The sequence below is a fragment of the Thermosinus carboxydivorans Nor1 genome (genome assembly GCF_000169155.1).
Classification (GTDB): domain Bacteria; phylum Bacillota; class Negativicutes; order Sporomusales; family Thermosinaceae; genus Thermosinus; species Thermosinus carboxydivorans.
Genome location: NZ_AAWL01000001.1, coordinates 140,001 through 197,671, shown reverse-complemented (window position 1 = coordinate 197,671; position 57,671 = coordinate 140,001). Strand labels below are relative to the sequence as shown.

Here is a 57,671-nt window from a genome sequence, read left to right as displayed (position 1 = left end):
GAAAAAATCGCGCAACTGACGACGATTGAAGCGATTTTAGCTACTGCCCTCCAGGCGGAAAAAGACTCCGTGCTGTTTTATGACGAACTAGCCGCAAATGCCAAGTTTGAAGACGCGCGGAAAGTGTTTGCCGCTCTAAAAGAAGAAGAAAAGAAACACATTCTGAAACTGCGCGAAATGATCGATGCCTGGGCTTGACGAGGTAACGTTATGATGAAAAAATGGGTATGCAATGTTTGCGGCTATATCCACGAAGGCGAACAGCCGCCGGACGTGTGTCCGGTTTGCGGTGTAGGCCCGGAAGAATTTCGTTTGCTGGAAGATAAACCAGAGAAACCTACTTCGGCTAAAAGCGCCAAACGCTGGAAGTGCACCGTATGTGATTATATTCATGTCGGCGATGCCCCGCCGGACGTATGCCCGCTGTGTGGTGTAGGCAAAGAATACTTTGTTTTGCTAAGTGACGAAATAGCAAGCCTAACCCGGGAAAGCCTGGCCAATTCAAACGCCGCCACCGTCCGCAGCGCGTTAGACACCATCAGCTATGGACTATATATTGTTTCTTCCATTAAAGACAATAAAATAAATGGCCAGTGCGCCAATACGGTGGCGCAGCTGACCATCGAGCCATGCCGCATCGCCGTGTGCTTAAACAAGCGCAACCTCACGCATGAATATGTTATGGCCTCAGGTGTGCTGGCCATATCGGTTTTGCGCGAAGACCAAATCGATATGGTCCGGCATTTTGGCTTTCAATCGGGAAGAACCAAGGATAAATTTACCGAAATTCCTTATTTGACCGGACGCCTCGGCTGCCCGATCCTGCAAGACTGTGTGGCCTATATCGAGGCCAAAGTTTTGCCCGACAAGACGGTAGATGTAGGCACGCATACTCTATTTGTCGCCGATGTGATCGCCGGCCAGGTCGCCAGCAAACTAGCGCCGCTCACATATCGGTTTTATCAGGAGCAGAAAAATAAAGCAAAGTAAAACAAGCCAAGGCTGTGGTGTCGTCCATAGCCTTGGCTTGTTTTACCATCCCCAATATTCTCTTATCACCGTTTACTGCCATCCGGCAGATAGCTGCGCATGATCAGCACCTCGACCCGCCGGTTCTTCGCCCGCCCTTCTTCCGTGTCATTGCTTGCGACCGGGCGGTATTCGCCATAGCCGCTGACGCTTATCCGCTCCGGCTTGATTTCGGCCTGCGACAGCATATATTTCATAAAATTAAGGGCCCGCTTGGTGCTCAAATCCCAATTGCTCGGAAACTCCGGCGTATTTATCGGCATGTTGTCGGTGTGTCCGGCTACTATTACCCTTTGCGAAAGCGGCGCTATCATCCGGGCGATCTCCGTCCCCAGCCGCAACGACTCGGGCTTGAGTTCGGCCCGGCCGGAGGCAAACAACGCCGTGTCTTTTATCCTTATCATCAGGCCGTCATCAGTCAAAGCGGTCTGGATGTCGCCGGCCAGGTTGCTTTCGGCAATATACCGGTCCAGCTGTTTTTTTAGCTCAATAAGCTGAACCGTCTCCATCATATAAGCATGCTCATTGGTCCCGGACATGCTGGACACCACCGGTGGCGTCTTCGGCAAAATTGGCATCTGGGGCGGACCCTCGGCCGCGTACGGCACCGTGCGGACGCTTTCGAAAATGGACGTATTGCCCCGAAAGGCATAGCTGAACGATTGCGCCAGCTGCTCAAATTTTTTCTGGTCAACCTCGGCGGAAGCATAGAGCACAATAAACAAGGCAAGGAGGAGGGTCAGCATATCGGAATAAGGAACCAGCCAAGTCTCGTCAATATGTTCCTCGTGATGCGAATGCTGCTTTCTAGCCATTATTTTTCCTCCCGTTTTTCTTTCAGGCTAGCACGCTCGCTCTGCGGGATGAATACGACCAGTTTTGCCTCAAGGGCGTTAGGCGATTCCCCTGCCTGCAGAGATAAAATGCCTTCAATCATCATACGCTTCAGTTCAACCTCATTTTTGGACAAAAACTTTAGTTTATTGGCAAACGGGTGCCACATGACATAACCGGAAAATATGCCGAACAGGGTGGCGACAAAAGCGGCGGCAATGGAATGCCCCAGTTTTTCGATATCGTCCAGGTTGCCCAGGGCGGCAATAAGCCCGACTACCGCGCCGAGCACCCCGAGCGTAGGAGCATACGTGCCTGCCTGGGTAAACATCAGGGCCCCCTTGCTGTGGCGCTCCTGCATGAGTTCAATCTCGGCTTCCAGGACGTCCCGGATAAGCTCAGTATCCATGCCGTCAACAACCATCATCAAGCCGTTGCGCAAAAACGGGTCGCTTATTTCTTCCAGACGGCCTTCCAGGGCCAAGAGGCCTTCCCGCCGGGCCGTCTGGGCCATCTCGACAAACAACTTTAACAGTTCCGTCCTGGGCATAAGCTGCTGCTCCTTAAACAGCAGCTTGAACAGTACCGGCAGTTTTTTTATCTGAGCCAGCGGAAAAGCATTGAGCAAACTGGCAAGGGTGCCCACAAAAATTATCATAATAGCGGCGTAGTTTAAGAGTATTGACAAATTGGCGCCTTTTAGCACCATGCCCACACTGATGGCCACTACGCCGACCAGCATCCCCAATACCGTTGATTTTTCCAAAAATCTCCCTCCCATGCCAAAACATAGCACTATTTAAATTTTAACATTTATTGTCAAATAATGTCTAGAATAAACTTTTCCCAGCAATCAGTCTTGCTATTTGCCCCCGGGACGGCTTAGGCTATCAACTTTGGCAACCCTGACAATTCCTGGTGATAAAAATAGGCCTAGGCTACCTCAAAATAAGGTATACCCAGGCCTATTTGTCCCAGATTATTCATTATTCTCCCCTGTAATTATTAGGCTTATCGGCAGGTTTTTTGCTTATTGACCGGGAATTGTTTACAAAAAAATTTCAAAGGAGAATAATCTTGAACATCCTCTTTTGGGATATTGATGGGACTTTGATGAGAACCGACCGGGCCGGGCTGTACGCTTTTGCCCATGCCACCCGCGACTTATATGGCGATGCCGCTTTCGATTTCGGCAGTATCAAGACCGCGGGCATGACCGACTGCTATATCGCCGGCCAAATTATCGCCCGCGTCACCGGCCGAGCGGCGACCGCCGGCGAAGTCCAGGCCTTACTCAGCCGCTATGAACAGCTTCTACCCGAGTACCTGGCCATCCGCCAAGGCCGGCTGATGCCGGCGGTGGCCGATATTCTCGCCTGCCTTGCCAGCGATTGTTCTTATGTGTCGCTGCTTCTGACCGGCAACACCCGCGCCGGTGCCAAAGCCAAGCTTACCCGTTACGGCATTGTCCAGTATTTTGACTTTGCGGCAAGCGGTTTCGGGGATAATACTTTCGACCGCTGCGAGCTGGCGGTACAAGCGTTGGCGGCGGCCCAGCGCCGCTACAGTGTCCACGCTGACCGGATTTTCGTCATCGGCGATACGCCCAATGACATCCGCTGCGGCAAAGCGATCGGCGCCCGCACGATTGCCGTAGCCACCGGTACTTACTCGCTTGACGAGCTTACCCAGCATAATCCCTGGTGGGCAGTCAAGCAGCTTCCGCCCCCGGCCGAGTTTATAGCAAAGTTGGCCCAGGGGCTAGATTATATAGGCGGATAGCATTCTCCCGCAAAATTTTGCGAGCAATAGCAATCGCCGTATCTTCATCAATAATGTCGTCGTCGATCATCCCGGCTAAAGCATAATAAACACTGTCCCGCGCGGTTTTAGCACAAGTATAAATATAGCGTTCTCCCCATAGGACGTCCGATCCGTACAGAATTTTATCCCAAAGAACTGGCTTTTCCAGCCAGGTGCGTAACATTTTCGCGATGATTTTGGGATGATTGGCAAACATGATCCTCCCCGAAATGTCGATATAGACTTTGTTGGGCGTTAATCCTCCCAGCGCCAGTACCTCGGCTTGGCCAAACCGCGGATAGCCGCCGTGCAGGATAACAAGTTTTAGGTCTTTCAACTCTTCATCTTCTAATATATTGGCGAGATTCAAAGGGTCAAAGTAGTTTACGTAGTTATCGGTAACCGCGAAATGAAACTGCACCGCCATATCAAATTGCCTAATTCGGCGTAAAATGTACCAGACTAACAGGTCCTGCAGCTTTCCGTATGCTGCCGCGTCACCGCGCCGCGCTTTCGCATATAGTTCCGGGCCTTGGCTTATATCAATTTTCGCAAAATAGGTATTACGAGCATAAGCAATAACGAATTTAAATGCTACTACACGCTCTTGCACATAACTGTCCATTACGCGGTCAATAAACCGGAGGTAGCCGTCAAAACCTTCTTCGGTATAACCGTGCTTTATTTTTAAATCTGACAGCATGTATTCAAAAAAACCGATAAAATATTTGCTTAGTTGCCGCCGTTTCCAGGGAGTGTTATCAAACGGAAAAATCAGAGGGTCAAGCGATGGTACAAAACGGATGTTATCTTTGCCCTTAAGAGAGTCAGGTAGCGCTATATTGGCTAGCAATAACTCCACACCGGCCGCTTTCATAATTTTATCAACTAACTGGCCAGGTGACCGTCTGGCCAAATCGTACCTCCGGGCTAGTTCCTCACGCTTGGTCGCGTCCTGAATATCACTCTTTGTGAAACCATAAAACTTTTCATATGCCTCATAATGTAAGTCGCGCAAATAGGGAAAGCCAGCCGCGCTTTCTTCCGGCGTCTTGAAGGTATCAACGGCAAACGGTATACGCTGCTCATGTGGCAGAGCTTCGAAAAACTCGGCGAAACCAGGATGGCCATGGTTATCAATGAGTTGAATGGTGTTGATCGTAGTTCGTAAACGGAAATACATAATACTCCTTCCTCCCCCTTAAGCCGTTGTTTTCACGGATGCATCAGCTTGTTGCTTCATTTGTCCCAATACCATAATTAACAATGTCGCAAGTACCAGCGCTCCAATACCGCATTGCCATAACAACCTATAATTCCCCATCGCATCGTAAAGGGCCCCGCCCGCATAAATACCTAAGGCTGCGCCGCCGGCCCCCACCATAGCCATTACCCCGCTTACCGTACCTAAGCTGCGACGGCCAAAAGTATCGGCGGCCAAAGCGGTAAACAGCCCGTAGCTACCATAGTGAGAAATTCCCATAATAAAGACAAAGGCATAAGTCATGGTCAGCGTATTTGCGTTCAGCAATAAAAACGTGCCTAATGCTTGAAGAACTAAGGAAATTACCACCGCCGTGCTGCGTTTCATAAAGTCGGAGATACTCGGCCAAATCAACATCGACAAGATTGCTAGCGTCATGTTAAACCCTAAGGCGACGGTAGCTGAGTCTTTACTCAGCCCCATTTGCATAAGGTGAGGCACCTGATGCACCTGCTGGGCCCAACCATTGCCGCCAAGGACAAAATAACCGAACAATAGGCACCAGGCTTTGGGTGAAAGCAACAACTTCGTTAACGTCCATTCCTCTTCCTGGGCAATACTGGGAGCAGGAGCAACACTGACACCGGAGAAAGCTGAAGTGGGTGCCTGATCAGTTTCGCCGTCTGGTTTTAACCCCATTTCTTCCGGTGAAGAACGCATCAGCAAATACGCCGGGATGATAACCAAAACCCAGGCGGCGACGCCCATAACGACGAATAGCCCCTTCCATCCAATCGTTTTCAGCAAATCTTTTGCCAAGAAAGTGAAAACGGCCATGCCGAGCGGCGAGGCGACTAGCGCTATAGACAAAGCGCGCCCCCGTTTTTTGATAAACCAACGGTTAACGGCCGTAGGCCCAGGAATCATACCCATGCCGGTATTAGCCAGTCCGAGGAGCAAACCATAATAGATATAAAACTGCACCGGACTCGTTACGGTTGTTACCAACATAAAAGCAGCTCCGGTAAGCAGCGCCCCGAGAATTAAAATCGTCCGAATACCGACTTTATCCATGATCCGTCCAACAAACGGAGCTGCAATTGCATAAACCATCATGTTCGCCGATAACGCCCCGGCAATGGATGCCCGAGTCCAGTGCAAGTCGTCCAGCATTTGCAGCTGAACTACGCCAAATACACCTTTGGTACCATAAGTAATCGCAATCGAGAGAAACGCGACAAGAACAATCCACCAGCCATAAAAGATCTTATTGTTTTTTCCCATAATCATGCCTCCTGCTATCTTAATAACGGCAGTGCCGCGTTTGGCTCATAGGGAGCTAAAAACTCGGCTAAAGCCCGATTATAAACAGCCGGGTTTTCGACTTTCGTCATATGGGCAGCATCCGGAATAATTTGCAGTTTTGAGCCGATAATGGCTTCGTTGAGAAATTGCGCATAGCTTAGCGGGGTAGTCTTGTCAAACTGGCCAACAAGCAATAACGTAGGTACCTTCATACGCGCGTGGTATTGCCGATAATCGGCTTTTAAAGTCGAAATGGTCGCTTGGCGGTAAGGCTGCTTACGATTAGCCGCAAACATTTGCCGCACCTCGACCTTAAGCCATTCCGGCGCCTCGGGACGGCAAGCGCTGTTCGTAATGGCCTCAGCTACTTCCTCCATGCTTAGCGTATCAATTCTTTTGAGCCTTTCTTCTAAGCCGGTGGTCCCCAGCGGCGGTGGATAATAGCCAGCAGCATCGCTGAGCGTCATTGTCAGCATACGGTGCAAATTGTGAGCAGCAATTTCTTGGTTTATCAAACCACCCATGGAATGCCCTACGAAGTGCGCTTTTTCAATGCCTAACTGATCTAACAACGCCAAAACATCTTTGGCCAAGATGTCCATCGTAATGAACTCGGCCCCGTCATCACTGCGGCCATGACCGCGCAAGTCTACGACTATCGTGCGGAAAGACTTACTAAAAAATTCGATTTGCCGTTTCCAGGAGCTGGCGTTTTCGCCCAGGCCGTGAATAAACACCAATGCTGGCCCTTGTCCTTGGTCCTCATAATAAAGGTTAATTCCATTTACCTTAGCAAACACAACATCTCCCCCTAACTGTCTTAATTTTCCGCTTTCTTTTATTCTAGTTTCTACTTGTTACTGTCTGGTCACAAACCAGTTACAAAATAAAAAAGCCCTTCGACACCGAAAGGGCCTTGCCTAGTCAGTAAATTTGCGATAGATTTCTGTTGTTTTATAAGACGGCTTGACCGCCAGTTCTTCGCGCAGGGTCTCACAACACTTCTTGTAGGTTCTGGCGACCATCACGGGATTTTTCATTTTCCCATAACACCACATTTTGATCTGGTAGGCTTTTTCCCAGCACTTATCCTTCTTAACGATGACATCTGTCCAATTTAAAGCCTCCTCATAGCGCTGTTGGCGAATACACAATTTAGCCATTAGCTCTGCCGCTTTTATATATAGACCAACTAATCGTTCACGTTCAGCTGTGTACAGTTCAAGTTCCTGCTCGCCCTCTAGATAGTCGCCGCGATATAAAGCTATGCTTTTGCGCAGCAGAAGCTCAGCTTCGCACGGTTGCTGATAGACTATGTTCATTGCCTGCATTATCGCATGTTCAAATTCATCAACGTCCAACCAGAAATTAGCCGTCAAATTCCATTGATAAACCGCACCTTGGCGTTGAATAAAGCTGGAGGGCTTACGCGGCTGCCTAGCAGGTTCCAATATATTCATTAGGTTATGCAACGTTACTTTGAAGTTCCTTGCAGCTGCTTCGTAATCAGCTTCTGGCCATAAATAAGACATGATCGTTTCTTTGTGAAGCCCCGCGTGCCTGGCCGTAAGGAGCAGGCAAAACAAATGGCGCGAACTTTCCCGCCGCCAGTCTGACCGCACTATCTCCCGACCATCACGCCAAACTTTCAGCGAACCCAAGGCTTGAATGCGCAACGTCGTGGAAAAACCGGGCCGAGTATCCTTAAAAGTTGGTGCTGTCTGTGCCGATTGTTCTTCCGTCAAAAGCCCCAATCTGACTGCTTCATTAAAAAAGGGTTTACTTGTAAAACCGGTTATATCCCCTAACAGTGTAGGCCGTTCTAACAGAAAATGATAGCCAAACGTATTACAGAGCGATAACAAAGAGTGAAACGCGACTTGAAACTCTTCGGGCTGCTGCCGATGCAATGCTATATAAGCAAGCCACCACGCTCCCGCCGCTTTGCCAAAGTTATCGCCACACCTGTGAAACAAGCGGTTTGCTGCCTGCAAATATGCTTTAGCTTCAGTAAACTGTTGACAAATTGCCGCGCTCATTCCCAAGGTATGGTAGAGTACGGCGGTAAACCACCGGTCTTGGACTTGTTCGGTAATTTTTACGCCACTGTGACCGCAACTTTTCGCTGCTGACCAATCATTTTCCAGGGCATGTAATAAACATTGGCCTTGTAAAACTTCCGTCCGACTCCGTAGTATATCCAGCTTACTCCCAATATCCAACCCCTTCTGATAAGCTAACCAACATTGTTCTTTATCGCGGGGCAGCTGGATCAGCAAGGCGTGAGCCAGCCGAATATAGCCAACGGCCGTTATAAATGGCGAACGTAACTTCTCCCCGACCCTTATGCCTTCCTTCGCTGTCGCTAAAGCCTTATCAGGTTGCCCGCTATAAGCATAGCATAGCGATAATATTAAGGAACTTTCTCGGAATGAACATGGTATATGGTAACTTTTTTCCCGTGAAAGCTGCCGTTCAACTACTTTAATTGCGTCGTATATGCGCCCGGTACGCAACAAAATACGGGCCTCCAAATTATTTTTATCCTCAAAGTTGAACTCCCTGGCCAGCCTTCGATATCTTTCCGCCCGCCGAGGGTTACCACGGTTTATCATATTCTCCGCCATTAACCCTAAGATAGCCGCTTTTTCTTTGCCTTGCTCTGCCGTCAGGGCTTTATAAGCCCGGCGTAAATATAGCTGCGCTTGTAACGGTTGAATAATATCTAAATAGGTTTCGCCAATCCCGCGGTAAGCATTACTTACCCCGGTAAAATCGTTAGCTTCACTGTAGTTTGCAGCCGCTTGCTCATAAAGCCCAATTGCTTTTTTGTAATTGCAAGCAAACCTTGCCTCATCGCCTAACGCCATAATAATATCCGGGTGAATGTGCTCCATTGCTGGCAATTGCTGCAAATAGCCGCACAAAACCCGTCCCCTGCCACTATACACCAAATTCCGGCTAATTTTCCGTAAAATCGCTACTGCTTTATCCCACTGTTTGCCTAATATTAGATGATACAGTGCTTGTTCTTCCTCGCCATGCCGAAGATAATAATCGCCGGCTTTAACATGGATCGTTTGTAAGTCCGGCACCCTTTTGCTAGCTTCCCGCCGCAAAAACTCGCGGAATAGGTTATGGTAACGGTATATCCCTTTATCAATTTCTGATAAAAATAAGCCGCGTTTACGAACAAGCGCCAACAAGTCGTAGCTAAATTCATCACCTAATATTTCCTGACACATTTGCGCATGAAAAGATTCTAAAATAGATGATTTAAGCAAAAACATTTGCAGCGGCTCAGGCTGGCGGACCAAGACATCATGAGCCAAATATTCAAACAGGATTTCCATATTTTCATACTCAGCCTGGGATAAAATATTTTGTTTGGGTTTATTCGCTAATGAATTGAGGATTAGCCTAATAGCGATAATCCAACCTTCTGTATGCTTATAGATTTGTTCAACCTCTTGCTGAGTAAACGTGACAGGCAAAAAATTATTTATAAATTGGTGTATCTCTTGATAACTAAAGGCCAAATCTTGCTCAGAAAATTCCAATACTTTTCCTTTAGCTCGCAACCGGTCAATCTCAGGCAAGTTGATTTTTTCCCGTGACAAAATAACAACGTGCAGCGTTGGCCGCCGACAGGCGAGAAAGCGATCAAAAAACAGCCTAATTTCCGGCTCGGTTTGGACAAAATGCCAATCGTCTACTACCAATATCCCCGGCCTGAGTTCCTGTTCTTCCCGATCCTCGAGACCAGCCATGAGGAGTTGAAAAGCCTTTTTCCAGTCGAACTTCTCCTCTTGCGCTATATTGTTAAGATACCAGTTGGTAATTCCCGGGGCCAAAGGTTCTAATGCACCGGCTAAGTAAGCGGAAAATATATAAACATTATCATCCTCCGGACCGGGATTATACCAACCACAAGGGACAGACATTTGCGTTAACGCTTGTACTAGAGCAGTAGTTTTTCCATAACCTGCACCGGCCGATACAACAGTAACCGGATACTTGTCCAAGTCTGCCAGTTTTGCTTTTAATGCTGTTCGCAAAATAACATCATTATCCAATTTCGGCATATTCAATTTGCTTCGCAGTAGTACTACCGGCTGCATTGTTCCATCTCCCGGCAAGTTAATGATAGGCACTTCGCACAAGCTATTATATTTAATTTTCATTATTGTAAAAATAATTTCCTGCTTTGCCCGCTATACCTTATTGCTTTAGCCCGTGCTCACAACTTTCAACCATATAGATGGCGCCCATGCCGACTAATAAAAAGGAGGCAATGCGGCGACATCGCATTACCTCCTGCTTTTAAAATTAATCCCCATGTCTAGCTGTTTCCGCTCATATTTTTTGACCTAAACCTGCTCAAAATCACTGGCCAAATAGGAATATGGCAATCAATTGTCGAAAATCCGATTAATTCTGAAAACGGAGGAAATGGAAAAGCCTTCGGCAAGGGCCCCTTGAGGTGGCACTCAAACCCTTTACCGAAGGCTTTCCAAAAAGGCAATTTGATTATACTCTATCTTGGCCATTCAGTAAAGGACTATATTCAAAATTTTTTGTACAAGCTGGATCCTGCCACGCTGTTATGTCCTGCCTGTCAGACACCAAGCCTTGTCCGGCATGGTGCGTATCGGCGCAGCTTGACTTGGGGCTGTGAGACGTTTGTCATTACCGTCTATCGTGTTAAATGTTGCCACTGTGGTCGTACCCATGCCATTTTACCAGATTTCATCGCCCCATACCGTCACTATGCCCTCCCCGACATTGAAGAAGCTGTCAGCAGGGTGCTTGATCGGACTATACCGGTGGAAAAAGCTTCAAAGTATTGTGATGTAAGTACCGTCAAACGCTGGGTTTATGCTTTTAAAGTCAAAGTCAATACCGTAATTGGGCTTTTAAACAGTATGGCCATCAGGCTTTACGACCGCGCAGCAAGACTGATAGCCACCGGCAGCAGCTTAAACCATTGGCAGCAATTCTTAGCGGCACTTTCCCTGCTTGGTTCGTCAGCGGCCAGTTCAGAGATGGGATTAGCCAACATTTATGTTACTTCCGACCAAACAATAGTTTTTTTGTAAAATCCACATATGTTGCTCTGTGACCGCTCCTTCCGCCGTGGTATGGTATAGCCAAATATTACCACAGGCATAAGGAGGTTGTCGGTATGGATTGTTTTGATGATGTACGGGAGAAAGCGCTGGCAAGATTTTCGCTAATCGCGCCGCTTTTGGCCGAAGGGCTGGACGCTGCCGAGCGTCGTCGGCGGCGACGTGAAATTCTGGCCAGCACTACCATCTCCGACCGTACCCTCAGGCGCTATCTTGCCGCTTACCGTAAGCAGGGCTTTGCCGGGCTTCTGCCCCAAACGCGCAGCGATAAGGGAAAACGCCGAAAAATACCGGATGACGTTTTTAAGCACGCGGCTAAATTAAAAGAAGAACTACCTGAGCGCAGCACCCTTCGCGTTCTCGACATTCTTGTTGGCGAAAAGACGATTAAACCCGGGGAAATAGCCCGTTCTACCTTGGCGCGGCATTTGGCCCGGCTTGGTTTGACCCGGCGTGCTAAATCAAGCGGCACCGGTAGCAGGCGATTTCAAAAAGAGCACCGTAATAAACTTTGGCAGGCAGATATTAAGTATGGTCCATACATAGTGCATCCCCAAAATCCGCAGAAGAAGCTGCGAACCTATTTAGTCGCTTTTATCGACGACGCCAGCCGGCTTATTTGCCATGGTCAGTTTTATCTTGAGCAAAAGCTGGCGGTTCTCGAAGACTGTTTTCGTAAAGCCATCTTAAAACGCGGCATACCGGAAGGTGTTTACATCGACAACGGCAAAATCTTCATTTCCCGCTGGTTCCGACTGGCCTCTGCTAAACTGGGCATACGCCACATCACGGCAGCACCGTACAGTCCTGAGGCCAAAGGGAAAATCGAGCGTTTTAACCGCACCGTGGAAGAATTTCTGGCTGAAGTGAGCTTAAGCCAGCCCAAAACACTTGAAGAATTAAACAAAGCCTTTGCCGCATGGGTAGAAGAAGGCTATAACCACCGGCCGCACAGCGCGCTTGACGGACAAACGCCGGCCGAGCGGTTTCAAAGCGATGTAAACCCCATTCGGTTCGCTACACTTGAAGAATGCCGGGAGGCATTCTTATGGGAAGAAACCCGCCGGGTGGATAAAACAGGCTGTCTTAAGCTGTGCGGCAAGATCTATGAGGCAGGCATCGACCTCATTGGTAAAACCGTAGATGTGCGCTATGATCCCTTTGACCTTGCCGAAATTGAAATATGGCATAACGGCCGGAAACACTGCTTGGCCCGCGAACTAATCATAAGCGAAACAAGCAGCGCTAAACCCAAAGAAGATGCCGGCCAACCTGACAGGACTGCTTCAGCCAAACCATCGCGTTTACTAGCTGTATTGGAGCAGAAGGCCATTGCCAGACGAAAAATGCGTTTAGGCGCCATTGCTTACCGCCAATTGGGCGGAGGTGATGACAGTGTTTGAGGCGTTTTTCGCTTTTCACAAAACCCCCTTTCAACGGGACTTAGCGGTAAAAGACCTATTTACCACACCGGCTCATGCGGAAATGGTATCCCGCTTAAAATACATTGCCGAGAAAAAATGTTTTGGCCTTATAACCGGCGAAGTCGGCGCCGGTAAGACGACAGCATTGCGAAAACTGGTGGCATTGTTAAACCCTAATAAATACAAAGCCTTATACATCAGCGACTCGGCGTTAACGCCTCGCAACTTTTACTGGGAAGCGCTCAGGCAGCTAGACTACGAACCACGGTTCTACCGCGGCGATGCCAAGCGTCAACTGCACAAGGCCGTGCTTGAACTAAAAGAACAGGGTAAAGTTCCGGTAGTTATTGTCGACGAGGCCCATCTCTTAGGTAAAGAGATGCTGGAAGAGATAAGGTTTTTGTTGAACTTTAACATGGACTCGATGAGTCCGATGAGTCTAATTCTTACCGGCCAACCTGAGTTAAGGCGGATATTGCAGCTAAATATCTACGAGGCTATTGCCCAACGGATAAACATCAGATACCATTTACCAGCAATGGATCGAGCCGAAACACAAGAGTATATACTACATCACCTGAAAATAGCGGGAGCAACCGGCGCGATCTTTACCGACGCTGCTATTGATGTCATATATGAGTATTCTGGCGGCATAGCCAGAAAAGTGAACAATGTATGCCAGGCAAGCCTGCTCCATGCCGCCTTGGGGCAAAAACGGCTAATCGACGACCATATGATAAAAGTGGTCATCGAAAATGAGTTTGCGGTTTGAACTATATTGTTTGGCCGAACCATGTGGTTCGGCCAAACAAAGTGAGCCAAACTTGCGGTCACTTATTTTGAGCAGGGTAGGGTCAATTAGTGTAAGCAGCAACATCTAGCAATTGCTAAAGGTTGTAACGCCCCTCAGTACTGTTGCATTTGCTATTGCAATTTAGATAGAAAAAATATGAGCGGAAACATTTAAGAAAAAAGTTGCCGCCACCCCAAAAATTCAGTAGGCAAAAGCGCCGATAGGCTTTTGCCTGCTGTTCGTTTTTTTATACTATTTTGTACCGAAAATACGATCTCCGGCATCACCAAGGCCCGGTACGATATAACCATGATCATTCAAATAATCATCGACTGCTGCCGTAAAAATTTTCACGTCAGGATGCTTCTGATTGATCAACAAGACACCTTCCGGCGCAGCCACCAGACAGATCAATTTAATGTCTTTGGCACCATGCCGCTTTAACAAATCGATAGCCGCTACTAGGGACTCCCCAGTAGCCAGCATAGGATCCACGATAATAAGCTCGCGCTCAGCAGTATCGCTTGGCAATTTACAATAATATTCAATAGGTGTTAGTGTATCAGGGTCGCGATATAAGCCTATATGGCCTACCTTTGCCGCTGGAATAAGTTTCAAAAGTCCGTTAACCATACCCAAGCCTGCTCTCAATACTGGTATAAAACCAATCTTCTTACCTGTCAACATCTTGCAAAAACATTTTGCTACCGGAGTTTCAATCTCAACATCCTGCAACGGCAAATTGCGTGTTAATTCATACCCCATCAATAACGCAATTTCATCTAACAATTCGCGGAATTCTTTAGTGCCAGTATTTTTGTCCCGTAAAAGCGTTAATTTATGCTGGACTAAAGGATGCTCAATAATTTGTACCTTCATTTTCAACATCTCCTATTGTTTAAAACAATTATACCTTCTTTTTGGCGACTGCAAGCCGAGCCCGATTAACACTTTCGACTGCAGACTGTCCTAATTTTAAAACTAGTGTCACATAAAGAATATCAACAATCACCAACTGTAATATGCGCGAAACCATTGCATCAGAGCGGTATTTGGTTTCATTAGAAGAGCTAAGTAAACTGTATTGAGCTCTCTTGGCCAAAGATGAATGAGCATAACTCGTAAGTGCTATTATATTAGCCTTGTTATCTTTAGCTAAATCTACCGCGTCTAAAATATCCCTACTTTCTCCCGAATGACTAACTGCGAAAACTACTGAATTACAAGTAGTATTGTTGCAAGCGATACTCATATAATGAGTGTCACTGAGATAAGCAGCCTTTAAACCCAACCTTATGAACTTATGAAAAGCATCCATGGCGATAGCAGACGAAGCCCCAACACCAAAAAATAGTATTTGATCCGCGTTTATCATTAATTCGCAAACGCGTTCAATAGTTTCTGTGCTAATCAAGTTATTGAGATCCTGAATTGAATTCACTGTCGAAGTAATTACTTTTTGCCTAATCTGTTCTAAAGAGTCATTAGCCTGTATTTCTTCGTAGATCGCCTGCGCAGGTTGGTTGGACGCATCTTGGGCTATTCTAACCCGAAAAACCTGGTAAGAGTCAAAACCCAATTTACGCAAAAATCTTAAAATGGTAGTCTCACTGGTGTTACACCTTTCGGCAAAATCGCTTATCGAAAGCAACATCACTTCCTCAGAATTTTTTAGCACAAAATCAGCAATTTGTTTTTGTGTTGGAGATAAAGTATGATATTTTGTGCGTATATGGGAAAAAAGGTTGTTCAAAAAAATCCTCCTCAATCCGAACTCTAGGTAAAATTTTTTGTTCAACGACATAATAACTACTTTCGTTATACTAGTCAACTATTCAATGATGAACTACAAAATTTTTAAAAATTGCCCTAAATTATGAAAAGAGCGGTAAACCCGCTCTTTTCACATGTCTTGAGTTAGATCCTTATTACAATTCCGGTATCACCAATCAGACTATATTAGCCAATGCGAGCGTCGCTACAAGCGCAACTACCGCGGCAATACAGGTTGCTGAGGTATATGCTTTTAACGTATCGGTAACCGACAGACCAAAAAACTCTTTAACGATCCAGAACCCTGAATCATTTACATGGGAGAAACTGATAGCACCAGCGCCAATGGCCACTGCAATAAGAGCTGGATCAAGTCCGGGATAAGCTTTGAGCACCGGCATTACAATACCGACAGCTGTCATCATGGCAACCGTGGCCGATCCTACCGAAAACCGCATTACCACTGCCACAAGCCAGGCCAAAATTATGGGATTCATAGACAGCCCGGTAAGCACTTTGGCCAATTCGTTTCCTAAGCCGCTGTCGATAAGCACTTTGTTGAAAGCGCCGCCGCCACCGATAACCAGCAATATTCCTGCGACAGGGCCAAAACACTGGTCGGTAAAGGATAGTATCTGTTTCATACTAAACCCACGTGCCAGCCCTAAAGTATAATAAGCGAACAAAGCAGAGATGAGTAGTGCGGTGACTGGGTTGCCGATGAAGTTTACAGCGGACATATAGGGCGCGTTTTTCGGAGCGTTAAGCTCAATAATTGTTTTCGAAACCATGATTAATAATGGTAGCAGGACTGTAAAAAGGGTAATACCGAAAGAAGGCATTTCATTATCTGACACCCGTTCTCTCTTTTGAAGATGGTCTGGCAACTTAAACTCAAATTTATTACCAACCAGATTAGCCCATAGTGGCCCAGCGATGATAGCCGCCGGGAACCCCACGATAATGCCGTACATAATTATCCGACCAACATCGGCTTTTAACGATCCGGCAATAGCCATGGCCGCGGGATGCGGCGGCAAGATACAGTGAACCGTTATCAATGAAACGGCCATAGGAATACCGATGGCAACCATCGATAGCCCTGTCTCGACGGCAACACTGAACACCAGAGGAATCAATAATACAAAACCGACTTGAAAAAACACTGGTATACCGGCGATAAAACCAACGATCATCATGGCCCATCCAGCTCTTTGCTTGCCCAGAACATTAATAAGGGTACGTGCCAGCCGCTCCGCCCCGCGCGAGACCTCGAGCATCTTCCCGAGAATGGTACCAAGTCCCAAAATAGTTGCTAAAAAACCCAGTGTACTCCCCATACCCGCCTCAATGGATGCACCGATTTTGGCCAACGGCATACCAGTGGCAAAACCTACGAACATACAAGCCACGATTAAAGTTACGAATGCGTGCAGACGGACTTTCATGATCAAAAATATAATTAACCCAATAGCCGCAAATAGCACCAGCATAAGTGCTGCAGTAGTACCCATTACCCTCTCTCCTTTTCTTGAATTTTTTAAAATAAAAAAATTGAACGCGGCTTTACTAACACAGTAATGATCTAATATTGGGGCGCATCATTTCTGGGTTATTCGATATTAAACGGAATTACGGAATAACTCGTAGATCTTGTGCTGATTAAGAGCTTGATACAATTCGTCCTTGCGTTTAAATAGCCTTTGATATTTTTCCACGTTGATAGCATCGGGCATAAAAATAATCGGTTCAGCGGGGCTTACCGCACGAAAAGCTTCGGTATAATCTCGGTAAACACCCAGAGTGATTAATGCACTCATTAGTGCCCCCAGGGAAGATGCCTCGTTATTGTCGTAACGGATAACCGTTTTATTGAAAGCATCGGCCTGAATTTGATTAAAAAGATTAAATGCCACCAATCCCCCGGCCACGCTTATAACCGATATATTTTTTACCAGATTCTCGATCAACGAAATATTGTGGGCAATCTCTAGGGCTATTCCTTCAAGTATGGCCCGTACCAAATCGCCACGGCGAGTTCCCAGCGACAGGTTGAAGAATAACCCTTTGGCCAGCGGATTCCAATATGGAGCGGCACTACCTTCAAAATGAGACAGCATCATCACACCGTTTGCTCCTACCGGAGATTCCGCCGCTTCCTCGTTCATCAACGCATAAACATCCTCACCAGCTGGATAAAACTGTTCTTTGAACCATCGGTGAATCGACCCGGTATTAAAGATCCCCGCTTCCACAATCCACTTGCCGGGAATGGCAGCTGCGCTGCAAAGAGTCCGGCACTGGTCATCGAACTGGGGTGCTTCGGAATAGGCAATAACGAACGACCCAGTTCCGGTATTTGCCTCAGCATACCCCGGCTGCAGAATATTTAGCGCCAGCGCCGCACACTGCTGATCTCCGCCGCCGATGATTACCGGTATCCCCGAGGGTAGTCCAGTAGCACTGGCGATACCACTATCTAGGAATCCGACTCGCGATCCAGGCGGGCAAAGATCAGGCAGCTTTGACGCCGAAATGCCGCTTATTTTCAGCATATCCTCGTCCCAGGCGAAAGTGTTGATATTCATCAACATGGTCCGGCAAGCTTGAGTCCAGTCGGTAATATACAAGCCGGTCAGCAGGTAAACGACATAGTCCTGAACACCTAGCAATTTGTTGGCCTTAACGTAAATCTCCGGGCTTTCATCCTTGAGCCACATCATCTTCGGAGCCGAAAAATAAGGATTTGCCCTTAATCCTGTACGGTGGTAGATTTCCGTGAGACTCAATTGATCGAGCAGTTGCTCGCATTGAGCTATACTTCTCTTGTCTTGCCACATGATCGCATTGTGCAGCGGCAATCCATTGGCGTCAACAGGTATAACCGACGCTCGCTGCGAAGTGACTGCAATGGCTTCCAAACGAATGTTTTTCTCTATAATATATTGGCCTGATTGTTTAAGTGTAAACAACAGCGCCTCTTTCCAGGTAAGCGGGTTCTGCTCAACATAGTTATTACTGCCATATTCAGAATGGTACTCTTTCGACGCACGGTACAACATATTGCCGGTACTATTGTAAAGCATAGCCTTTAGGCTTGAAGTGCCAACATCAATAATCAATATGTATTCCAATGCTCTCACCCCGTTTCTTAATGGTATTTTTAAGACTATTGTGAAAATTTTCCTTAATCCAAATCCTGAGGATTTGGATTGTCCCAATCACATGTATCGTTAATTTTAGGTCGAACGAAACATTGTCGCATACTTTATTACGACTTCTTTTATAAATCCGACTTCTCGTAGGGACACTTGCGATAAATGATAATTTTTACCTTCAGCAAGCAGTTTCCTTACATTCTCAATCGTGTGTACGGATATCTCGGTATTCACGTTAATTTTGGCGATACCGTTCTGAATGCATTCACGCACAATCGCTTCTGGAGTCCCTGATCCTCCATGCAATACAAGTGGGATATCTACCAAGCTAGCAATGTTTTTTAACACACCAATATCAATCTTAGGAGTTCCCTTATACATCCCATGGACTGTTCCAATTGAAACAGCCAAAGCGTCGATTCCAGTAGCGGACACAAACTTCTGGGCCTGCCTGGGATCAGTGTATATTTCTTCTGCTGCTTCTTCATTGGTAAATTCACCGCTTGCCAAAGCTCCCAGTTCAGCTTCAACGCTTACCCCAGCTGCATGGGCAATAGCAACAATCTGCGCCGTCTTCTGCATGTTTTCTTCGAAAGGCAAAGCAGATCCATCATACATTACTGACGTAAAACCGGCACGGATGGCTCTGACGATATTTTGAAAAGACTTACAATGATCAAGGTGCAAGACTATGGGAACGTCCGCTTTTTTAGCCATAGTGCCGACTAAGGCTACAACTTCCTCCATTTCCATGTTCGGCAGATAATTTTCGCCAAAAGCTACAATAGTCGGGACTTTCATTTCCCGGGCGGCTTCAATTACCCCCCGGATTGTCTCGTAATTATAGACATTAAATGAACCAATGGCATATCGGTTACGGCGCGCTTCTTGAAGTATTGAGGAAAAATTCACCATCATTGTTGAACACCCGCCAGCCAGTTTTTAAATTCCGGCATTTCCAACACTTCCCGGTTAATAATAAATCGCGGCTTTTGTCCACTAAGAAATTTAGAGATGTCTTCCATAAGAATTTCCGGAGAACGTGTGAGAGCTTCTTTGGTTGTGCCCGCGATATGGGTAGTCAACGTTACATTATCAAGTTTTAAAAACTCACTATCAGGCTTAAGCGGCTCGAAGTTAAACACATCCAGACCTGCTCCTGCAATTCTCTTTTCTCGCAAGGCCGCAAGTAATGCGTTTTCGTCTACCAACCCAGCGCGCGCAGTATTGATCAGATAGGCTGTTGGCTTCATTAGAGAAATTTCTTTTTCACCGACCAGGTTTTTGGTGCTCTCACTCAGACGAGCATGAAGACTAATAAAGTCACTTTCCTTGAATAAAGTCTCCTTATCGACCGGTATGCACCCCGCTCCCCTAATGGTTTCTTCATCCACAAAAGGATCATACACTAAACGGGTAACACCAAATCCCGAAAGTTTTTGTGCAACCAGCCTACCAATATACCCAAAGCCAACAAGACCTACTTTTTTGCCCTTGAGTTCAGGAACCCAATCGGAATTCGAGAATTCTTTACGCCAACCCCCGTTTTTAATAGAATAATGGGCTCTCGCGATATTACGGCATTCCGCAAGCATCAAACCGACCGTAAAATCAGATACTGCTTCAGCATTACGGCCTTCAATGTTGAATACCAAAATCCCCCTCTTGGTTGCCTCTTTCACGTTTACATTTTCCAAGCCAGCGCGGGACACGCCGACAATACGCAGTTTAGGCATAGCATCAAAGACCTTGGAGGAAATGGGGACAAATAGGCCTGCCAATAATTCGGCATCCTTTCCTTCAGACTGAATCAGAGCATCTACCTCTTCAATCTCGGGTCCCTTTTTTTCAACCTCAAGGCGCCTGTTCTGAAGTTTTTGCCAATCAGTCTCCCAATCTCCTACTTTCACTTCCCCGATGAAATTGCTTAAATACTTCTCTGCGGCCTGTTTGAACTCGCTACCTAAAATCATAGCGTCACCAATAACTAAAATTTTCAGTTTTCTTGACATGATTAACCACTCCTTATTGTCGTTAATTTGCTACTTATAAAGGTTTATGGTAGTAAATTTTCTACCATAAACCTTTTTCGCCGTCGTTTAAAATAATCCTCCCAGAAATTATATTTTTTAAAGAATAGAAATTTACTAAAATTCAACTTATTTACCCATATTTCGCATGTCCACGTCAAATGAACAGTATTTTGTAGAGAGGACATAAATTCGAGCCAAAATCAGTATTTTTTATTCGATGTATGAATAAATTTAGTCCACTAAAATCTTTTTGATATCAATTAGTCAAGAAATTATCCACTCCAAAAGAATTTATGTCCTTATCCAGAAGAGTGCGAAATATGGGTTATTTACTTAGTTTAGTTGCCAAAATATGCACGGATAACTGACAAAATCGAACAATTGACTGCTCATAGCTGCTAAACAAAGATTTGGTAAGTTTTAAATTAAAAATCCGCTCTCGTTGCTACATGAATAAAATTCAAGATAGCAATTTAAGCGGACATAAGAATATCATATTTTTTTGACAAAAACTCAGGCGACTGTTTTTCTTCCATCGCAAATTTAGACAATAAAATTTATTGCAAGCAATATTGGGTCAGCCAAATTTTATATATTTTAATGAGGTTTTTGCAATGTGTTCACGAATTAAAATGAGATACTTGCTGTCCTTGAGAAATAGCAGAAAATCCTTTAATATTCTTCCCCATACCCAGCGGAATTGAAATCAAGAAAAGTATCGCTCCAATGAAAGATGCGGTGCCTAGCGCATAAAGCCCGGCAGAAGGATTATGGAAAGTTTGTTCTGCCCATACGCGTAAGTTCGGAGCAATAAAGCCACCCAGATTGCCCACGGAATTGATGAGGGCAATGGCGCTGGCAGCTCCCACGCCTGTGAGGAAACGAGAAGGCATCGTCCAGAAGATGGGCTGAGCGGAAAAGTACCCCGCCGATGCCACACAAAGACCAACAATTGCCAAAAGAGGCATATTTACAGCCGAAATCATAACCCCAAAGCCGGCGCAGATCATCAGGAAGGCAGCAAGAATACCACGTTTACCGGACCGGTCGGAGTATGAGGGAATGGTGGCGTTGGCAAGCAAAGCGCATACCCAGGGGATGGCACTGACTACCCCGACCAGAAAACCAACCTTCCTCCCGAGTAGCCCGGCGACCTGGGTGGGTAGATAGAATGTGACGCCATATACACTGACCTGAATCATGAAATAAATAGCGCAAAGAAACAGCACTTTTGGGTTACCGAGAACTTTCAGCGGACCAACGTGCGCTTCGGTCTTGACGGCATTTTCGGCAGCCAATTCGGCAAGCAGAGCCTGTTTTTCATCTTCCGGAATCCAAGCGGCATCTTGCGGTTTGTCTGTTAGGTACCAGAATGCCCATACACCAACAATCGACGCCAACAAGCCTTCGACTACGAACATCCATTGCCAACCGTGTATGCCGAGTACTCCATCCATATCCATAAGCAAACCGGAAAGAGGCGAGCCAAAAATAAAGCACAAAGGTGCACCGAAATAAAACAGGCCCATGATTGAGCTGCGCCGGCGCTCAGTGAACCAGAAGGTAAGGTAATAGATGATACCAGGGAAAAAACCTGCTTCGGCTATTCCTAACAAAACGCGCAGACTCAAAAAGATGGTTTCTGTTTTCGCCCACGCAAAACCGGCAGCCACAATCCCCCAGGTAAACATTATTCGGGCTAGCCAGCGTCTTGCCCCAACGTGGTGCATGATGATGTTGCTAGGCACCTCAAAAATAGCGTAGCCCAAGAAAAAAATACCGGCTCCCATGGCAAAAGCTGCATCACTTAAACCCGTATCGAGTTGCAGAGCATTTTTAGCAAAACCAATATTTGCACGATCCAAAAATGCAAGCACATACATGAGCAGGATAAATGGTACAATTTTTCTTTGGGCTTTATCCATTGCTCGATTAGCGAGCTCCTGATTTAAAACAGGTTCCATACTCTAACACGCTCCTTGATTTTTGGGGTTTGCTGTTTTAGGTTATGTCTGCTCACAACCGGGTACTTTTCTGTGAAGAGGCCAAACCTCTCATCCTCCCTTCCTCAGGCCGGGTCTACTCTAAGCACCTCTTGTCCTACGAAATCCCCCCCTGCTTATTAAAAGGCCAGCCCGGCTTATTCGCCGGCCTATTCTAAATATTATGAATTTTGCGGTTGGAAGGCGGCCGTACCTTTGCCGGCAACCGGCCGCTGCTCCCCCCGCCTTACCCTGCCACTACCGCAACAGCGCGCTGGAGATCACCATCCGCTGCACTTGATTAGTGCCTTCGTAGATCTGGGTTATCTTGGCGTTGCGCATCAACCGTTCGACCGGATACTCCCGGGTATAACCATAGCCGCCGAAGATCTGTACGGCATCAGTGGTAACCCGCATGGCCACATCTGAAGCGTACATCTTGGCCATCGATGCTTCCTTGGAGAACGGCCGTCCCTGATCTTTGGCATAGGCGGCGCGGTAAGTCAGCAGCCTGGCCGCGTCGATCTCGGTAGCCATATCGGCTAACATAAAGGCGATCGCCTGGTTGCTGGCAATCGGTTTGCCGAACTGCACCCGTTCCTTGGCATACTTAACGGCATGGTCGAGAGCGGCCTGGGCAATGCCGAGGGCTTGGGCGGCAATACCGATCCGGCCGCCGTCAAGGGTGCTCATAGCGATTTTGAACCCTTCCCCTTCCTTGCCGAGCAGATTTTCCTTGGGTACCTTGACGTCCTGGAAGATAAGTTCCATGGTCTGGGAAGCGCGGATGCCCATCTTGTGCTCTTTTTTGCCAAAGGTAAAGCCAGGCATGCCCTTTTCCAGGATAAAGGCGCTGATCCCTTTGACGCCCTTGGTTTTGTCGGTCATGGCGAAGACAACATAAATTTCTGCTTCGCCGCCGTTAGTGATGAAGATTTTACTGCCGTTCAGCACATAATGGTCGCCGTCCAAAACTGCCGTTGTTTGCTGGCTGGCGGCATCGGTGCCGGCATTAGGCTCGGTCAAACCAAACGCGCCCAATTTTTTGCCTTTTATCAGGGGAACGAGATATTTCTGTTTCTGTTCTTCCGTACCGTAGGCAAAGATGGGCCACTGGCAGAGGGAAACAGATGTGGCAAGGGTTACCCCGACGCTGTCGTCGGCGCGGGACAGTTCTTCGACTGCCAGAATATAGCTTAGGTAGTCGCCGCCGGCGCCGCCGTACTGTTCAGGGAAACAGATGCCGGTCAGGCCGAGTTCGCCCATGGCGTCATACAGCGCCCGCGAAAACTCTTCCTTCTCGTCCCGCTCGGCCGCTCCGGGCGCGACTTGCTGTTCGGCAAACTCGCGCACCATTTTCTGAATCATTTTTTGTTCTTCAGTCAATTCAAAGCGCATATGGTTTCTCCTCCCCCTGAATAACATCGGTCAAATTTTCTGTTCTTGCTGCATGGCTTGGATGATATCACGGCCGCGGTTGAAGGCCGCGATATCCGCTTCGTGATATTTCGGATCCACCTTTGACAGAAGCTTATTAAGGACGGCCTCGGCCGGTAGCACGTCGGAAATGGCGGTAAAGGCGCCGAGCATGACGACATTGGTCAAAAGAACATTGCCCAGGTCCTTGGCCGCCTGCGTGGCATTGAGCAGATACCCGTCAAGGCCTTTGGCAGCCACTTCGGCCAGTATTTCGTCGATCGAAGGATAAACATCCACCTTCATGTTAGCCAGAATGGTCGGTACCGCCGCCGTATTGATGATGTATTTGCCGTTTTTGTTGAGAAGATTGATATAGCGCAGCGCTTCCAGCGGCTCGAAGCCCAGCAGCACATCGGCCTGGCCCAGGGGCACGACCGGCGAAAAGATTTCGCGATCGGCAAAACGCACATGGGAGAGAACCGACCCGCCGCGCTGGGCGGCGCCTTTGGTCTCGGTGTTTACGACATTGTAACCGGCGTCCATGGCACACTGGGCAATGACTTGGGAAGCGAGAATATTGCCCTGGCCGCCAACTCCGGCGATGACTAAATCAAATTTCATTTCAGTGCCCCCCTCTTGCACACATAAGTACATACGCCGCAGCCGTTGCAGGCGCTCGCTTCGATAACCGCTTTTCCGTCAACGATGGTGATGGCCGGGCAGCCGAACGTCCGTACGCAGAGGCTGCAGCCGTTGCAGATGTCGGTATCGACTTTTACCTGCCTGGGCGTAAAGGATATTTGCCCTTCCCGCCCGAACTTGAGGTAGCACAGCGCCTCAGCGACAACAACTTTGACGCCCTTCTCCGCCGTAGCTTCGGTAATGACTTTTATCGTCTCGTCCACGTTATAAGGATTGCACCGGAAGACCTTGGCGCCCATCGCTGCGGCTACTACCCCCGGGTCCATGGGGCTGATCCGGTCATGGATGTTGGTGGGACTGCCGGGATGAGGCTGGAAACCAGTCATGGCGGTCGTCGAGTTATAGGCAATAACAACGGTGATGTCGGCCCGGTTGTAAATGGCACTGGCCAAGCCGGTCAGGCCATTGTGGAAGAAAGTCGAGTCGCCGATCAAGGCGTATACCGGTTTGGCAAACCCGGCGGCCTTTATGCCGTAAGCCATCGGGATGGACGACCCCATGCAGTAAATGGTGGCCTGAAGGTTCATGGGCTCAAAGGTGCCGGCGTCATGGCAGCCGATATCGCCGGTAACGATGCCGCCGTTTTGTCGTACTACCTCTTTCAGGGCAATAAGCAACCCGCGGTGACTGCAGCCCGAGCACTGGGTGCGGGTCCGGGCTGGGATATATTTGCCCTGCGCCGGCGCCGGATAAGGCTTGCCGGCCATGGCGCTTTCAATGGCGGCAAGGACGACGCTAGTAGTTAGTTCGCCTTCTTTCGGCAAATAAGTCTCGCGCCCGAGCACCTCGACCATTACCCTGTTTTCAAAGCAAAGCTGTTTAATGAGCCTTTCAACCACCGGCTCGATTTCTTCAAACACGACAACCCGTTTGCGTCCCTTGACAAAACTGAGAACTTTCCTTTCCGGTAGCGGTAAGGTCGAGAGTTTTAGGATCGGCAACTTTTGCCCGTAAATTTGTTCGGCCTCTTTCAAAAAGGCGTAGCCAATGCCGCAACCGATGAAACCCACGTCGCCGTCGGCCTCTTCTACCCGGTTAAACGGCAATTCTTCCATGAGCGCCTTAAGTTCGGCCTGTTTGCTATTTAGCCAACGGTGCCGCATCTTGGGCCTGAGCTCGCCGCCCGACTCCTTCTCTACCACTGCGGACATGACAAACCGCTTGCGGTCGATGATAAACTCGCTCTTGCGGCCTTCAGGGATAACATCGGTATACTCGACCATGCCGCCGGCGTGATTGATCCGCATGACCGGCCGCAGGGCAAAAACCAGCTCGGTCTTTTCCGACAGTTCGAACGCGGCTTTGGTCATGTCGTAGGCTTCTTGGACGCTGGACGGGTCAAATACCGGCAAGTGGGCGTAGTTATGAATCAGGATGCGGGTGTCCTCCTCACACTGGGACGACAAACCGCCCGGGTCGTCAGATGAAACCAGCACCAACCCGGCCCTGACGCCGGTAAAATTTATGTGCATAAGATAATCAGCCGCCGCGTTGGTGCCGTTGTGTTTCATCACGGCCATTGCCCGTTGGTTGGTAAGACAAGCGCCGCCGGCCACCTCAAAGGCGTGTTTTTCGTTCGCCGACCACTCGGCGTAAACGTGCGGGAACTCAGCGCAATGCTCAACAATCTCCGTTGCCGGCGTTCCCGGGTAGCCGGCCACCACCTTGACCCCCGCCTCTACGGCCGCCCGCGCTATCGCTTCGTTGCCCAGCATGAATTTTTTGTTCATCTTCTTGCCTCCCATCGCAAAGTTTGCGGTGAAGTATTATCTTTTGTGTCTGCTGTGCCTAATCTACTTCAAACACCGTTCCTGGATTTAAAATGAGATTGGGATCCAGCGCTTTTTTGATGGCCTGCATCATTTTTAGCTGGACCGGGTCGGTGAACCGATGCATCCATTTTACCCGTTTGGACCCAATGCCGTGTTCGCCCGACATTTTCCCACCGATGCTGTACACGAAAGCAAACAGGTCTTGGAGGATTTCGTCAATTTTGGTCGGCCACTCTTCAGCCGGAATATCACCCTGCATGATCGTCAGGTGAAGATTGCCGTCGCCGGCGTGAGCGACCACCCGCCCTATTGCATCATGTTCTTTACAGATCCTGGTTATTTCGCGCATGGCGTACGCCAGATGTTTAACTGGCACCACGATGTCTTCCGGGCTATGAATGTAGCTTTCTTCGCGGTTCGCCTCGCCAAAGGCCCGGCGCGCAGCCCAGATGGTCTTGGAGTCGGGAACAAGCGTGGCAATTGCTCCGCCCGCGGTACAGATTTCGTCGATGCGGGCGGCCTTATCTTCCAGTTCCTCCTCGGTGCTTGTTTCGACGGTAATAATGAGATAGTTACCATCCTCCTGATGCGGCAGGCCCACTTTGAGATAGCGGGCGCAGACATTGACGGCTTCGTTGTCCATGTACTCCAGCGAGGTCGGGTCGATACCGGCCTTCAGAAGCTTGAACACCGTATCAATCGCCGTTTCGGTATCCGGAAAGATAGCGAGAAAATCCATTTTGCAGGGGGGCAGCGGAATTAATTTCAGCGTTGCCTTGGTGATAACCCCCAGTGTTCCTTCCGAACCCATAATCAGCTGTTCCAGACAATAGCCGGAAGTGCTTTTGTTCAGCAGCCCGCCTAATTCGGTTATTTCCCCGGTGGGCGTCACGATTTCGACCGCATAGACTTGGTTGCGGGTGGTGCCGTATTTCACGGCTTTGTTGCCCCCGGCATTGGTCGCGATATTGCCGCCGATGAAGCAGTTATCGCCGCTGGACGGATCGCCGGCATATAAGAGGCCGACCGCGGCGGCGGCTTGCTGGACATCTTTTGTCCTGACGCCAGGCTCAACCACCATGTACATGTGCTCGGCATTGACTTCAATAATTTTATTCATCTTTTCCAGGGACAAGACGATTCCGCCGTACATCGGCGCCGCGCCGGCCGCCAGGCCGGTACCGGCGCCCCGCGGGGTAACGGGAATGAGCTCCCGGTTGGCCAGGCGGATAATTTCCGCCACCTGGTCCCTGGTTTCGGGAAAGACCACCACTTCCGGCATATGGTGGTAGCGGGCGTCGGTTACCTCGTCTTGGCTGTAGGTTATAAGTTTATCGGGATCGGTAATGACGTTTTTTTCGCCGACGATGGCCTTTAACTCTGCGATATGGTTTGACCCGACCCGATTATATTTCCTCATCTTGCTTTCCTCCGCACTTCCCTTAATTTATGCGCTCCATAATACGCAAAGTATGTTGCCATAAATCACTTCGTGTAGGCGCCGGCCATCAAGGATGCGGCCTTTTCCGTAAATTGCTTAAAGATCCCTTTCCGGGACGGACGCGCGGGAGGTTGCCAGGCAGCCTTACGGGCGGCCAGGATTGCGGCTATTTCCGCCGGCGACTTTCGTTCCCCGGCGACGCCGACGATGTTGAGCTGTCGCCCCGGGATATCGATTTCGATAAGATCATTATCTTCCACCAGCGCCAACGGGCCACCCTCCGCGGCCTCCGGGGAAACATGGCCAACGCACGGCCCCCGCGTCGCCCCGGAGAAGCGGCCGTCGGTTACCAAGGCGACAGTGCCGTTCAAAGTTTCATCAAACACGATGGCATCGGTGGTCATAAACATCTCCGGCGCGCCCGAGCCGCGAGGGCCTTCATAGCGGATGACGACGACGTCACCGGGCTTGATTTTTCCGGCAATGATCGCCTGCTGCGCCGCTTCCTCGCTGTCAAACACGGCCGCCGGCCCGGTGTGGCGGTGCATCGACGGAACAACGGCCGAATATTTGATCACCGAACCGTCGGGAGCGATATTGCCCTTCAAAATCGCGATCGAACCGTACTGTTTGGCTTTGCTTACCGGCCTGATAACATCGTCAGGGGAAAGGCCAAACGTTTTTAGGTGCTGGTGACACCGGTCAAAGAAGCCGTCCTGCCAGAGTTGCTCCAGGTTTTCGCCGAGCGTCTTGCCGGTTACGGTCATGACATCCAGGTTAAGGTAATCCTTGATATACCACTGTACCAACGGAATACCCCCGGCGAACCAAAACAGCTCGGTCACATACTGGCCGCTGGGCTGCACGTTGGCCAAATAAGGTATTTCCCGGCTCGCCTGGTCAAACATTTCAGACTCAATGGTTATCCCCAACTCATGGGCGATGGCGGGCAGATGAATCAGGGCGTTGGTACTGCCGCCGATGGCCGCATGCACTTTAATGGCGTTGACAAAAGCGTCCTTGGTCAGTATCTTGGCCGCGGTGATTCCCTGCTCAGCCAGCCGGACAACCTGGCGGCCCGCTAGTCGTGCAATGCGGCGAATTTCGGTAAACGTCGCCGGCAGCAAAGCGTTTCCCGGCAGGGTCATACCCAGCGCTTCCGCCATGCACTGCATGGTGCTGGCCGTTCCCATGAACTGACAGGCGCCGCACGATGGGCAGCCTGTGAGTTTGTAGTTGCGGACCTCAGCGTCTGCTATTTGGCCCTTTTTGGCTTTGGCCGATATCGGCCCGGCCAGGCCGGAAGTGGTTATCCCCGGGCCGCTGCGCATCGAGCCGCCGGGAATATGAATAGTGGGAATATCTACTCGGGCGGCGGCCATCAGATGCGCCGGTATCGACTTATCGCAGCTGGAGATAAGGACCATCCCGTCCCAGGGTATTACCGAGGCGTGCAGTTCCACCATGTCGGCGATTACCTCGCGCGACGCCAATATGTAGTTCATGCCGTCATGGCCCTGGCCCCAGCCATCACAAATATCAGTGACATGATGCCGGGCCGGTTTCCCGCCGTTCTCGTAAATACCGATCGCCGCCTCTTCACTGAGCACGTCGAGGTGAAAACTGCCGGGGTGGCTTTCGCCAAAGACATCATCCACTAAAATATGCGGCTTTTCGGTATCCTCTTCCGACCAATTCATCCCTAGTCTTAACGCGTCCACCTGCGCCCACAGCTTTCTGGCGTCTTGACACTTTTGTCGCATAAAATCCCCTCCTGTTTAGTCCAGCAAATTTCCCTGCGCATCGAACTGCATCGCCATTGGCTCACTGCCAATCTCGACGTTCGGATTGGCCCGCGCCTCGGCCAGTAGCGCTTCAGATATATAAATCTCACCCAGGTGAAGCGTGTCCTTGATCCTTACCAGCCGGACCGCGGCGAGATCACGGGCATAGCTTGTTTTGATTGCGGCGAGGATTGCCTCTTTGTCTGAAGCCAGCACCATGGGGATGCGTATGGGCTCGCAGATCGTGGAAGTTAAAGCATTGGCATAGGTATACTCCCAGTCGATTTTATCCACCAGCTTACGGGTGGTAAAATCGGCGGCGCCAATACCGTTGGCGTTGCCATGGGTTTTTTCCGTCAGATCGAGCACTACCAGCTTGTTGATCACCGGCCCGCCGCTAGCGTAAGGCGTAGGATAGCGGCCGGTAATGTTGGGATCCATGCCGTCACCGGAAATTTCCTTGCCGATCCGATCGACAATCAAGACATCGATCGGATCAAACATAATCCGCGGCATGTGCGCCTTTGCTTCTTTTAGCAGTTGCTGGTCGGTCGCGATAATTTCTTCCGCCGGCACGGCCGCGATCTTGGCCACACAGTCGTAGGCGTTTTCAACGGTGGCCACCCCGAACAGGATGCGGGTGCGCGCCAGCTTGATTTTGGCCATTTCCACCACATGTTCGGCCATATGCTTAAAGCCATAGGCATGGCAGGCGTCCGCCCCTTTTTGCTTACCGAGCCCAATCGTGATCATCTTCACCAGACCGCTCTCGCACGGCCCATGGAAGGCGGTATGCGGCTTGATCCGGTTAATTACGACGATCCCGTCGGCCTCATAAGCGTTCTTGTCGATCAGTACCGGCAGGCCATTGGCCAACCGCCCTACTTCTACCACATCCATCGCTGATACAATCGGACAACCGATGCTGTCTTCCGTGATGCCGAGATTAGCCAGAACCTGCCGCTGACCTTCGGCCGTCGCCCCGCCGTGGCTGCCCATGGCCGGCACAATGAAGGGCTCGCCGCCCCTGCGCTTGATTTCTTCAACCGTTACCCGCGTAATGGTCTGGATCTCGGCTATTCCTCTGCTGCCAACGGCTACGGCAATTCGCATGCCGGGCCTGATGCGGTCGCCCACCCCCGGCTTGGCCAATTCTTGCCGCAAGGTTTGCGGCAAATCGACCACTTGCGCGGCGGAAAATTTTTGATACACCTTGACTAACCGCGGCAACGGCACATTTTTTAATAATTCCTGAATAATCCCCACAACCATTCCTCCTTAGGGAAGCCCTAAGTTCCGGTAACTTTTCCGGCTTTAACAGCGCCTAACCGTTTTTAAAAGCCATGACTTTTTCTCGAAACACCTCATAGAGCAAGCCGACGTCAGCCGCAAAGGAAATATATTGCACGCCCCAGTTCTTCCACTTGACCGCGCTGGCCACATCGTCGACGAAAAAGCCGATTGCCACCCCGGCCTGGCGCGCCAGTTCCATGTTTTTTTGCATTTCGGCCACCAGCTGCGGATGGTCCACCTGCCCGGGAATACCGAGCGAAGCGGAAAGGTCATACGGCCCGATAAATAAGACGTCGATCCCCGGCACGGTAAGGATATCCGGCAGGTTCGCAATCCCTTCCTTGCCTTCCACCTGGATAATAACTGCGGTCTCCTGGTTGGCGTTGGTGAAATAACTAAACTTGTCAGCTGCCGAATAGCGGGCCGCCCGCACATACCGGTTGCAGCCCCGCGCTCCCTCCGGGGCGAATTTGGCGGCTCTAACGGCGGCCATTGCTTCGGCTTTGGTACTCACCTGTGGCACCTGCACGCCTTCCGCCCCGATATCCAGCGCTTTGGCAATAAGCTCGGGCTGGTTACCGTAAACCCTGATCACCGGGCTGACCCCGGCCAGTTTCGCCGCCCGCACCATATCCACCGCCCGATCGGACGAGATTTCGCCATGTTCGGTGTCAATGATGGCAAAATCGAACCCCGCATTACCGGCAATCTCCAGCACAGCCGGGTGGCAGAGGTTTACGAACGGTCCAAACAGCCGCTCGCCGGTTTTGAGTCGTTCTTTCAGTAGCGCCATACTGCTCCTCCTTCACATTGTCGGGCCGATGCGCCAAATGCCGAAATCATTGTGACCCAGAATTTCCGCCTTGGTCAGCTTCCCAGACGCGACCTCAAGCATTTCGGCGAATATGCGCCGGCCGACTTGTTCCACCGTTTCTTCGCCGGTTATAACCGTCCCGGCATTAATATCCATATTGTCTTTCATCCGTTCGTACATCGGGGTGTTGGTGGCGACCTTTATGGTCGGAGCGATCGGTGAGCCGGTCGGCGTGCCGCGGCCGGTCGTAAATACGCAGAGGTGGCAGCCACCGGCGACCATTCCCGTCAGCTGCTCGATGTCATTGCCCGGCGTATTCATAAAGATAAGCCCTTTTTTCGTAATTTTTTCGGCCCAACCGATTACGTCTTGCAGCGGCCGCGTGCCTGCCTTATAGACACACCCCAACGACTTTTCTTCAATGGAGGAAAGGCCGCCCTCGATATTGCCGGGCGTCGGGTTGCCGCCCCGCATGTCAACGCCCATGGCCTTGGCTGAGTCTTCGTAAGCCCTGATCGTCTCGTAACAACGGCGGGCGACATCTTCGTTGACCGCCCGCGCGGCAATGATGTGCTCCGCCCCGATGAGTTCCGGCGTTTCCGCCAAAATCGACGTGCCGCCGGCATCCACCAGCATATCGCTGGCAACACCCAAGGCCGGATTGGCTGACAGGCCTGAGCAAGCATCCGAACCGCCGCATTCCGTGCCGAGAATGAGTTCCCGGACAGGAATTGGCTGGCGCTTAAGACTAGATGCAGCCAAAACCATGTTATGCGCGGCTGCCGCCCCGGCCTGGATGGCCTTAAATGATCCACCCTCTTCCTGAATGATTACCAGGTGCACAGGCTTATAGGGACATTGTTTTTTTATTTCCGCCGCCACATCCTGGGCCCGCACAACCTCGCAGCCCAGACCGACGACCACGACGCCGTAAACATTGGGATGAACCCCGTGCCCGATCAGGGCCCGTGCCGTCTGCGCCGCGTCCGGTGCGAGCTGGGAACAGCCGTGCTGGTGCTCAAACCAAGTCGTTCCTTTGACACTTAGGGAAATAGCCCTTGCTACTTGGTTGGCACATACCACGGTAGGCATAATCAGAACATGATTGCGAATACCTACCGCGCCGTCGGGACGAAGAAAACCCATAAAATTCATTTGATCACCCCATTATTAGATTACGTTTCGGCATTGGCGAAAGGTCAGCCCGTTAAATCGCCGCGGCCGCGACAGCCAGCCATATTGTGGACGTGGGTATGCTGCCCCATCTTTATTGCCTGAGTGGCAACACCGATTGGTTCGCCATACTTGATTACTTTTTCATCTCGGGTAATATCCCTGATGGCAAACTTGTGACCGAAGGGTATCTTTTCCGTTACCAGCACCACTATTTTCTGCCCATCAATCACCAAGTCTACTTTCGTACCCGGAGCAATTTCCTCGACGGCCGTAGCGACATTATCTTTGGCCTTCATGACGATGGCCCGCATTTTTCCCATGGCGATACCTCCTTTGCTCTTTTTTTTTCGGGAGCCGAGTTTGCCCTTGGCGGTCGTTGAGCACGGCGGCCGCCATTATTACATATATATGAACTAAGTTCATAAATTAGAGCAATTAAATGTGCTCGCAAGTGCCGCTGCCGTCCTGACCAGCCTGCAGGAAAAGGCAGCCTATTTCATTCATATATAAGAACTTAATTCATATATATGAATAAAAGAAAAACTCCATTCATTTCCAATTACGTGTTTCTACATCAATCGTTTTTTTCCTGCTTAATTTTTAATAATTTTTAATTTTTTTCTTTTTTTCAAACCACTATATTTTCCCCAGCCGCAGCGACACATTGAGGGCCGCCGCCCGCACCTTATCAATCAGCTCCTGCAAAAATTCGTCGGTAACGCGAATGGCGGGTACCGTCACACTCATCGCGGCCACAACTTTATTGGACTTGTCAAGGATGGGAGCGGCCACGCAGATACCGCCCGGAATAATTTCCTGGTTGTCAATCGCGTACCCCTGCTTGGCAATTTGTTTTAATTCAGATAACAGTTTTTCGTAAGAAACAATGGTATTTTCCGTATAGCGCTCAAGTTCAACATTATTAAAACGTGCTTTTAATTCGTCTTCGCTTAATGAAGATAACATCATTTTCCCGAGGGCCGTGGCATGGGCGGGAATTTTGAAACCTACCGTGGTTACGCTAATGTCCTTTCTACCCTGGCATTTGGCAATGTAGACGACAAACCGCCCCTCTAACAGGCCGGCCTGGGTAGTTTCCCCCAGTTCATCGCTCAAGCGCTTAATCCCCAGCCAGATTTCCCGGGACAAATTGGTGTTATTGATGCACGAGGCGCTAATCTTGATTAATTTCGCGCCTGGGTAATAAACCCGCGTATCCGGATCGAAGTGGATATAGTCGCGATTGGTCAATTCCTGCAGCAGATAAGATAGGGAACTTTTCGGTATGTCCAGGAATTCCTGGATGGTCGTAAACGTTGGCGGCTTGGAACTATTCACGATAAATTCGATAATATCAAGCGTGCGCGACGCCGATTTTACAATTGCTGGTTTAGAATTGCCTGCCATTCTTTTCGCCTCCCGTTTTCGTGTTTTTAACCGGCAGAACAAGTTTAGGCACCATTTAAGCATATAAAGGAGGCACTTCTTCGCCCCGTTCGTTGTTCGCCTTCGTCAACCGGCCTAAACATGATAAATCTGCCGCTTTTACTTAGATTATCAGTTATTTGTTGACTGGATGCAATCTTTTATTTTGCTGCAATCGTCCGCATCCACTGGCGGGATAACAGCCCAGCGCCCATGCCGGGCGCACACAAAAAGCGCTGGAGCTACCTGGCACCAGCGCTTTTTATGGTAAACCTCTATACTTTCCCTTACACTAATCCCCGGGCGCGGGCGACGGCGATAGCCCCGGCGCCGGCGGCGTTTTGCAGCACGGCGTCGTCCACCTCGCGCACCCGGCCCCGAAAGTGCGGATCATCGTCAAAGAGCAAAATCAGCGCTTGGCGGAGCTCTGATTTCCCCGCCACCCACACCGGTATTTCTGGGTTAAACTTGAGGGCCTGACTGCCCCGCAGGGCCATAAGGTCGGCAGCCAACACCGCGCCCAACAGGAAGTTGGCTTTGTCATTGCGGCTGCAGCCAGTAAACAGATGGAGGATGCGGGTCGTAAAACACAGCCGGCTCAGCCCCACGTCACGGGCGTACGCCGCCCCCTGGCGCAGCATGTCCGGGTTTATTGCGTCGGCGAACGCGCCGCCCAGCGCGTCCGCCAGCAAGGTATGATGGGTAATAACGTCCAGCAGCTCGCCGGCCAGGGTCGTTAGACAGCCGGTAATGCGGCCGGTTTCATCAATGCAGATATACTTGGAATGTGAGCCCGGCAGAGCGACAAGCGCCGGCCCGTTTAGGCCCATTTGGGTCATGATGCCGAAGGTCTCCACTTCCTCGCCGCGCATCATGTCCATACCTTCGCAGGTTTCCAAACTCACTTCGGCCACAGCATTTTTTACGCCCGGTACGAACCAGATAGGGCCGTCCAGCACTTCCGGAATTACGGCCGCCACCATCCCGCGTGCCACCTCAAACACTCCGGCCGGCGCTGGCACATGGGGCACTTCGCACAGGCCTACATTGGAGGTTATCATGCCTGACGCCAACACCAGCCCCACCTTTTTCCAGGAAATACCGGCCTCCGCTAACGCCGTTTCCAGGCAGGCGTGCACGCCCTGCTGCAATCGGGCGCGGCTGCCGGTGCGGACGGTGTCACGCACTCCTACGGCTGCGGCCGCCTGTCCGCAAACAACGCCTTCATGCCACACCTTTACTCTGGTATTAGTCGTCCCCGTGTCGATCGTTGCAATGTACATAACATCACATCAACTCCCTACTGCGCTATAGCCGCCGTCTTTTCCTTGCGGCGCTGGGCCACATAGGAACCGACGATCGAGATGGCAGCTAAAGCGAAAAAGACCAGGCAGATGGGGCGGGTGAAGAAAATGCTCGGATCGCCCTGGGACATAACCAGGCTCCGGCGAAATTCGCCTTCGGCCATGGGCCCGAGGATAAGGGCCAGGACGATGGGCGAGATAGGAAACTTAAGTTTCTGCATGAGGTAGCCGATAACGCCAAAAACCATCATGACCAGCACGTCAAACAGGCTGTTATTGATGGCATAGGAACCGACAACGCAGAGAATGAAGATAATTGGTGTCAGAATGGGCTTGGGCACAGTTACCACTTTGGCGATGTATTTAATGCCGAACAGGCCGAACAGCAGCATAAAAACATTGGCCAGCATAAGTCCCGCAAAGAGCGAATAGACCACATCGGCGTTATCTTTAAACAGCATCGGACCGGGCTTAAGCCCCTGCAGCATGAGCGCCCCGAGCATCACGGCCGCCACGGCGTCACCCGGCACGCCTAAAGTCAAGAGCGGCACCAGCGCGCCACCGGTCACGCCGTTGTTCGCCGATTCCGGCGCCGCCACTCCTTCCAGTACCCCGGTGCCGAACTTGTCGCTGTCTCTCGAGCTACGCTTGCACTCGCCGTAGGAAACGAAGGCGGCGATGTCGGCGCCGGCCCCGGGGATAATGCCGATGAAGGTGCCGATGGCCGAGCCTTTGAGAATGGTTTTGGCGCACTGCTTCAGTTCGGCCAGGGTGGGCAAATTGCCGGCAATTTTTACGTCGATGTTAAGATTCTTGATCATTGCCTCGGTGGTAGCCAGCGCCTCGGCCACCGCGAAAAGGCCGATAAGCACCGGAATAAAGGAAATGCCGCTCAGGAGATTAGCATTATCAAAGGTAAAGCGCGGGTAGCCGGTAATGGGGTCCATGCCGATGGTGGCCAGCAGCAGGCCGAAGAAACCGGCCGCCAAACCCTTGAGCACCTGGTCGCCCGAAATACTGGAGATAATACTGAGACCAAAAAGCGCTAGCGCAAAGTATTCGGGCGGGCCAAAAGACAAGGCTACCTTGGCAAGCTGAGGGGCGATGAACGTAAGGGCCAGGGCACTAAACATACCGCCGCAGAAGGAAGCGATGGTCGACATGCCGAGCGCCTTGCCGGCTTGACCTTTTTGGGCCAGCATGTAGCCTTCGATGACGGTAGCGGCCGCCGCCGGTGTCCCCGGCGTACGGAGGAGAATGGCGGAAATGGAGCCGCCGTAAATGGCGCCGCAGTAAATGCCGACAAGCAACACTAGTCCGGCCACGGCGTTCATACCAAAAGTGAGCGGAACCAGCAGCGCTACGCCCATGGTAGCCGTCAGGCCGGGCAGCGCGCCGATGATGATCCCGCCCAGCACCCCGGCGGCGATGATAAGAAGCATGGACGGCTGCAGAACAGTGGTAAACCCTAGAATTAAGTCTCCCATACAGTCCTCCTACCAGGCAAGCTCAGGCAGCGGCACATCCAGGAGCACCTGGAAGGAAAGATAAATAATAGCAGTTGCTGCCGCAGCCGCCAAAATTTTCGTCACGATTTTTCCCGGTTCCATCAGCAGCATGAGCGCCACCAGGCAAATGGGCGTCAGTAGCAGAAAACCCGCTATATTTAGGAGCAGGCAATAGGCGGTCGTAATGACAAGCGCCGCCAGTACCCGCTTAAACCCCGGCTCGGCCAGGTTAAATAGCGGCTCGTCGCTGTCCCGCCGCGCGGCAACAATAATTAAAATTGCCAGCACGGCAAGTACCAGAGCGACGGCACGGGGGAAAAAGGCGGGCGACGGTACATTGGGAATAATATTGGCCGGAAAAGCCGCTGACCAGTGCCAAACAAGCGCTGACAGGAGGATCAAGAATAGCGCCGCAACATAAGTTCCTGTTCGCATTATCTCACTCCAAAATATGGAAATAATTTCGTAAAATAAGGTCTGGGCCAAGCGCCGCCGCTTGGCCCAGCATGCACATTATTGCTTTTTGTTTAGGCCCAGTTTTTCGATGAGAGCCTTGAAGTTGTCGTTTTCCACTTTCAGGCTGGCTTTGTAGTCCTCACTGGACAGATAGCCGATGCCGAGGCCGGCCTTATCCATGTAGTCGGTAAAGGCCTTGCTGTCCATGGCCTTCTTGAAAGCGTCATGCAGCGTCTTCACGACCGGAGCGGGAGTGCCTTTCGGCACGGCCAGGCCGCGCCAAGTGCCGATGACAAGATCGATGCCCTGCTCTTTCAAGGTGGGAACGTCAGGAACCGCTTTGGCCCGCTTGTCGCTCATGACGCCCAGGACGCGCACTTGACCGGCGGCCACTTGGGCGGATACTTCGGCCGGACTGACGGTTACGGCCTCGACATTGCCGCCAAGCAGGGCGGTAACGGCCGGAGCAGCACCGTTAAAGGGAACATGGGTGAACTGAACGCCGGTCTTTTGCTCGAGCGACGCAGCCGCTAAATGCCAAATAGCGCCGGGACCGGAGTTGCCGACCCGTACTTTGCCGGGGTTGGCTTTGGCATAGTCGAGGAATTCCTTGAGTGTCTTCCAGGGAGCGTCGGCCCGCACCGTAACGGCCGCGGGGTCCATGTTAACGCGGAGAATGGGTTCAAAGTTCTGATAGTTGATGGGCGCCAGACCAAGGTGCGGCAAGGTAACGAGCTCAACGGTAATCATGGTGACGGTGTAGCCGTCGGGTTTAGCCTTTTCGCCTTCGCTCATGCCTACGGCGCCGCCGCCGCCGACTTTATTGACGACGACCACTGGCTGGCCAGGGATATCCTTGGCGCTGTTGGCCAAAGCGCGCGCGACCTGGTCGGTGCCGCCGCCGGCCGCATACGGAACAATAATTTCTATTTGTTTGGTGGGGAATTTGGGTGCGTCCGTTTTCTGCGCGCCGCCACAGCCGGCAAGGGTTACCGCCATAACAGCGGCCACAAGCAGCGCGATGATGGATTTGGCCTTCATCTTCTCCTCTCCTTCTCCTGAAAAGATTGCCTTACCACCCGGCAATCCGCACAAAGTCAGCCACCAAGTACGCTCCGACGCAGCGCCTTGGGTCAGAATGCGTTCGGTAAGGCATTTTCAGAAATCGTTTTCTTTTATTAATATTCGCTCATAGTTAATATTTTCCTTCTCTGCGAGACTATTTTTACCCTGCCTATGCTTTAGCTCCGGGATAAATAACCTGTGTGTCACGGAACGGTTATTGGAAAAATATTGTTTTCATCCGTTCTTCTGTGTCAAATAAGTCAATTTTCCAATAAGTCAAGCCTGGCCCCTTCACGAAAAAATTAAGGAAGGTTCTCACCTTGCATTCGCGGCAAGAACCTTCCCCGCTTTTACACTCCGGCGTAGGCCATAAACCCACCGTCCACCGGCACGACAATACCGGTAACAAAGCCGGACGCTTTTTCATCGGCCAGCCACAGCAGCGTGCCCAATAAGTCCTCCGGCTGGCCAAACCGGCGCATCGGCGTATGGGCGATAATCTTCTCCGCCCGCGCGGTATAGGAACCATCCGGATTGGTCAGCAGCATCCGGTTTTGTTCGGTAAGGAAAAAGCCAGGCGCCAAAGCATTGACTCTTACGCCGGCCTCGGCAAAATGCACCGCCAGCCACTGGGTAAAGTTGCTGACCGCCGCCTTGGCGGCGCTGTAGGCCGGCACCTTGGTCAAGGGCGCAAACGCGCTCATGGAGGAAATATTTATCACGGTCGCCCCGGGCCGGCCGGCCATCTGGCTCAAGAAAACCTGACTAGGAATAAAGGTCCCCATGAAGTTGAGCCGAAAAACCGCTTCAAAACCTTCTACCTGCATGTCAAAAAACGTAGGTGTGCCGACAACGTTTTGCCCTAGTTCAGCCTGGCTGAAAACTTCTTGCGCCGTTATGGCTGCCGGATGGTTGCCCCCGGCGGCGTTGATGAGAATATCGCAAGGGCCAAGCGTATTTTTAACCGTTTCGGCCGCCCGTTCTACCGCCGCTTTGTCCAATACGTCACAGGCAATGGCAAGGGCGATGCCGCCGCTACCGGCAATGTCGTCAGCCACCTTCTTCGCCTTGTCTTCGCTTCTATTCAGAATGGCAACTTTGGCACCCACGCGGGCCAGCTCTTTGGCAAACGCACTGCCCAGCACGCCGCCGCCACCGGTAACAACGGCCACCTTACCGTGTAAATTATGGCTCATGGTTGATAAATGCCTCCGTTTCTTCAACATTTTACAAGATTGCTATTGCTAGCCATTAACCATATTTTCTCTCCGGCAGCCGTCCTTCCTGCATGCGATGCGAGTAAAAGTTTCGCCAAGCCGCTGGGCCAAGGACACTGCCCCATTTATTGGGAAGTACCCGCGATTCCTCCCTAAGCTTATGAACATTAAGGGTAGAAACAATAAAATGAAAAGACGGTTCCCTGCTTGCCCTTGCCGCAAGCGGGAACCATCTCCCAGTAGTCTACTACCCTTTTAGATTTTCGGTCAATTTTTCAAGGTGGCGGCCGATATGGCGTTCGAGAGCCGCATAGTATTCGTCCTCATGGTCGAACAAAAGCTCATACAGGGCGTCTTTGAAGCGGTAGGAACCGTCGGCATTGGCGGCTGTCAGCACCAGGCCATAGGTGATATGCAGCATCTGGCGGGCATCGTTATGGTCGAGCACCGTCGGCAGCCCGTCATCGGCCATGGCGGCCACATCCGGCAGCCTGGTCAGATCGGTGGTAACATGGTAATACTTTTTCGCTTCACCAAAGACTTCTCCCGCGAAGGCGTAAATTTCCCGGAAAAGCGCGGGGTTAATCCGGGCAACTACCCGCAGGGCCTCCAGCCAATTGGTGCCGGCCGTCTTGATATGCACCCGCCCGCGGGTGTACTGGCCGATGATGGGGAAGACACTGAACTTGTCGCTGCCCGAGTGGATGCTCAGCCGGTAGCCGAAATGATCGGCGATGGCGGCATGGCGTTTGAATTCATCTTCAAATTGATATAGATCACCGATGTAGTCGATACCCTTCTGGAACTCGCCGCAAAACCGCGGCGCCAGACTAGTAAATTTTACGCCCATGCGCCCAAGCTCGGAAGCAACGAAATAATGGGCGGCCGGCGTCGTCGGCGTGGCCGTCTCGTCAATGGAGATTTCAAAGTCCACTTCCCGCCCGGCGTTGACGATGAGGGTATGATAAATATAGCCCATGAACGCCAGCGCTTTGCCGTAGGTAAGAACCAGCCGCTGCAGCGTTTCGGTGTCAAAGGTGATGGCCATGCCGCCGACAATGAAGGCCTTGCCCAGGTAATGCTCCTCCATGTCGGCCGTATAATCGGCCGGCAAGGTATGGTACAGCTCAGCCACCTGTTTGGCGGCCTTTTGCCCCACCGTGTTGTCGATATGGGCCGAAGCGTCGAGCGTGATCATGGTAAAGCCGAGGTCAAGGGCGCCCTTGATCTCCTCTGCCGTTTTCAGGTGATCCCCGTCGGCGCCAAAGCCGCCCTCATACCCTTCCTGCAGCACCGCCCACGTGGCAGCGTCCAGGACATCGGAGTAGGTACGGTTAGTCAGCGTCAGCTCCCGCACCGACTGCTGGGCGAGGACCGGCCGGACGCCGGTCTTTTTGATAAGCCTGAGGTGACCGGGCGAAGCAACGCCTAAGCGGTCGCCCAGCCCCAGGCTCAGGCCGGTGGCGCCCAGCGCCACCGGCGCGGTGAACGGCAGCAGCTCGCGCACGATACCCGCATTGACCGGCTGCAGGGGCGCTTCTTTAACCCGCTTGCCGGAAGGATGATACACCTGCGGGCCCACGAAGCGGTCAAAGGCCGAACCAGTCTCTTCCTCAACGACGACCAGCAGCTTCTGCCCCATGTCCTTGGCGAGAAACAGCACGCAGCCGCCGGCGCGGTAGATGGATTCCGAATAAATATTATAATCGCCAAATTCGCTCAGGATCGCTCGCTTGAGTTCTTCCCTCGATTGCATGGCATTACTCCTCTGTGTCTGTTTTCAGCCAGTCTGCTGTTTACAGCGTTACACCGTTCTTAAAAATGGCAATTTCGCGGAAACCCATTTCCTCGGCTTTGGTCGGTCGGCCGGAGGCCACCGCCAGCACATAGGCGAAAAACTCGTCGGCCAGCGCTTCTAGGCTTTTGCCCTCTAACAGCTCACCGGCATTGAAATCCATCCAGGTAGTTTTGCGACGGAACAGCTCGCTGTTGGTGGCAATTTTCACCGTCGGCACCGCCGTACCCAGCGGCGTACCCCGGCCGGTGGTAAACAGCACCAGGTGGCAGCCCGCTGCCGCCAACGCCGTGGCCGCCACCGCATCATTGCCGGGCCCGTTAAGGAGGTTAAGCCCTTTGCGCGTGACCGTTTCCCCGTAGCCAAGCACGTCGACCACGGTAGCGCGGCCGCCTTTTTGCGTGCACCCTAGTGACTTCTCCTCCAGGGTGGTAATGCCGCCTTTCTTGTTGCCGGGTGAGGGGTTTTCGTAAATGGGCTGGTTATAGGCCATAAAATAATTTTTAAAGTCGTTGATAAGTCGTACCGTTTTGTCAAACACGGCCTTATCCTGGGCCCGGTTCATGAGAATTGTCTCGGCGCCAAACATCTCCGGCACCTCGGTCAGCACCGTGCTGCCGCCGCAAGCGATCAAGAGGTCGGAGAAAGCGCCGACCAGCGGGTTGGCCGTAATGCCGGAAAAAGCGTCCGAGCCGCCGCACTTAAGGCCTACCACCAGTTCGGACGCCGGGCAGTCCTCCCGCAAAAACTGGCCGGCGTAGGCGATGAGGTCCGATAGCAGCTCAAGCCCGGCGGCGATTTCGTCCTCCACCTCCTGGGCCACGAGGAATTTGACGCGGTCCGCGTTATAGCTACCCACCACTTTTTGAAACTCGGGCACGTTGTTGTTCTCACAGCCCAGGCCGAGGACCAGCACGGCGCCGGCATTGGGATGGTTGACCAGGTCAGCCAGGATGGTTTGCGTCGCCCGGTGGTCGTCGCCGAGCTGCGAGCAGCCATAGGGATGGGTAAAGGCAAACACGCCGTCGATATTGGCCATATTCCGAGCGAGGGCGCTTCCCCGCTCGGCTAAGAGCTGGGCAGTGCGGTTAACGCAGCTGACGGTAGGAATGATCCAGATTTCGTTGCGCACCCCGACCCGACCGTCCGGGCGGCGATAGCCGCGGAAGGTGTGGCGGCAGGGGACCGGGCTTACCGCCGGCGGCTCCGGCTTATATTCATATGCCAAAATCTCGCCCAAATTGGTGCGCACATTGTGGGAATGAAGCCACTGGCCGGCCGCTACGCTGCTAGTCGCATGACCGATGGGAAAGCCGTATTTTATGACATGCTCGCCCGGTTGCAAGTCGCAGAGGGCAATTTTATGGCCTTTCGGAATATCTTCGCGGGCGGTGACGGTAGCATTGTCCGCCGCAAGCGTCTCCCCCTGCCTGATGTCGCGGAGAGCAACGGCGACATTATCCCGTTCATGCAGCTTTAACAGTGCCATGGCTTACCTCCCGACGAGCCGCGCCGCCGCAGCCTGCATCCCGTCCGTAACAATCTGATACAGGTAGTCGGCCGTCTTATCCGTCAGGCCGCTCACCTGCGTAAGATCTTCACCCCACAGGGCGGTATTGGCCAGCACGGCCGCCGCTACCTGGCGCACCCCATCGGGGCTGCCGTCGCAGTCCGCCCAGGTACGGGCAAAAAACTCCAGGACAGGCAAATCGTCGCGCATGGTAAACTCGCCTTTGGCCCGCCGTGCGAGCATCGCCGAACCGTCGATCTTGCCACCAGCGTATACCGCGATCAGGGCGGCAAGCGAAAAGGTCAGTTTTTCCGGCAGTTTGCCGAACTTGGCATGGTATTCAAGGATGGAAGGCAGCACCCGGGCCTTAAACTTCGATGACGAGTTGAGCAGGATGCTAATAAGATAGTGCTTGATATAGGGGTTCTGGAACCGTTCCATCACCGCGGCGGCAAAGTCGGTCAGCATGCCTTTATCCAAGTTGATTGATGGAATGATTTCCTCGTCGACCACCTGCCGGACAAACTTGCCCATCACCGGGTGGTCCATCATTTCGCCGACCGTTTCCAGGCCATAGAGGAAGGACGCCGGTACGGCCGCCGTGTGAGCGCCGTTTAAAATCCGCACCTTGCGCGTCCGGTAAGGCATCATATCGTCGGTCCAGATAACATTAAGCCCTACTTGGGTAAAGGGGAGACGCTCGGCCAGCCCGGCGGGACCTTCAATGACCCACAAGTGGAACAGTTCACCGGCGTCAAGAAGTTCGTCCTCATAGCCAAGCTGGGCCTGGATGGCGGCGGCTTCATCTTTGGGATAGCCGGTTACAACGCGGTCGACGAGAGTATTGAGGAAGTAGTTGTGGTTTTCCAGCCAGTCCTTAAAGTCTTGCGGCCACTGCCATTCATCGGCCAGACGCAGGATGATTTTTTTGAGGTTGTCGCCGTTGCGATCGATGAGTTCGCAAGGAAGGATGACCATGCCTTTGGCCGGGTCACCGCTGAAGTGGCGGAAGCGGTGGTAAAGATACACGGCCAGTTTGCCGGGGAACGAGGCCGGCGGCCGCATGTCGGGGCGGTCATTGGGGTCGTAGGCAATACCCGCCTCGGTGGTGTTGGAAATTACATATTCAATGTCCGGGTTTTCAGCGCACTTAAGAAAAGCGTCCCAATCGACATAGGGATTAATGCCCCGGCTGACTGATGTGATGATTTCCTTATATTCTACCGGTTTGCCGTTTTCCAGACCGCGCAAAAGCAGGGTATACAGGCCGTCCTGGGCATTAAGCCTGTCGACAAGCCCTTCGGCGATGGGCTGCACGACAACTACCCGGCCGTTAAACAGGCCCTGCCGGTTGAGTTTATGGAACATCCAGTCGACGAACGCCCGCAGGAAGTTGCCTTCGCCAAATTGGATGACGCGCTCGGGCAGGTCAGCTGGATAAGGAGCCGCTTCAAGACCAGCCGGGAAGGCAAAGCCGCCGGCGAGCAGCTCTTTGTTCAATTTTGCCATTGTTTCTCTCCTCTCTTGCAAATATATTGCAACAAACACTAAATCAATTGAAGTCCGGTAATGGTAAGACCGTGATTATAAGAACCGCGGAGGACGCGGAGGAGGATATTTTTTTACTTTAGCGCGATGAATATCGCGCCTCTGTGTCCTCTGCGGTTGAATAACGGTTTTCATACTTTGTGGTGCCAATTATCGGCATGAATATCTCCGCGGTTAAATGTTGATGTTATTGACTCCTACTTAAGCATTGCCGGGATGTTTTGCAGCCATTTGAGTTTAGGATCGTCATTGGGGGTGAGCTGACGGCCGTGCGGACCGGCCATGACCCACAAATAGTAAACCTGGAAGCCGGGAGCGGCGGCCACGGGGTGATAGCCGGCCGGCAGGGCAACGGCGTCACCGTCCTTAATCATATAGGCCTCACGCAGCGTCAAGTCATCGTTATACATAATTTGGACGCCAAAGCCCTCGGTGGGCTTGACCTTGAAGTAATAAATTTCGTCCATCTGGCACTCGTAAGGCAGGTTTTGCGTATCGTGCTTGTGGGAAGGATAGCTGGACCACTGGCCGGGGAAAGAGTACGTTTCGCCGACGACGATGCGATCGACCTTACCTTCGACATTGGCGACCATGATGTCATAAACGTCGCGCTGCCAGTTGAGGACGCCACGGTGGTTGAAAATGACGTCTTCCGGACGGATAACGAAAGGCGCAAACTGGCGCTCAGCCGGGGCGGACAGGACAGCTACCTCCAGTTTGGGGCTAATCGCCGTAACTTCCCAGCGGCTACTCTTTGGCGCATAGACGGCGGTGGCTTTTTCCGCGAAAACATCTTTGCGGGACAAGTTGTCGAAGGTCTGACCATTGACCGTGATGCGGCACTTGCCGGCAAGCAGCACCAATGCGACTTCTTCTTCCTTGGTCTCGGCGCCGTAGCTTTCACCGGCGGCAAGATTCAGCAGGCCAAAGCCGGTATAAGCCGTTTTCTCGCCGACAGGAATGACCTGGCGAAACCCTTTTTGTTCTTTAGCAGGATAAAAATAGCTCATAAGTATACCTCCTCTGTATAGTGTGAGCTAGCGCTCAAGGATAGCGGGCCGTTCGAGGCTAAAGCCCCGATACTCAGCTTTAATGACCGGATATTTTCCGGTCGCCGTTAACACGACAGGACTATCCTCCCCAACGAGAATAGTGTCCTCCGATTTGACTCCGGCAATAGTGGGGTTCCAGGCGTAGACCTGGCCACTGGCCACCACCTCGGCGCAGTCGGCCGAAGCGCGAAACTCGCGGGAGTTATAACCGGCCAGGCCGCCCTGGTGATGATACTGCCACTCGCCGGCAAAGCCCATGTCGGCATAGGCCTGACAGCCGGCGGCAAAAATATCGCTCACTTGGGCACCCGGACGGGTAGCGCCGATAAAGGCGGCGTCCACATTGGCCACCGCCTGGTGCCGGGCCTTGAGGTCGGCCGGTACCGGGCCAAAGTGCACCAGGCGGGTAACCGAAGCGTACAGGCCGTGTTTTTGGCCGGAAATTACCAGCATGGCGTACCTTTTCACCTTCTTGTCGGTAGGGAGCGGGTGCCGGTACTGATAGGCCCGCTCATCGGCGGCGACCAGACTGACAAAGGCGCTTACGCCCTCAGCGGCAGCTTTCTCCTTCATGAGGGCGGAAATCTCCAGTTCGCTCATCCCAGGCTTAATAGCCCAGGCTAGTTCCTCGACGACCGTGGCCACACTTTTTGCCGCATCGGCGAACCGGGCCCGCTCCTCGGGCAGCAGCTGCCAACGCAGTCTGGCCAGCTTGCCAGCTACTTCGCCTTCAGTGACGACCGGCTCGCCGCCGCTAATTTCCCGCACCGCCCTCTGGGCGCCGGCTGCCTCCCACCAGGAGTAGACTGCCTTTTCCAGCGGCAAGCCGCTCAGCTCTTCCGTCAGCAACCGGTCAGCCTCAATATTATTGGCCACCAGATATACCTTATCCGCCGTCACCAACAGGTCGGCACAGGCCTTTTCCACGGCTTGGTTGACAAAGGACCGGCCACCGGTCAGCCACCAAAAGTTGGTCTGGCCGGTAATCAACAGGTTGGCCACACCTTCCTGCGCCATAAAGGAGCGGAGCCGGGCCAATTTTTGGGCAAACTCGGATTGGGACCACGCCATTTTAAAACCCCCTTTTTTGTTATTCCAAATGGGCGTCCAGCAGCCGCGCTTCCGGCAGATGCAATAGCCCCTTAAGCGCCAGGGCGCAGGCGCCAATGACGCCGGGATATTCCCCCAGCGCCGAAAAGGCAATCCGCGTTGCACTGGCGATTTCGGGAAAAGCGTGGGCGGCCACGGCATCACGCAGTATGGGTTCAAACCGCGCCATGGCCCCGGCCAGCTGTCCGCCCAGGAAGACGGCTTCCGGGTTGTACAGATTAATAACGGCGGCAACGGCCCGCCCGATCCAGTGCACCGCCCGGCTTAAGAGGGCATTGGCATAAGTACCGGGCTGAGCCACGGCCAAAAGGTCGGCCAGCTCAATATCACCGCTGCTCTGCCACCGTGCTTTGAGCGGGTCGCCGTCGGCCAGGCCGGGCAAGTCGCGCCTGGCCTGCTTAATTAGCGCCGGGACGCTGCATAGCGCTTCCAGACACCCGTGGTTACCACAATTACACTGCGGTCCGCTCTCGTCAATAACAATATGGCCGATCTCGCCGGCATAACCCTGAAACCCCTGAACTATGCGGTCATCGAGAATAACGCCGGCGCTGATGCCTTCGCCAAGGTTAACGTACACCAAATCGCGGCAGCACACGCCCCCGCCAAACCATCGTTCGGCCAAAACGCAGGCGTTGGAGTTATTTTCGATGAACACCGGCAGACCGAGCACATCCTCCAGCTTTTCCTGCAAGGGGTAGCTGCGCCAAGCCGGACCGAGGTTGACCGACCGCTGTACCGTGCCAGTTTTGGCCTGCACCAGTCCGGGAAAGGCGATTCCCACCCCCACAAACGACCGGCCCTGCTTGCCCTCGTCATTCATGATGCGCCGCAGCAGTTCGGCCAGGCTGGCCAGGCCGGCAGCAGGCTCGCTCATATCAAGCGGATAGCGCGCAATGTCAGTAGGGTCGTTCATAAGGTCGGCAACACCGACTGTCGTTTCGCCGCGCGTTACTTCCACCCCGATAACATACCCGGCTTTACTGTTGAATGTTAGCTTCACCGGCCGACGGCCTCCCCTTGATTCGCCGTAACCGTCCTCGTGCACCAAACCGAGCTCGAGGAGTTCACGGATAATGCCGGTGATGGCCGGCGGCGTCAAACCGGTAATTTGCGCTAGTTCCTGCCGGCCAATGGGACCATGCTCCTTAATAAGGTTAAGAACGGTGATGCGGTTGCGCTTCTTGACATATTTGCTGTTGGCTCCGTTATTGGTCACATTTCCTCTCCTCTCGCCGGCCGGCGCCACCCGGACCACTCTGGGACTTTTTTAAGTTAATTAATTATTTATTGTTAAATTAATTCGCTTTTTTCCGTATTATTCCTGCCAGAACCGCCAAACTTGCCCAATAAAAATATAAGCGCCCCTGAAACCGTCAGGGACGCACTACCTCATACCTCATACCTCATACCTCATACCTCATACCTCATACCTCATACCTCATACCTCATACCTCATACCTCATACCTCATACCTCATACCTCATACCTCATACCATCACAACACTCAGCCCCTCCCTGTACGCGCCTGTTGCTTGCGGTATTCGGAAGGACTACAAGCGGTGTGTTTTTTAAAGATGTTGCTAAAATAGGCCAGATCGGCGTAGCCCAGCCGGTCGGCAATCTCCGAAATGCGCAGCGTCGTGGTGGCCAGCAGCCGCTTGGCCTCTTTCATCTTCAGGTCGGTCACATAGTCGACGAAACAGACCTGCATTTCTTGTTTAAAGAGTTGGCTGAGATAACTGGGGTTCATGTGGACACGCCGGGCGGCATCGGTCAAATTGATGTCCCCGAGGGGCGTTTCCGCCATATAGCGCAGCACCTGCTGGATAGGCGACAGAGCCTGCTCTTCCGGGCCGGCGGCCGCCGCTGCTTCGCGGCGGCGCCGCTGGAGCCAGTTTTCCAGGCATTCTTTCATCGCCGGCAGTTCGACCGGTTTAAGCAGGTAATCGCATACACCCTGCCGGATGGCATTTTGGATAAACTGAAAATCGTCGTGGACGGTAATGAGGATAACATCCTGGCGGGGCTGGCGCTGGCGCAGTTCGCGGACAAAAGCCAGCCCGTCCATGACCGGCATGCGAATGTCGCTAAGAATGAGTTCCACCTTGTTGGTTTTGAGCCAGTCCAGCGCCTCCAGACCGTCAGCACATTCATGGACAACGGTAAAGGGCAGACCGGTTTTATCCACCGTCCAGCGCAAGGCCGCCCGCACCCACCGTTCATCATCGACAATCAGCACGCGATTCATTCATAACGCGCCTCCCTCCGTTCCGGCATAAACAAGCGGCAACCGCAAGATAATGACGGCGCCCTGCCCCGGCTGGCTGTCAACCATGACGCCGAACCGCTCATCATACAGGCGGACGATGCGGCGGTGAACATTGACAATGCCGATGCTCTGGCCACCGGCCGTAACATCCTTTTGCGTTAAATCGGCACGGATACGCTCCAGCACGGCCGGTTCCATGCCGGCGCCGTTGTCCGCCACTTCGACGATATAGGCATCATCTCCCTCCCGCCGGGCCGATACGGTGATCGCCAGCGGCGACTCGCCGTATTGAAAACCGTGGGCAAAGCAGTTTTCCAGAAGCGGCTGCAGCGAAAACTTAACAATCTGCAAATCCCATGCCCATTCCGGAATATCAAATTTATAGGTAAACCGGTTACCAAAACGAAACTGCTGAATCTTGAGGTACAACTGGCAAAACTTAACTTCTTCCCTTAGCGGCACGAGCAGGGCGTGACTGCGCAAATTGTACCGAAGCAGTTGCCCAAGCGATGCAGCAATGGTGGCAATATCTTCCATGTCGCGGGCTAGGGCCATACCGCGCACCGTCTCCAGGGTATTGCAAAGAAAATGGGGATTAAGCTGCGACTGCAGGGCCTTAAGTTCCATTTCCTTTTGGCCCAGCCGTGCCTCGGTTTCACGCAGTTTGGTAAAATAAACTTCTTCCATCAGCCCGGCCAGACGCTCCACCATTTTATTGAACCCCCGCGCCAGTTCACCGATTTCATCTTGCGACAGAATGGCGGCCCGCACGTTGAAATTGCCCACTTCCACACTCTTCATGACATGCTGGAGGCGGCGGATGGGCCGGATGAGCGAGGCAGCAAACCCAATGCCGAGCAGATAGGCCACCACTAGGGTCACGATAATCGTCCAGACAATGGTCTGGCCGATGTGCTCCGCCCCTCGGGTTAGTTCATGATAGGGAATCGAGGTGACAAACCACCAGCCCAGGTATGACGACGCGCTGTAGGTAAGAAAGCGGCGATCTTTCCCACCCGTGATTAGCCAGCCTTCCTCATTTTTCAATATTTCTCGCTCAGGGCCAGCGACTTGCTCGCCCAGGCGGCTATCGTCAGGATGATAGACGTAGTGACCTTCCCCATCAAGAATAAATAAATGGCCGTTGCGCTTAAACGATACTTTGTCGGCAATTTCCCGCAGGCGTCTAAAGTTAATGTCAATAATAAGCATGCCCCGCGGCTGGAGCGTTTGCGGGCTGTAAATACGGCGAACAAGAGAAATGACCGGCTCCTTGCGGCCGCGCCATTCGGTTACCCGGCTGACAAGCAGCGGACTACCGTTATTAGGCACCGAACCATACCAGTATTCACTAGTCAGTTTATTTACCGGATAAGCGGCGTTCGACCCGGCGACGTCAAAGACCTGAACATTGTCAACGATGACAATGATGTTGGTAATGTCAGCACGAGAATAGGCGGCATTTTTCAGCATCCGTTCAATATCAGCGCGAATGCCGCTTTGCACCACTTCCTCGGCGGTTTGCATCCGCAGCAACCGAGCCATGTCGGGATGGTTGACAATTTTCAGCGAGCTGATCTCCAGATCGCGGATGTAATACTCAATATGAGTCTCGACCTGCTCGATAACTTGCCAACTATACTGCCGGGCCTCCTCCTCCAGTTCAAGCGAAGAACGGTAATAAGAAATCAGCCCGACCAGTACCAGCGGGATAACGACCAGCACGGCGGAAAAAACAAACAGCTTGGTAGCCAGCGGCCGGTTATTCATAAACCAGTCGCGGCCCAGCAGATAGGCGGTCCAGCGACGTAATCTCACGGCATTGCTCCCGATAGCTTTTTCGTTTATATTTTTATATTTCGCTGCCGAAGGGCCTTCCCCTTTTGCTAGCCGACCGCAAAAAAATGCCAGAAGGCACAAAGGCCTTCCGGCGGGAGCAAGGGAGTATATAAATGGAGAGGTATGCAGGAAGTTATTACTGTTACTTGCGGGCCTGGTCGATAGCGTCAAGCATTTCTTTGTACTCGTCGCGATATTTGTCAATAACCGACTTAACTGCATCCTGCCAGGGCTTGACGTCCTTCACCTCGGTAATGGTTACGCCGGCGGCGCGCAGTTTGGCCTCAGCGTCTTTTTCATACTTAGCCCAGGCTTCGCGCTGGAACGCAACAGAGTCGAGCGCAGCTTGTTTAATAATCTTCTTGTCTTCGTCCGACAGCTTATCCCAGGCCGTTTTGCTGATCAGGAGCACTTCCGGGGTGCGCTGATGCTTATCAAGGATGTAGTATTTAGCGACTTGATAATGGTTGGAAGAGAAATAGCTGGGATAGTTGTTTTCCGCGGCATCAATTACCCCGGTCTGCAGGGCGCTGAACACTTCGCCGTAAGGCATGGGCGTAGCGCTGGCGCCAAGGGCGGCGATCATGTCCATATTGATTTTACTTTGTTGTACCCGGATCTTCAGCCCTTTGAGGTCGTCGATGCTGTTTAAAGGCTTGCGGGCATAGAAGCTGCGCGCACCAGAATCATAGTAAGCAAGGCCCTTCATTTTCGATTTCTCAAGACTGTCAAGCAGTTTATTCCCAGCATCGCCTTGGAGAAACTTCCATAAATGTGTATCATTATCGAAAATGTAGGGCAAGGAAAGAACGCCGAAGTTCTTATTGAATTCTGCCAACGGCGAGGCGTTGACGCGGGTAAGTTCGATGGCGCCGAGCTGTACTTGTTCAATGACGGCCTTTTCCTCACCTAACTGACCGGAAGGAAATACTTCAATCTTAATGCGGCCGTTGGTGCGTTCATACACGAGTTCGGCAAACTTTTTATCCCCCATGGTAGTGGGATAATCGGGCGGATGAGTTTCAGCCAAGCGCCAGGTGTATTTGGCTCCTTCCGTTTTCTTGTCGCCTTGGGAACCGCTTTTGGAACCACACCCGCTGACAAGCAGCGAACCGGCGACAAACAGGGACAGAGCAGCCACTAGAAGTTTTTTGCCTTTCATGTATTTCATCTCCTTCGGTAAATATTACGGGAGAGTATCCCCTAGGGACACGGTTATTTAAACAGACTGGGCAACCAGAGCGACAGCTGCGGCACATAGGTGACCAGCATCAGCACAACAATCATGCTATAGAAGAAGGGCAGCATTGCTTTCGTCCCTTGTTCGACGGAAATTTTGCCGATGGCGCAGCCGACGAACAGGACGGTACCGACCGGCGGGGTAAGCAGGCCCATGCCGGAGTTTAGGATCATGAGAATACCGAACTGGATGGGATCCATCCCCAGCTTAGTAACAACCGGCAAGAGAACAGGCGATAAGATGAGAATCATGGGCGCCATGTCCATGGGGCCGCCTAAGAGGAGCAGCAGGATGTTGATCATCAGCAGGATGACAAAAGGACTGTCAGAAACACTGAGGAAAACCTGGGTAATAAGGTCGGGCAGTTTGAGGTAGGCCATAATCCAACCGAAGGCGTTGGACGCGGCAATCAGGAAGTACACCATGAGCACGATACGAAAAGTGCGTTTGAGAACAGGCCACATGCGGCTGAGCGGCACTTCCCGGTAAATGCCGAAGGCGAGGATAAAAGCGTAGGTTGCAGCAAGGGCGCCGGATTCGGTGGCCGTAAACCAGCCGGAAATGATGCCGCCAAGGATAATGACCGCCGGGGTCATGGAGGCAAGACCGTGCAGCAGAATGCCAGGAATTTCACTGCGCGGCACTGGGTCGCTCTTTTGGTAGCCCCGTTTTATGGCAATGATGTAACCGGTAATCATCAGGGAGGCCAGCAGAACCAGCCCGGGAATAATGCCGGCGAGGAACAGGGCTTTAATCGACAAGCCGCCGACGGCAATAGAATATAAGACCAGGTTATGGCTGGGCGGCACGACAACACCCTGAATTGCCGACGAGATGGTGACGCCAACGGCATAGTCGGCATCATAGCCTTTCTTTTTCATCATGGGGATCATAACCGAACCGACCGAGGAAGCATCGGCCACGGCCGACCCGGAAATATTGCCGAAGAACATACAGGCGACGCTGTTGACCAGCGCCAAGCCGCCGCGCACCCGGCCGACCAGGAGGTTGGCCATATTGACAAGGCGCACCGCCAGCCCGCCTTCGCCCATGATTTGACCAGTAAGAATGAAGAAAGGAATGGCCAGCAGCGAAAAGCTGCTAATACCCTGAATCATTTGCTGACCGACGACCGGCAGCGGGATGTCCAGGTAGAGAACGGTAAGCATCGTCGAACCGACAAGCGTCAGAGCGATCGGAAACCGCAGCAGCATCAGCACGACAAAGCTGACGCCTAAGATGGTAATCGCAATGCTTTGATCCATTATTCCGCTCCTTCCTCTAAACCTTGGTGGCGTTTGGTATCCACCCCGAAAAATTGGAGGGCGGAATAGGCACAAACCATAAACCCGGTCACCGGCATAACGGCATACAGGGTACTATTAGGCAGCTTAGTGGCCGCCAGGGTAGAATCATGCATAAGGACGGTAAAATCCCAGCCCTGAATAATTAAATAAAGACCAAAAGCAAATGTACTAAGTTGGATCAGTTTGTCCAGCCCTTTGTTAAACCATTTGGGGAACAAGCCGGTAATGGTATCCATGGCCAAATGCAGGCCCTCGCGAAAACCAATCGCCATGCCCATGAAGGCGAACCAGACTAACAGCAGCAGCGTTACTTCTTCCGACCAGAAGAATACAAAGTTAAACAGCTTGCGCGTAAAAACCGTCATGGTGACAATGAGGATCATGGACAACAAGGCCAGCAGCGCAAACGTTTCCAGCGCCGTGTCCAGAGCCAGCGCGATCCGGCGTAACAGTTGCACCCCATCTCCCCCTTTGCGTTAGATTTTTCATACTTATTGTAATAGCATGGCGTCGAAACTTGTCAGTATATTTTTTTATAAGATTTTGTGTTATTTTTAGATTACTCGTCCCACGGTGAAGAATTCGGTACCGAATGCTACAACAAAAACCAGCAGCACCCCGGCCACAACCAAGGCACTGCTGGACTTCATTATTTACGCGCTTTATCAATGGCTTCAAGCACTTCTTTGTATTCGGGGCCGTATTTGTCGATAACCGGTTTAACGGCCGCCTGCCAGGGCTTAACATCGGTAACTTCGGTGATGGTTACCCCGGCGGCGCGCAACTTGGCTTCGGACTCTTTTTCGAATTTATCCCACAGTTCGCGCTGGGTCTTAACCGAATCAAGCGCGGCCTGCTTTATGATTTTCTTGTCTTCGTCCGACAGTTTATCCCAGACAGCCTTGCTCACCAGCAGCACTTCGGGTACCCGCTGGTGCTTGTCAAGGAGATAATATTTGGCCACTTGGTAGTGATTTGAAGAGTAGTAGCTGGGGTAGTTGTTTTCCGCGCCGTCAATTACGCCGGTCTGCAGGGCGCTGAACACTTCGCCGTAGGGCATCGGCGTGGCGCTGGCGCCAAGGGCGCTGATCATATCCATGTTGATTTTACTTTGCTGGACACGGATTTTTAGACCCTTAAGGTCGTCAAGGCTCTTAATGGGCTTGCGAGCATAGAAGCTACGGGAACCGGAGCTGTAGTAGGCCAACCCCTTCATTTTGGATGTCTCCAAGCCATCCAACATCTTGTTGCCCATGTCGCTGGTTAAGAACTTCCACATATGTTCGTCACTGTCAAAAATGTACGGCAGCGACAGTACGCCAAGCTGTTTGTTGAACTCGGCCAGCGGCGATGCACTTACGCGGGTAAACTCAATGGCGCCTAATTGTACCTGTTCGATGACAGCCTTTTCTTCACCCAATTGGCCGGAAGGGAATACTTCGATTTTAATGCGGCCGTTGGTCCGCTCATAGACCAGTTCGGCAAATTTTTTGTCGCCCATTGTAGTGGGATAATCAGGCGGATGTGTTTCGGCCAGCCGGAAGGTATACTTGGCGCCTTCTTTTTTCTCGCCTGTCGTCTTGGCGCCTCCACCGCAGCCCGTAACCAAGACCGCGCCGGCTACCAGGAGCGACAGCGCCGCGGCAAACAGTTTCTTACCCCTCATTATGTAAAATCCCCCTCCTAAAATTTTTCAGGCATTCCGCCTGCGCCAACAGGCGGAAAAACCCCGTCCAATTTCATTGTACGGGGTTCCCTCTTTTCCAATAATAAAGTTTTTTTAGAAAATTTTGTGTTTTATTTAGGAAGATATTGACTATTGTCACGAATTAGTTTACCTTTTCCCAGGTAGTCCGGTCGGCAAAGAAGGGAGGGTTTTTTATGGTATTTAGGCATTCCGTGTATCCGGCGTGCTGAGCACATATACTTTGACCTTCTGGATGCCAAAATCTTCAGCTTGTTTCACTGATGGCAAGGCAATATCAATGCGGTTGCCCTTAATCGCTCCGCCGGTATCTTCAGCTACAGCATATTGGCCGGTACCGTCAGGAAACTGAATATACACCCGCGAGCCCAGCGGAATAATGTCGGGGTCAACGGCAATGACACCTGGCCGAACTTTGGTGCCCAAGTAGGTCTTATCTCCCCACTGCTCGTTGTCGTGAGGTCCTGGCGCATACGCTGTCGCGACAATATCCAAAACCTGTTGAAAGTCTTTCGGCGCTTTTTGGCGAGCCGTCACTTGCTTTTTATTGTCTTGCCTATCTTGGTCGGCAGCCTGTGTTTTGGCTTGCTCATTTTGGTCTTGCCTGCTTGGGTCGGCAGCCTGCGTTTTAGCTTGTTCATTTGAGTCTTGTTCCGGCTGTTGCTGCCCTTTCGTCTGTTCACTAACTTGCCGGTTAATGATGGCTTTGTCTGCTACCATTTTGCCACGTACAACCCGCATTCGCTTAGCCTTCCCATTAGGCTGGACAGCAATAGGCATTTTACTGGCATTAGGGTTGACCTCAACGGGGTTTTTTTCCTGATCCTGGCCAACTTGTTGCGCCGTAACCGGGGCGCCGGCATTAGGATTAGCGGCAGCGTGGGCGGTTGCGGCAGGAAGTCCCGGCAACATCGCCGACGTAATAACTGCAGCTCCGGCGAGTGCGGCCGCCAGGCGACGAAATCTGCGCTTAAGACGCTTGATACGTTTGCGGTGGCCTGTATGTTTCATGGTAATATCCTCCCTTGGCATTCTGATTCTAGTTTGGCGCTAAATTGTCATGATAATACAAAAACGGCCCAAAAGGATATATAAATAAAAAAGCCATCTGTCAACCGGCAGATGGGCGAAAAAAGATAGCTATTTTGTGAATAGCAAAAGAGCACCTTGGGCAAGGTGCTCTTTTGGTGTAACCGGCGTCTACCTATCCTCCCAGGCCGTCTCCAGCCAAGTACTTTCGGCGTTTACGGGCTTAACTTCTGTGTTCGGTATGGGAACAGGTGGATCCCCGTAGCTATCGACACCGGATTATCTCGCCTGTCGACTTTCGACATTCGAGCTTCGACTATTTTTTGAAGGATTGATCCTTCAAAACTGCACAGAAGATTACTAAGCTATGCACTTTAGCTTTCTCCGTCAAACGTCCAATGTCCAACGGCTATTGTCTTTTAGGTCAAGCCCTCGGCCGATTAGTACCAGTCCGCTCAAGCGGTTGCCCGCCTTACACTCCTGGCCTATCTACCTTGTCTTCTACAAGGGGCCTTACCAACTTCCGTTGTGAGAGACCTCATCTTAAGGCCGGTTTCACGCTTAGATGCTTTCAGCGTTTATCCGTTCCGGACGTAGCTACCCAGCTGTACACCTGGCGGTATAACTGGTACACCATTGGTCCGTCCACTCCGGTCCTCTCGTACTAGGAGCAGCTCCTCTCAAGTCTCTTGCGCCCGCGATGGATAGGGACCGAACTGTCTCACGACGTTCTGAACCCAGCTCACGTACCACTTTAATGGGCGAACAGCCCAACCCTTGGGACCTACTTCAGCCCCAGGATGTGATGAGCCGACATCGAGGTGCCAAACCTCCCCGTCGATATGGACTCTTGGGGGAGATTAGCCTGTTATCCCCAGGGTAGCTTTTATCCGTTGAGCGATGGCCCTTCCACTCGGTACCACCGGATCACTAAGCCCGACTTTCGTCCCTGCTCGACCTGTCCGTCTCGCAGTCAAGCTCCCTTCTGCCTTTACACTCTCCGCGCGATTTCCATCCGCGCTGAGGGAACCTTTGGGCGCCTCCGTTACTCTTTCGGAGGCGACCGCCCCAGTCAAACTGCCCGCCTGACACTGTCCTGAGGTTCGTTACTCCTCCAGTTAGAACTCCAGTAAACCAAGGGTGGTATCCCAACGTCGACTCCACACGAGCTTGCGCCCTTGCTTCTTAGTCTCCCACCTATCCTGTACATGCTTTACCAAAATCCAATGTCAGGTTGCAGTAAAGCTCCATGGGGTCTTTCTGTCCAGTCGCGGGTAACCTGCATCTTCACAGGTATTTCAATTTCACCGGGTCCCTCGTTGAGACAGTGCCCAAGTCGTTACACCTTTCGTGCGGGTCGGAACTTACCCGACAAGGAATTTCGCTACCTTAGGACCGTTATAGTTACGGCCGCCGTTCAC

The 57,671-nt window shown here is 51.8% G+C and carries 47 protein-coding genes and 2 rRNA genes (2 of these 49 cut by a window edge); 6 read left to right on the top strand and 43 right to left on the bottom strand.

Going from position 1 to position 57,671, the window contains the following annotated elements; genetic code table 11:
• Together TCARDRAFT_RS00845 and TCARDRAFT_RS00840 are read left to right on the top strand one after the other, a co-directional pair.
• Positions 1–198, top strand: the final stretch of a protein-coding gene (locus tag TCARDRAFT_RS00845) for a ferritin-like domain-containing protein (protein ID WP_007288111.1). 300 nt of this gene lie to the left of the window's left edge; 198 of the gene's 498 nt are visible here — the last part of the coding sequence; the start codon falls outside the window, past its left edge; its stop codon occupies positions 196–198.
• Between the two features lie 12 nt (positions 199–210).
• Positions 211–990, top strand: a complete 780-nt coding sequence (locus tag TCARDRAFT_RS00840; protein WP_007288110.1) for a flavin reductase — start codon at positions 211–213, stop codon at positions 988–990.
• 65 nt (positions 991–1,055) lie between these two features.
• On the opposite strand, the gene TCARDRAFT_RS00835 is transcribed toward TCARDRAFT_RS00840, so the two are convergent.
• Positions 1,056–1,844, bottom strand: coding sequence for a flagellar motor protein MotB (locus tag TCARDRAFT_RS00835; protein WP_007288109.1), 789 nt, complete (start codon positions 1,842–1,844; stop codon positions 1,056–1,058).
• Positions 1,844–2,629, bottom strand: a complete 786-nt coding sequence (gene motA / locus TCARDRAFT_RS00830; protein ID WP_007288108.1) for a flagellar motor stator protein MotA — start codon at positions 2,627–2,629, stop codon at positions 1,844–1,846. Before motA ends, TCARDRAFT_RS00835 begins: the two co-directional genes overlap by 1 nt.
• 311 nt (positions 2,630–2,940) lie before the next feature.
• On the opposite strand from motA, the gene TCARDRAFT_RS00825 reads away from it, so the two are divergent.
• Positions 2,941–3,645: an HAD family hydrolase gene (locus TCARDRAFT_RS00825; RefSeq protein ID WP_040682876.1), complete on the top strand. Its 705-nt coding sequence runs from the start codon at positions 2,941–2,943 to the stop codon at positions 3,643–3,645.
• On the opposite strand, the gene TCARDRAFT_RS00820 is transcribed toward TCARDRAFT_RS00825, so the two are convergent.
• From TCARDRAFT_RS00820 to TCARDRAFT_RS00805, 4 genes are all read right to left on the bottom strand, one after another.
• Entirely contained in the window at positions 3,602–4,849 is a 1,248-nt protein-coding gene (locus TCARDRAFT_RS00820; RefSeq protein WP_007288107.1) for an amidohydrolase family protein, read from the bottom strand. The two genes, TCARDRAFT_RS00825 and TCARDRAFT_RS00820, sit on opposite strands and share 44 nt — an antisense overlap.
• 18 nt (positions 4,850–4,867) lie before the next feature.
• Entirely contained in the window at positions 4,868–6,154 is a 1,287-nt protein-coding gene (locus TCARDRAFT_RS00815; protein WP_007288105.1) for an MFS transporter, read from the bottom strand.
• A gap of 14 nt (positions 6,155–6,168) precedes the next feature.
• Positions 6,169–6,975, bottom strand: a complete 807-nt coding sequence (locus TCARDRAFT_RS14460; protein WP_007288104.1) for an alpha/beta fold hydrolase — start codon at positions 6,973–6,975, stop codon at positions 6,169–6,171.
• A 120-nt stretch (positions 6,976–7,095) separates the two neighbouring features.
• Positions 7,096–9,774, bottom strand: a complete 2,679-nt coding sequence (locus TCARDRAFT_RS00805) for a BTAD domain-containing putative transcriptional regulator (RefSeq protein WP_198003870.1) — start codon at positions 9,772–9,774, stop codon at positions 7,096–7,098.
• A 978-nt stretch (positions 9,775–10,752) separates the two neighbouring features.
• Here TCARDRAFT_RS00805 and TCARDRAFT_RS14455 point away from each other — a divergent pair.
• The 3 genes from TCARDRAFT_RS14455 to TCARDRAFT_RS00790 all read left to right on the top strand — a co-directional run bounded on the left by TCARDRAFT_RS14455 (position 10,753) and on the right by TCARDRAFT_RS00790 (position 13,500).
• Positions 10,753–11,274, top strand: coding sequence for a DUF6431 domain-containing protein (locus tag TCARDRAFT_RS14455; protein WP_156784611.1), 522 nt, complete (start codon positions 10,753–10,755; stop codon positions 11,272–11,274).
• 86 nt (positions 11,275–11,360) lie between these two features.
• Complete coding sequence (locus TCARDRAFT_RS00795) at positions 11,361–12,707, top strand: IS481 family transposase (protein ID WP_007288102.1); 1,347 nt, start codon at positions 11,361–11,363, stop codon at positions 12,705–12,707.
• Positions 12,700–13,500: an ExeA family protein gene (locus TCARDRAFT_RS00790; RefSeq protein ID WP_007288101.1), complete on the top strand. Its 801-nt coding sequence runs from the start codon at positions 12,700–12,702 to the stop codon at positions 13,498–13,500. The genes TCARDRAFT_RS00795 and TCARDRAFT_RS00790 overlap by 8 nt, the downstream gene beginning before the upstream one ends.
• A 273-nt stretch (positions 13,501–13,773) precedes the next feature.
• Here the strand turns inward: TCARDRAFT_RS00790 and upp are convergent, their stop codons facing one another.
• From upp to TCARDRAFT_RS00605, 37 genes are all read right to left on the bottom strand, one after another.
• Positions 13,774–14,400 carry a uracil phosphoribosyltransferase gene (upp, locus tag TCARDRAFT_RS00785; protein ID WP_007288100.1) on the bottom strand — a complete coding sequence of 209 codons (627 nt, stop codon included), beginning with the start codon at positions 14,398–14,400 and terminating at the stop codon, positions 13,774–13,776.
• A 28-nt stretch (positions 14,401–14,428) separates the two neighbouring features.
• Positions 14,429–15,274: a MurR/RpiR family transcriptional regulator gene (locus TCARDRAFT_RS00780; RefSeq protein ID WP_007288099.1), complete on the bottom strand. Its 846-nt coding sequence runs from the start codon at positions 15,272–15,274 to the stop codon at positions 14,429–14,431.
• 196 nt (positions 15,275–15,470) lie between these two features.
• Positions 15,471–16,808: a GntT/GntP/DsdX family permease gene (locus tag TCARDRAFT_RS00775; RefSeq protein ID WP_007288098.1), complete on the bottom strand. Its 1,338-nt coding sequence runs from the start codon at positions 16,806–16,808 to the stop codon at positions 15,471–15,473.
• A 108-nt stretch (positions 16,809–16,916) separates the two neighbouring features.
• Entirely contained in the window at positions 16,917–18,437 is a 1,521-nt protein-coding gene (locus TCARDRAFT_RS00770) for an FGGY-family carbohydrate kinase (RefSeq protein WP_408643034.1), read from the bottom strand.
• A gap of 96 nt (positions 18,438–18,533) precedes the next feature.
• The gene (locus TCARDRAFT_RS00765; protein ID WP_007288096.1) at positions 18,534–19,370 is read right to left on the bottom strand and encodes a class II fructose-bisphosphate aldolase; all 837 of its coding nucleotides are present in this window, start codon (positions 19,368–19,370) and stop codon (positions 18,534–18,536) included.
• Complete coding sequence (locus TCARDRAFT_RS00760) at positions 19,367–20,464, bottom strand: 2-hydroxyacid dehydrogenase (RefSeq protein WP_007288095.1); 1,098 nt, start codon at positions 20,462–20,464, stop codon at positions 19,367–19,369. The genes TCARDRAFT_RS00765 and TCARDRAFT_RS00760 overlap by 4 nt, the downstream gene beginning before the upstream one ends.
• Before the next feature lie 641 nt (positions 20,465–21,105).
• Positions 21,106–22,449, bottom strand: a complete 1,344-nt coding sequence (locus TCARDRAFT_RS00755) for an MFS transporter (protein ID WP_007288094.1) — start codon at positions 22,447–22,449, stop codon at positions 21,106–21,108.
• A gap of 276 nt (positions 22,450–22,725) precedes the next feature.
• On the bottom strand, positions 22,726–23,865 hold the full coding sequence (locus TCARDRAFT_RS00750) for an acyl-CoA dehydrogenase (RefSeq protein WP_007288093.1): 1,140 nt from the start codon (positions 23,863–23,865) through the stop codon (positions 22,726–22,728).
• A gap of 30 nt (positions 23,866–23,895) precedes the next feature.
• The gene (locus TCARDRAFT_RS00745; RefSeq protein WP_007288092.1) at positions 23,896–24,507 is read right to left on the bottom strand and encodes an indolepyruvate oxidoreductase subunit beta; all 612 of its coding nucleotides are present in this window, start codon (positions 24,505–24,507) and stop codon (positions 23,896–23,898) included.
• The gene (locus tag TCARDRAFT_RS00740) at positions 24,504–26,318 is read right to left on the bottom strand and encodes a thiamine pyrophosphate-dependent enzyme (protein ID WP_007288091.1); all 1,815 of its coding nucleotides are present in this window, start codon (positions 26,316–26,318) and stop codon (positions 24,504–24,506) included. The genes TCARDRAFT_RS00745 and TCARDRAFT_RS00740 overlap by 4 nt, the downstream gene beginning before the upstream one ends.
• Before the next feature lie 58 nt (positions 26,319–26,376).
• Positions 26,377–27,780: an FAD-binding oxidoreductase gene (locus TCARDRAFT_RS00735; RefSeq protein WP_007288090.1), complete on the bottom strand. Its 1,404-nt coding sequence runs from the start codon at positions 27,778–27,780 to the stop codon at positions 26,377–26,379.
• Positions 27,781–27,845: 65 nt separating this feature from the next.
• Positions 27,846–29,564 carry a dihydroxy-acid dehydratase gene (gene ilvD / locus TCARDRAFT_RS00730; protein WP_007288089.1) on the bottom strand — a complete coding sequence of 573 codons (1,719 nt, stop codon included), beginning with the start codon at positions 29,562–29,564 and terminating at the stop codon, positions 27,846–27,848.
• Between the two features lie 15 nt (positions 29,565–29,579).
• Positions 29,580–30,851 (bottom strand): nickel pincer cofactor-dependent isomerase, group 22, encoded by a 1,272-nt coding sequence (locus TCARDRAFT_RS00725; RefSeq protein ID WP_007288088.1) that lies wholly within the window; start codon positions 30,849–30,851, stop codon positions 29,580–29,582.
• Between the two features lie 58 nt (positions 30,852–30,909).
• Positions 30,910–31,671: an HpcH/HpaI aldolase family protein gene (locus TCARDRAFT_RS00720; RefSeq protein ID WP_007288087.1), complete on the bottom strand. Its 762-nt coding sequence runs from the start codon at positions 31,669–31,671 to the stop codon at positions 30,910–30,912.
• Positions 31,672–31,683: 12 nt separating this feature from the next.
• A complete protein-coding gene (locus TCARDRAFT_RS00715; RefSeq protein ID WP_007288086.1) occupies positions 31,684–32,847 on the bottom strand; it encodes a UxaA family hydrolase in 1,164 nt (387 codons plus the stop codon).
• A gap of 44 nt (positions 32,848–32,891) precedes the next feature.
• On the bottom strand, positions 32,892–33,188 hold the full coding sequence (locus TCARDRAFT_RS00710; protein ID WP_007288085.1) for a UxaA family hydrolase: 297 nt from the start codon (positions 33,186–33,188) through the stop codon (positions 32,892–32,894).
• A 316-nt stretch (positions 33,189–33,504) separates the two neighbouring features.
• On the bottom strand, positions 33,505–34,275 hold the full coding sequence (locus TCARDRAFT_RS00705; protein ID WP_007288084.1) for an IclR family transcriptional regulator: 771 nt from the start codon (positions 34,273–34,275) through the stop codon (positions 33,505–33,507).
• Positions 34,276–34,580: 305 nt separating this feature from the next.
• Positions 34,581–35,576: a 2-dehydro-3-deoxygalactonokinase gene (locus TCARDRAFT_RS00700; protein ID WP_007288083.1), complete on the bottom strand. Its 996-nt coding sequence runs from the start codon at positions 35,574–35,576 to the stop codon at positions 34,581–34,583.
• A gap of 17 nt (positions 35,577–35,593) precedes the next feature.
• Entirely contained in the window at positions 35,594–37,084 is a 1,491-nt protein-coding gene (locus TCARDRAFT_RS00695; protein WP_007288082.1) for a tripartite tricarboxylate transporter permease, read from the bottom strand.
• A gap of 9 nt (positions 37,085–37,093) precedes the next feature.
• On the bottom strand, positions 37,094–37,540 hold the full coding sequence (locus TCARDRAFT_RS00690) for a tripartite tricarboxylate transporter TctB family protein (RefSeq protein WP_007288081.1): 447 nt from the start codon (positions 37,538–37,540) through the stop codon (positions 37,094–37,096).
• A 78-nt stretch (positions 37,541–37,618) separates the two neighbouring features.
• Positions 37,619–38,602: a Bug family tripartite tricarboxylate transporter substrate binding protein gene (locus TCARDRAFT_RS00685; protein ID WP_007288080.1), complete on the bottom strand. Its 984-nt coding sequence runs from the start codon at positions 38,600–38,602 to the stop codon at positions 37,619–37,621.
• A 374-nt stretch (positions 38,603–38,976) separates the two neighbouring features.
• Entirely contained in the window at positions 38,977–39,822 is an 846-nt protein-coding gene (locus tag TCARDRAFT_RS00680) for an SDR family oxidoreductase (RefSeq protein WP_007288079.1), read from the bottom strand.
• A gap of 268 nt (positions 39,823–40,090) precedes the next feature.
• Positions 40,091–41,599 (bottom strand): tagaturonate epimerase family protein, encoded by a 1,509-nt coding sequence (locus TCARDRAFT_RS00675; protein WP_007288078.1) that lies wholly within the window; start codon positions 41,597–41,599, stop codon positions 40,091–40,093.
• Between the two features lie 40 nt (positions 41,600–41,639).
• Complete coding sequence (locus TCARDRAFT_RS00670; protein WP_007288077.1) at positions 41,640–43,127, bottom strand: UxaA family hydrolase; 1,488 nt, start codon at positions 43,125–43,127, stop codon at positions 41,640–41,642.
• 3 nt (positions 43,128–43,130) lie between these two features.
• Positions 43,131–44,657 carry a tagaturonate reductase gene (locus tag TCARDRAFT_RS00665; RefSeq protein ID WP_007288076.1) on the bottom strand — a complete coding sequence of 509 codons (1,527 nt, stop codon included), beginning with the start codon at positions 44,655–44,657 and terminating at the stop codon, positions 43,131–43,133.
• A gap of 236 nt (positions 44,658–44,893) precedes the next feature.
• A complete protein-coding gene (iolB, locus tag TCARDRAFT_RS00660; protein WP_007288075.1) occupies positions 44,894–45,706 on the bottom strand; it encodes a 5-deoxy-glucuronate isomerase in 813 nt (270 codons plus the stop codon).
• 27 nt (positions 45,707–45,733) lie between these two features.
• Complete coding sequence (locus tag TCARDRAFT_RS00655; RefSeq protein WP_007288074.1) at positions 45,734–46,819, bottom strand: M24 family metallopeptidase; 1,086 nt, start codon at positions 46,817–46,819, stop codon at positions 45,734–45,736.
• Positions 46,820–46,838: 19 nt separating this feature from the next.
• A complete protein-coding gene (locus TCARDRAFT_RS00650; RefSeq protein ID WP_007288073.1) occupies positions 46,839–48,077 on the bottom strand; it encodes an ROK family transcriptional regulator in 1,239 nt (412 codons plus the stop codon).
• Between the two features lie 288 nt (positions 48,078–48,365).
• Positions 48,366–49,109 carry a response regulator transcription factor gene (locus TCARDRAFT_RS00645; RefSeq protein ID WP_007288072.1) on the bottom strand — a complete coding sequence of 248 codons (744 nt, stop codon included), beginning with the start codon at positions 49,107–49,109 and terminating at the stop codon, positions 48,366–48,368.
• Complete coding sequence (locus TCARDRAFT_RS00640) at positions 49,110–50,948, bottom strand: cache domain-containing sensor histidine kinase (RefSeq protein ID WP_007288071.1); 1,839 nt, start codon at positions 50,946–50,948, stop codon at positions 49,110–49,112.
• 163 nt (positions 50,949–51,111) lie between these two features.
• A complete protein-coding gene (locus TCARDRAFT_RS00635; RefSeq protein ID WP_007288070.1) occupies positions 51,112–52,131 on the bottom strand; it encodes a TRAP transporter substrate-binding protein in 1,020 nt (339 codons plus the stop codon).
• Positions 52,132–52,184: 53 nt separating this feature from the next.
• Positions 52,185–53,474 (bottom strand): TRAP transporter large permease, encoded by a 1,290-nt coding sequence (locus TCARDRAFT_RS00630; protein ID WP_007288069.1) that lies wholly within the window; start codon positions 53,472–53,474, stop codon positions 52,185–52,187.
• Positions 53,474–53,974 carry a TRAP transporter small permease gene (locus TCARDRAFT_RS00625; protein WP_007288068.1) on the bottom strand — a complete coding sequence of 167 codons (501 nt, stop codon included), beginning with the start codon at positions 53,972–53,974 and terminating at the stop codon, positions 53,474–53,476. Before TCARDRAFT_RS00625 ends, TCARDRAFT_RS00630 begins: the two co-directional genes overlap by 1 nt.
• 191 nt (positions 53,975–54,165) lie before the next feature.
• A complete protein-coding gene (locus TCARDRAFT_RS00620) occupies positions 54,166–55,182 on the bottom strand; it encodes a TRAP transporter substrate-binding protein (protein WP_007288067.1) in 1,017 nt (338 codons plus the stop codon).
• 222 nt (positions 55,183–55,404) lie between these two features.
• Positions 55,405–56,232, bottom strand: coding sequence for a 3D domain-containing protein (locus TCARDRAFT_RS00615; RefSeq protein WP_007288066.1), 828 nt, complete (start codon positions 56,230–56,232; stop codon positions 55,405–55,407).
• A 180-nt stretch (positions 56,233–56,412) separates the two neighbouring features.
• Positions 56,413–56,529 (bottom strand): 5S ribosomal RNA (rrf, locus tag TCARDRAFT_RS00610).
• Positions 56,530–56,670: 141 nt separating this feature from the next.
• Positions 56,671–57,671: ribosomal RNA gene (locus tag TCARDRAFT_RS00605) — 23S ribosomal RNA — on the bottom strand (it continues 2,033 nt past the right edge of the window).

Coding starts and splice junctions, on each gene's coding strand:
- TCARDRAFT_RS00840 (WP_007288110.1), top strand. CDS start 211: ATGATGAAAAAATGGGTATGCAATGTTTGCGGCTATATCCACGAAGGC.
- TCARDRAFT_RS00835 (WP_007288109.1), bottom strand. CDS start 1,844: ATGGCTAGAAAGCAGCATTCGCATCACGAGGAACATATTGACGAGACT.
- TCARDRAFT_RS00820 (WP_007288107.1), bottom strand. CDS start 4,849: ATGTATTTCCGTTTACGAACTACGATCAACACCATTCAACTCATTGAT.
- TCARDRAFT_RS00815 (WP_007288105.1), bottom strand. CDS start 6,154: ATGGGAAAAAACAATAAGATCTTTTATGGCTGGTGGATTGTTCTTGTC.
- TCARDRAFT_RS00795 (WP_007288102.1), top strand. CDS start 11,361: ATGGATTGTTTTGATGATGTACGGGAGAAAGCGCTGGCAAGATTTTCG.
- upp (WP_007288100.1), bottom strand. CDS start 14,400: ATGAAGGTACAAATTATTGAGCATCCTTTAGTCCAGCATAAATTAACG.
- TCARDRAFT_RS00775 (WP_007288098.1), bottom strand. CDS start 16,808: ATGGGTACTACTGCAGCACTTATGCTGGTGCTATTTGCGGCTATTGGG.
- TCARDRAFT_RS00765 (WP_007288096.1), bottom strand. CDS start 19,370: ATGATGGTGAATTTTTCCTCAATACTTCAAGAAGCGCGCCGTAACCGA.
- TCARDRAFT_RS00760 (WP_007288095.1), bottom strand. CDS start 20,464: ATGTCAAGAAAACTGAAAATTTTAGTTATTGGTGACGCTATGATTTTA.
- TCARDRAFT_RS00755 (WP_007288094.1), bottom strand. CDS start 22,449: ATGGAACCTGTTTTAAATCAGGAGCTCGCTAATCGAGCAATGGATAAA.
- TCARDRAFT_RS00750 (WP_007288093.1), bottom strand. CDS start 23,865: ATGCGCTTTGAATTGACTGAAGAACAAAAAATGATTCAGAAAATGGTG.
- TCARDRAFT_RS00745 (WP_007288092.1), bottom strand. CDS start 24,507: ATGAAATTTGATTTAGTCATCGCCGGAGTTGGCGGCCAGGGCAATATT.
- TCARDRAFT_RS00740 (WP_007288091.1), bottom strand. CDS start 26,318: ATGAACAAAAAATTCATGCTGGGCAACGAAGCGATAGCGCGGGCGGCC.
- TCARDRAFT_RS00735 (WP_007288090.1), bottom strand. CDS start 27,780: ATGAGGAAATATAATCGGGTCGGGTCAAACCATATCGCAGAGTTAAAG.
- ilvD (WP_007288089.1), bottom strand. CDS start 29,564: ATGCGACAAAAGTGTCAAGACGCCAGAAAGCTGTGGGCGCAGGTGGAC.
- TCARDRAFT_RS00720 (WP_007288087.1), bottom strand. CDS start 31,671: ATGGCGCTACTGAAAGAACGACTCAAAACCGGCGAGCGGCTGTTTGGA.
- TCARDRAFT_RS00715 (WP_007288086.1), bottom strand. CDS start 32,847: ATGAATTTTATGGGTTTTCTTCGTCCCGACGGCGCGGTAGGTATTCGC.
- TCARDRAFT_RS00710 (WP_007288085.1), bottom strand. CDS start 33,188: ATGGGAAAAATGCGGGCCATCGTCATGAAGGCCAAAGATAATGTCGCT.
- TCARDRAFT_RS00705 (WP_007288084.1), bottom strand. CDS start 34,275: ATGGCAGGCAATTCTAAACCAGCAATTGTAAAATCGGCGTCGCGCACG.
- TCARDRAFT_RS00700 (WP_007288083.1), bottom strand. CDS start 35,576: ATGTACATTGCAACGATCGACACGGGGACGACTAATACCAGAGTAAAG.
- TCARDRAFT_RS00695 (WP_007288082.1), bottom strand. CDS start 37,084: ATGGGAGACTTAATTCTAGGGTTTACCACTGTTCTGCAGCCGTCCATG.
- TCARDRAFT_RS00690 (WP_007288081.1), bottom strand. CDS start 37,540: ATGCGAACAGGAACTTATGTTGCGGCGCTATTCTTGATCCTCCTGTCA.
- TCARDRAFT_RS00685 (WP_007288080.1), bottom strand. CDS start 38,602: ATGAAGGCCAAATCCATCATCGCGCTGCTTGTGGCCGCTGTTATGGCG.
- TCARDRAFT_RS00680 (WP_007288079.1), bottom strand. CDS start 39,822: ATGAGCCATAATTTACACGGTAAGGTGGCCGTTGTTACCGGTGGCGGC.
- TCARDRAFT_RS00675 (WP_007288078.1), bottom strand. CDS start 41,599: ATGCAATCGAGGGAAGAACTCAAGCGAGCGATCCTGAGCGAATTTGGC.
- TCARDRAFT_RS00670 (WP_007288077.1), bottom strand. CDS start 43,127: ATGGCACTGTTAAAGCTGCATGAACGGGATAATGTCGCCGTTGCTCTC.
- TCARDRAFT_RS00665 (WP_007288076.1), bottom strand. CDS start 44,657: ATGGCAAAATTGAACAAAGAGCTGCTCGCCGGCGGCTTTGCCTTCCCG.
- iolB (WP_007288075.1), bottom strand. CDS start 45,706: ATGAGCTATTTTTATCCTGCTAAAGAACAAAAAGGGTTTCGCCAGGTC.
- TCARDRAFT_RS00655 (WP_007288074.1), bottom strand. CDS start 46,819: ATGGCGTGGTCCCAATCCGAGTTTGCCCAAAAATTGGCCCGGCTCCGC.
- TCARDRAFT_RS00645 (WP_007288072.1), bottom strand. CDS start 49,109: ATGAATCGCGTGCTGATTGTCGATGATGAACGGTGGGTGCGGGCGGCC.
- TCARDRAFT_RS00635 (WP_007288070.1), bottom strand. CDS start 52,131: ATGAAAGGCAAAAAACTTCTAGTGGCTGCTCTGTCCCTGTTTGTCGCC.
- TCARDRAFT_RS00630 (WP_007288069.1), bottom strand. CDS start 53,474: ATGGATCAAAGCATTGCGATTACCATCTTAGGCGTCAGCTTTGTCGTG.
- TCARDRAFT_RS00620 (WP_007288067.1), bottom strand. CDS start 55,182: ATGAGGGGTAAGAAACTGTTTGCCGCGGCGCTGTCGCTCCTGGTAGCC.
- TCARDRAFT_RS00615 (WP_007288066.1), bottom strand. CDS start 56,232: ATGAAACATACAGGCCACCGCAAACGTATCAAGCGTCTTAAGCGCAGA.